49 protein-coding genes (1 of these 49 only partly in view) are annotated in these 57267 nt (G+C 62.8%); 24 read left to right on the forward strand and 25 right to left on the reverse strand.

From position 1 onward, the window contains the following. Positions 1–460: 460 nt before the first annotated feature. Positions 461–1213 (reverse strand): TetR/AcrR family transcriptional regulator, encoded by a 753-nt coding sequence (locus tag AC07OT_RS17750; RefSeq protein ID WP_495108630.1) that lies wholly within the window; start codon positions 1211–1213, stop codon positions 461–463. Positions 1214–1575: 362 nt separating this feature from the next. On the opposite strand from AC07OT_RS17750, the gene AC07OT_RS17755 reads away from it, so the two are divergent. Genes AC07OT_RS17755 through AC07OT_RS17770 form a run of 4 tightly spaced genes read left to right on the forward strand, consistent with a single transcriptional unit; the run spans position 1576 to position 6181 of the window. Further along, entirely contained in the window at positions 1576–2280 is a 705-nt protein-coding gene (locus AC07OT_RS17755; RefSeq protein ID WP_027606309.1) for an ABC transporter ATP-binding protein, read from the forward strand. Beyond that, positions 2277–3476: an ABC transporter permease gene (locus AC07OT_RS17760; RefSeq protein WP_115488477.1), complete on the forward strand. Its 1200-nt coding sequence runs from the start codon at positions 2277–2279 to the stop codon at positions 3474–3476. Before AC07OT_RS17755 ends, AC07OT_RS17760 begins: the two co-directional genes overlap by 4 nt. Beyond that, the gene (locus AC07OT_RS17765) at positions 3469–4947 is read left to right on the forward strand and encodes a TolC family protein (protein WP_495108631.1); all 1479 of its coding nucleotides are present in this window, start codon (positions 3469–3471) and stop codon (positions 4945–4947) included. Before AC07OT_RS17760 ends, AC07OT_RS17765 begins: the two co-directional genes overlap by 8 nt. Beyond that, complete coding sequence (locus AC07OT_RS17770) at positions 4937–6181, forward strand: efflux RND transporter periplasmic adaptor subunit (protein ID WP_495108632.1); 1245 nt, start codon at positions 4937–4939, stop codon at positions 6179–6181. Before AC07OT_RS17765 ends, AC07OT_RS17770 begins: the two co-directional genes overlap by 11 nt. An 80-nt stretch (positions 6182–6261) precedes the next feature. Here AC07OT_RS17770 and AC07OT_RS17775 read toward each other — a convergent pair whose 3' ends face one another. The 11 genes from AC07OT_RS17775 to AC07OT_RS17825 form a co-directional block, all read right to left on the reverse strand. Next, on the reverse strand, positions 6262–7656 hold the full coding sequence (locus AC07OT_RS17775; RefSeq protein WP_495108633.1) for an FAD/NAD(P)-binding protein: 1395 nt from the start codon (positions 7654–7656) through the stop codon (positions 6262–6264). Positions 7657–7668: 12 nt separating this feature from the next. Beyond that, a complete protein-coding gene (locus tag AC07OT_RS17780) occupies positions 7669–8436 on the reverse strand; it encodes an ABC transporter ATP-binding protein (RefSeq protein ID WP_027606304.1) in 768 nt (255 codons plus the stop codon). Between the two features lie 3 nt (positions 8437–8439). Continuing rightward, the gene (locus tag AC07OT_RS17785) at positions 8440–9780 is read right to left on the reverse strand and encodes an ABC transporter substrate-binding protein (protein ID WP_065940088.1); all 1341 of its coding nucleotides are present in this window, start codon (positions 9778–9780) and stop codon (positions 8440–8442) included. A 17-nt stretch (positions 9781–9797) separates the two neighbouring features. Next, positions 9798–10847: a branched-chain amino acid ABC transporter permease gene (locus tag AC07OT_RS17790; protein ID WP_092357634.1), complete on the reverse strand. Its 1050-nt coding sequence runs from the start codon at positions 10845–10847 to the stop codon at positions 9798–9800. Positions 10848–10851: 4 nt separating this feature from the next. Further along, positions 10852–11733 (reverse strand): branched-chain amino acid ABC transporter permease, encoded by an 882-nt coding sequence (locus AC07OT_RS17795; RefSeq protein WP_495108634.1) that lies wholly within the window; start codon positions 11731–11733, stop codon positions 10852–10854. Next, entirely contained in the window at positions 11733–12503 is a 771-nt protein-coding gene (locus AC07OT_RS17800; protein ID WP_065940090.1) for an ABC transporter ATP-binding protein, read from the reverse strand. Before AC07OT_RS17800 ends, AC07OT_RS17795 begins: the two co-directional genes overlap by 1 nt. Further along, positions 12500–13348 (reverse strand): AMP-binding protein, encoded by an 849-nt coding sequence (locus AC07OT_RS17805; RefSeq protein WP_495108635.1) that lies wholly within the window; start codon positions 13346–13348, stop codon positions 12500–12502. Before AC07OT_RS17805 ends, AC07OT_RS17800 begins: the two co-directional genes overlap by 4 nt. 126 nt (positions 13349–13474) lie before the next feature. Next, entirely contained in the window at positions 13475–14908 is a 1434-nt protein-coding gene (locus AC07OT_RS17810; protein WP_495108636.1) for an LLM class flavin-dependent oxidoreductase, read from the reverse strand. After that, positions 14908–15234 carry an acyl-CoA dehydrogenase gene (locus AC07OT_RS17815; protein ID WP_495101700.1) on the reverse strand — a complete coding sequence of 109 codons (327 nt, stop codon included), beginning with the start codon at positions 15232–15234 and terminating at the stop codon, positions 14908–14910. Before AC07OT_RS17815 ends, AC07OT_RS17810 begins: the two co-directional genes overlap by 1 nt. 11 nt (positions 15235–15245) lie before the next feature. Beyond that, positions 15246–16442 carry an SfnB family sulfur acquisition oxidoreductase gene (locus AC07OT_RS17820; protein ID WP_495108637.1) on the reverse strand — a complete coding sequence of 399 codons (1197 nt, stop codon included), beginning with the start codon at positions 16440–16442 and terminating at the stop codon, positions 15246–15248. Between the two features lie 154 nt (positions 16443–16596). Further along, complete coding sequence (locus tag AC07OT_RS17825; RefSeq protein ID WP_495108638.1) at positions 16597–17160, reverse strand: helix-turn-helix domain-containing protein; 564 nt, start codon at positions 17158–17160, stop codon at positions 16597–16599. Positions 17161–17252: 92 nt separating this feature from the next. Between AC07OT_RS17825 and AC07OT_RS17830 the strand changes: the two genes are divergently transcribed. The 7 genes from AC07OT_RS17830 to AC07OT_RS17860 all read left to right on the forward strand — a co-directional run bounded on the left by AC07OT_RS17830 (position 17253) and on the right by AC07OT_RS17860 (position 24346). Continuing rightward, positions 17253–18182 carry a DMT family transporter gene (locus tag AC07OT_RS17830; RefSeq protein WP_027606294.1) on the forward strand — a complete coding sequence of 310 codons (930 nt, stop codon included), beginning with the start codon at positions 17253–17255 and terminating at the stop codon, positions 18180–18182. 124 nt (positions 18183–18306) lie between these two features. Further along, positions 18307–21228, forward strand: a complete 2922-nt coding sequence (locus tag AC07OT_RS17835; RefSeq protein ID WP_495108639.1) for a monovalent cation/H+ antiporter subunit A — start codon at positions 18307–18309, stop codon at positions 21226–21228. Beyond that, the gene (locus tag AC07OT_RS17840) at positions 21228–21572 is read left to right on the forward strand and encodes a Na+/H+ antiporter subunit C (protein WP_003192163.1); all 345 of its coding nucleotides are present in this window, start codon (positions 21228–21230) and stop codon (positions 21570–21572) included. Before AC07OT_RS17835 ends, AC07OT_RS17840 begins: the two co-directional genes overlap by 1 nt. Next, positions 21569–23251 carry a monovalent cation/H+ antiporter subunit D gene (locus tag AC07OT_RS17845; protein WP_495108640.1) on the forward strand — a complete coding sequence of 561 codons (1683 nt, stop codon included), beginning with the start codon at positions 21569–21571 and terminating at the stop codon, positions 23249–23251. The genes AC07OT_RS17840 and AC07OT_RS17845 overlap by 4 nt, the downstream gene beginning before the upstream one ends. After that, positions 23248–23736: a Na+/H+ antiporter subunit E gene (locus AC07OT_RS17850; protein ID WP_108572659.1), complete on the forward strand. Its 489-nt coding sequence runs from the start codon at positions 23248–23250 to the stop codon at positions 23734–23736. Before AC07OT_RS17845 ends, AC07OT_RS17850 begins: the two co-directional genes overlap by 4 nt. After that, entirely contained in the window at positions 23733–24011 is a 279-nt protein-coding gene (locus tag AC07OT_RS17855) for a K+/H+ antiporter subunit F (protein ID WP_005789171.1), read from the forward strand. Before AC07OT_RS17850 ends, AC07OT_RS17855 begins: the two co-directional genes overlap by 4 nt. Beyond that, complete coding sequence (locus AC07OT_RS17860) at positions 24008–24346, forward strand: Na+/H+ antiporter subunit G (RefSeq protein ID WP_027606290.1); 339 nt, start codon at positions 24008–24010, stop codon at positions 24344–24346. The genes AC07OT_RS17855 and AC07OT_RS17860 overlap by 4 nt, the downstream gene beginning before the upstream one ends. A gap of 160 nt (positions 24347–24506) precedes the next feature. Here the strand turns inward: AC07OT_RS17860 and cysS are convergent, their stop codons facing one another. Beyond that, positions 24507–25895 carry a cysteine--tRNA ligase gene (cysS, locus tag AC07OT_RS17865; protein ID WP_495108641.1) on the reverse strand — a complete coding sequence of 463 codons (1389 nt, stop codon included), beginning with the start codon at positions 25893–25895 and terminating at the stop codon, positions 24507–24509. 19 nt (positions 25896–25914) lie between these two features. After that, positions 25915–27615: a glutamine--tRNA ligase/YqeY domain fusion protein gene (locus tag AC07OT_RS17870; RefSeq protein WP_495108642.1), complete on the reverse strand. Its 1701-nt coding sequence runs from the start codon at positions 27613–27615 to the stop codon at positions 25915–25917. Between the two features lie 249 nt (positions 27616–27864). Between AC07OT_RS17870 and AC07OT_RS17875 the strand changes: the two genes are divergently transcribed. Both AC07OT_RS17875 and lpxH read left to right on the forward strand, forming a co-directional pair. Beyond that, positions 27865–28368: a peptidylprolyl isomerase gene (locus AC07OT_RS17875; RefSeq protein ID WP_027606287.1), complete on the forward strand. Its 504-nt coding sequence runs from the start codon at positions 27865–27867 to the stop codon at positions 28366–28368. Continuing rightward, the gene (gene lpxH / locus AC07OT_RS17880) at positions 28365–29114 is read left to right on the forward strand and encodes a UDP-2,3-diacylglucosamine diphosphatase (protein WP_027606286.1); all 750 of its coding nucleotides are present in this window, start codon (positions 28365–28367) and stop codon (positions 29112–29114) included. The genes AC07OT_RS17875 and lpxH overlap by 4 nt, the downstream gene beginning before the upstream one ends. 93 nt (positions 29115–29207) lie before the next feature. Here lpxH and AC07OT_RS17885 read toward each other — a convergent pair whose 3' ends face one another. The 7 genes from AC07OT_RS17885 to AC07OT_RS17915 all read right to left on the reverse strand — a co-directional run bounded on the left by AC07OT_RS17885 (position 29208) and on the right by AC07OT_RS17915 (position 40186). After that, complete coding sequence (locus AC07OT_RS17885; RefSeq protein ID WP_092357648.1) at positions 29208–30737, reverse strand: DHA2 family efflux MFS transporter permease subunit; 1530 nt, start codon at positions 30735–30737, stop codon at positions 29208–29210. Further along, complete coding sequence (locus tag AC07OT_RS17890) at positions 30737–31936, reverse strand: HlyD family secretion protein (RefSeq protein ID WP_495108643.1); 1200 nt, start codon at positions 31934–31936, stop codon at positions 30737–30739. The genes AC07OT_RS17885 and AC07OT_RS17890 overlap by 1 nt, the downstream gene beginning before the upstream one ends. 15 nt (positions 31937–31951) lie before the next feature. Continuing rightward, positions 31952–33403, reverse strand: coding sequence for an efflux transporter outer membrane subunit (locus tag AC07OT_RS17895; protein ID WP_027606283.1), 1452 nt, complete (start codon positions 33401–33403; stop codon positions 31952–31954). Further along, on the reverse strand, positions 33400–33873 hold the full coding sequence (locus AC07OT_RS17900; RefSeq protein WP_141155402.1) for a MarR family winged helix-turn-helix transcriptional regulator: 474 nt from the start codon (positions 33871–33873) through the stop codon (positions 33400–33402). The genes AC07OT_RS17895 and AC07OT_RS17900 overlap by 4 nt, the downstream gene beginning before the upstream one ends. 205 nt (positions 33874–34078) lie before the next feature. After that, positions 34079–37750 carry a translocation/assembly module TamB domain-containing protein gene (locus AC07OT_RS17905; RefSeq protein WP_495108644.1) on the reverse strand — a complete coding sequence of 1224 codons (3672 nt, stop codon included), beginning with the start codon at positions 37748–37750 and terminating at the stop codon, positions 34079–34081. Continuing rightward, entirely contained in the window at positions 37750–39477 is a 1728-nt protein-coding gene (locus AC07OT_RS17910; RefSeq protein WP_495108645.1) for an autotransporter assembly complex protein TamA, read from the reverse strand. Before AC07OT_RS17910 ends, AC07OT_RS17905 begins: the two co-directional genes overlap by 1 nt. Positions 39478–39541: 64 nt before the next feature. Further along, positions 39542–40186, reverse strand: coding sequence for a GNAT family N-acetyltransferase (locus tag AC07OT_RS17915; RefSeq protein WP_027606279.1), 645 nt, complete (start codon positions 40184–40186; stop codon positions 39542–39544). Between the two features lie 168 nt (positions 40187–40354). Here AC07OT_RS17915 and xthA point away from each other — a divergent pair, with 168 nt between their 5' ends. Both xthA and AC07OT_RS17925 read left to right on the forward strand, forming a co-directional pair. Beyond that, positions 40355–41167, forward strand: a complete 813-nt coding sequence (gene xthA / locus AC07OT_RS17920; RefSeq protein WP_027606278.1) for an exodeoxyribonuclease III — start codon at positions 40355–40357, stop codon at positions 41165–41167. A 149-nt stretch (positions 41168–41316) separates the two neighbouring features. Next, positions 41317–42651, forward strand: coding sequence for a substrate-binding domain-containing protein (locus AC07OT_RS17925; RefSeq protein WP_495108646.1), 1335 nt, complete (start codon positions 41317–41319; stop codon positions 42649–42651). A gap of 121 nt (positions 42652–42772) precedes the next feature. On the opposite strand, the gene AC07OT_RS17930 is transcribed toward AC07OT_RS17925, so the two are convergent. Then, entirely contained in the window at positions 42773–44002 is a 1230-nt protein-coding gene (locus AC07OT_RS17930) for an acyl-CoA dehydrogenase (protein WP_032860248.1), read from the reverse strand. A 166-nt stretch (positions 44003–44168) separates the two neighbouring features. Here AC07OT_RS17930 and AC07OT_RS17935 point away from each other — a divergent pair, with 166 nt between their 5' ends. From AC07OT_RS17935 to AC07OT_RS17945, 3 genes are all read left to right on the forward strand, one after another. After that, positions 44169–45104: a LysR family transcriptional regulator gene (locus AC07OT_RS17935; RefSeq protein WP_027606275.1), complete on the forward strand. Its 936-nt coding sequence runs from the start codon at positions 44169–44171 to the stop codon at positions 45102–45104. Between the two features lie 115 nt (positions 45105–45219). Further along, positions 45220–45612, forward strand: a complete 393-nt coding sequence (locus tag AC07OT_RS17940) for a MerR family transcriptional regulator (protein ID WP_027606274.1) — start codon at positions 45220–45222, stop codon at positions 45610–45612. Between the two features lie 16 nt (positions 45613–45628). Beyond that, a complete protein-coding gene (locus AC07OT_RS17945; RefSeq protein WP_495108647.1) occupies positions 45629–46528 on the forward strand; it encodes a hydroxymethylglutaryl-CoA lyase in 900 nt (299 codons plus the stop codon). Positions 46529–47070: 542 nt separating this feature from the next. On the opposite strand, the gene AC07OT_RS17950 is transcribed toward AC07OT_RS17945, so the two are convergent. Further along, a complete protein-coding gene (locus tag AC07OT_RS17950; protein ID WP_495108648.1) occupies positions 47071–48708 on the reverse strand; it encodes an AMP-binding protein in 1638 nt (545 codons plus the stop codon). Positions 48709–48859: 151 nt separating this feature from the next. Between AC07OT_RS17950 and AC07OT_RS17955 the strand changes: the two genes are divergently transcribed. Genes AC07OT_RS17955 through AC07OT_RS17970 form a run of 4 tightly spaced genes read left to right on the forward strand, consistent with a single transcriptional unit; the run spans position 48860 to position 54386 of the window. Then, positions 48860–50023, forward strand: coding sequence for an isovaleryl-CoA dehydrogenase (locus AC07OT_RS17955; RefSeq protein ID WP_065940118.1), 1164 nt, complete (start codon positions 48860–48862; stop codon positions 50021–50023). Positions 50024–50034: 11 nt separating this feature from the next. Then, on the forward strand, positions 50035–51642 hold the full coding sequence (locus AC07OT_RS17960; protein ID WP_495108649.1) for a carboxyl transferase domain-containing protein: 1608 nt from the start codon (positions 50035–50037) through the stop codon (positions 51640–51642). 15 nt (positions 51643–51657) lie between these two features. Beyond that, positions 51658–52464 carry a gamma-carboxygeranoyl-CoA hydratase gene (locus AC07OT_RS17965; RefSeq protein WP_253491157.1) on the forward strand — a complete coding sequence of 269 codons (807 nt, stop codon included), beginning with the start codon at positions 51658–51660 and terminating at the stop codon, positions 52462–52464. Next, complete coding sequence (locus tag AC07OT_RS17970; RefSeq protein WP_495108650.1) at positions 52461–54386, forward strand: acetyl/propionyl/methylcrotonyl-CoA carboxylase subunit alpha; 1926 nt, start codon at positions 52461–52463, stop codon at positions 54384–54386. The genes AC07OT_RS17965 and AC07OT_RS17970 overlap by 4 nt, the downstream gene beginning before the upstream one ends. Here AC07OT_RS17970 and AC07OT_RS17975 read toward each other — a convergent pair. Next, positions 54383–55018: a LexA family protein gene (locus AC07OT_RS17975; protein ID WP_495108651.1), complete on the reverse strand. Its 636-nt coding sequence runs from the start codon at positions 55016–55018 to the stop codon at positions 54383–54385. The two genes, AC07OT_RS17970 and AC07OT_RS17975, sit on opposite strands and share 4 nt — an antisense overlap. A gap of 131 nt (positions 55019–55149) precedes the next feature. Between AC07OT_RS17975 and AC07OT_RS17980 the strand changes: the two genes are divergently transcribed. Next, positions 55150–55500 (forward strand): DUF6124 family protein, encoded by a 351-nt coding sequence (locus AC07OT_RS17980; RefSeq protein WP_115488508.1) that lies wholly within the window; start codon positions 55150–55152, stop codon positions 55498–55500. A gap of 464 nt (positions 55501–55964) precedes the next feature. Then, positions 55965–57116, forward strand: coding sequence for a M14 family metallopeptidase (locus tag AC07OT_RS17985; RefSeq protein ID WP_495108652.1), 1152 nt, complete (start codon positions 55965–55967; stop codon positions 57114–57116). 18 nt (positions 57117–57134) lie between these two features. Here AC07OT_RS17985 and AC07OT_RS17990 read toward each other — a convergent pair whose 3' ends face one another. Then, on the reverse strand, positions 57135–57267 hold the 3' portion of the coding sequence (locus AC07OT_RS17990) for a cytochrome b (protein WP_495108653.1). The gene runs 407 nt beyond the window's last position; the window shows 133 of its 540 coding nt (coding positions 408–540); the start codon falls outside the window, past its right edge; its stop codon occupies positions 57135–57137.

Raw genomic sequence — 57267 nt, forward strand, 5'->3', positions numbered from 1 at the left:
GGGTAGGCGGAATACGGCTCGTCGAGGTTTTCGACCCGCTGGGGGCCTGTCGTCGGCACCGCGGCAGGCGTAAAGGGAACAAGCTCTTGGGAGGGCGCCGGGGTTGGGGTGTCATCCATCGAATGACACTCGCAGGCTGGATCAACGGGTCGGTCGGACATGAAAGAGACTCCTTGCTGGAGGGCGTGCGCGAATAAAAAGCGCGTTCAGGCAAGGAAAATCAGACACCCGGTGGGGAGGGGCGTCTAGCTGTCAGAATTGACAGTGGCGACGAGTGGCGAATCACACAGGGAAAAATCGGAGACGGACGCCTGGACAAAACTTCACGCGTTCACATTTCTTCTTACATATTTTTCACGTTTTATTTACATCCCGAGACGTAGGGTGAAGCCTCATCCGTTACAAACGCTGTACATCAAGCCCGCCGCCCCAGCGGGCTTTTTTTTGCCTGGGATTTGGGTCAGCGCGAGGCCTTGGCGGCCGGCGCTGTCGCCTGTTCACGAATGGCGCGCTGGGTGTCCAGCACCTTGGCCAGCGCGTTTTCGGCTTCGGGGCTTTGCTGCGGCACACGAATCGCCGCCGAGACCAGGGTGATCAGCTTGGCCATCACCTCGGCATCCGTCGCCGGGCGGCCCAGGCTCATGGAGTTCATCAGCAGGCGCAGTTCGGTACCGGCCATGACCCCGGAAATCGCCTTGAGGGCAAATTGCAGGCGTACCCCCAGTTCATTGCGCGGCAAGTCCGGCAAGGCCAGGGCAAAGGCTTCGAAGAAGCGCTGGAACACCGGCTGGTAATGCACTTTGAGGTATTCCTGGATAAACGGCGAGGTGTCGCTGTACACCCGTCCGAGGAAACGGATGAACGAACGCCCTTCCCCACTCCCCGGGTCGCTGCGTTCCAGGCCCATGGCCGGGGCGAAGAGCACGCCGAGCAAGGTGTCGCAATCGAGGGGGCCGTCGGATTCGGCCTCACAGCGCGCCAGCAATTCCAGGCGCTGCTCGTTGAGCGGTTCCAGGCGTTGCATCAGCAGGGTCTTCATCAGGGAGTCCTTGTCCCCGAAGTGGTAGTTCACGGCAGCCAGGTTCACCTGGGCGCGCTCGGTAATCTGCCGCAGCAGCACGGCGTCATAGCCGTATTTGATGAAGAGAGCCTCTGTCGCATCCAGCAATCGAGTCTTGGTAACGTTTGGAGCGCTGAGTTTCTTCGCGACCATAAGGGTTCCACGGCGGAAATATTGTTTTAAAAAATAATTTGATTTTTTATACCGGTGCGGCCGGTCGAAAGCAAGTAGTGACACACCGCCATACTATCCAAAGCCTTTGCCCACGGGGATTTTCAGGCAGGGCGGGCGCCTTTCGGTAGACTCCCGTACCGGTGAGGGAAATCTTTTCAAAGCGTAAAACCGCTCTACATCCACGGCTGGCGAAGCACCGGGAACACGGTTAGTATTCAAACAATATTTTAAAAACAAGAAATAAAACCAGTCCGTGACGCGAACCAGATAGCTCCCGAACTTGTTACAAAGATTTACAAAGGGCGCATGACGGCAGCGTCGAGACTGCAGGCGTAGTCACGATGACAGATACCCCCGCGCACCCAGGCTTGATTTCCCTGCAAGGCATCGGCAAGCGTTATCAGCTCGCCGGGCAGGAACTGACCATTCTCAATGAGGTGTGCCTGTCCATCGAGCGCGGTGACAGCTGCGGCATCCTCGGCGCCTCGGGCTCCGGCAAAAGCACCCTGCTCAATATCCTCGGCCTGCTGGACCTGCCCAATTGCGGCCAGTACCACTTTGCCGGCCACGATATTTTCAGTGCATCCCCGGATGAACTGGCGGCGATCCGCAACCAGCAGATCGGCTTTGTGTTCCAGAGCTTCAACCTGCTGCCGCGCCTCAGCGCCCTGGACAACGTCGCCCTGCCCCTGAGCTATCGCGGTGTGTCGCGGCATGAATCGGTGGCGCAGGCCCTGCGCATGCTCGAACAGGTCGGGCTGGCCGAGCGCGCCCACCATCGCCCCGCCGACCTCTCCGGCGGCCAACGCCAACGTGTGGCGATTGCCCGGGCATTGGTGGGCAAGCCTTCGGTGATCCTGGCCGACGAGCCCACCGGCAACCTCGACAGCAGCACCGCCCAGGACATCATGGACCTGCTGCTGGCATTGAACCGCGAGCAACAGGTCACGCTGATCATCGTCACCCACGACCCGCATATCGCCGAACGCCTGGAGCGCAAGATCCTGGTGCGCAACGGCGTAGTGCACGAGGCCGGGCGCCTATGAGCCTGCGGGTCGAACAGAGCTTCAGCCAATTGCTGCATGAAGCCTTCGTCAGCCTGCGCACCTTGGGCAAGCGCTCGGTGCTGGCCCTGCTGGGCATCGTCATCGGCAGTTCGTCGGTGGTGGCGCTGATCAATATCGGCCATAACGCGGCGGTGGATGCCGCGATGATTTTCAAGGACATGGGCACCGACACCCTGGTCGCCCAGTTCCCGCCCAAGGGCAGCAGCACGGTCCCCGCGCCCGCGAGGCTCGACCTGGATGCCGTGCGCCAGGCCGTGCCGGGCATCGCCCATATCGGCGCGCTGACCTTGTTCAGCGGGCCCATCGTGTTCCATGGCCGCACCACCAACGCCAACCTCGTCGGCAGCACACCGGACATCCAGGCGGCGATGCGCCTGGTGGTACGGCAGGGGCGCTTTCTGTCGAGCTTCGACGCCAACGAAACCTATGGCGTGATCGGTGACCAGCTGGCCCAGGCACTCGGAGCGCCGGGCGATCCGCTGCAACTGGGCGACCGCGTGCGCATCAACGACTACCTGTTTCTGGTGGTAGGCATTCTGCAGAACCAGCCCAGGGCGATGCTGATGCCGGTACAGGCCAACGAGTCGTTGTTCATTCCCGCCGAAGGCATGCGCCGCATCTATGCCATGCCGCAGATCGGCAATGTGGTTATCCGCGCCGCGCCCGGCCAGGACATGGAACGCATTGCCAGGGAAGCCGCCGGCGCCTTGCAGCCCCAACTCACCGACCACACGGTCGACATCCAGGTGCCCCAGCAAATGATCGACGGCATGACCCGGCAAAGCCGCACGTTCGCCTACCTGCTGCTGGCCCTCGGCGCCATTTCCCTGGTCGGCGGCGGCGTAGGCGTGATGAATGTGATGCTGATGAACGTGTCGGAGCGCCGTCGCGAGATCGGCATTCGCATGGCCCTGGGCGCTCGCCAGCGCGACATCCGCAACCTGTTCCTGCTCGAAGCCGTCACCCTCACCGCCGTCGGCGCGCTGTGCGGGGCGGTACTCGGGATGACCGCCGCCTGGCTCTACGCCTGGCTGTCGGGCTGGCTATTCGACCTGGCCGTTGCCGCCCTGCCCCTGGGGGTGGGCAGTACGCTGCTGGTGGGCTTGTTCTTTGGCATCTACCCGGCGGTGTCGGCCTCGCGGTTGCAGCCGGTGGAGGCCTTGCGCGATGAGTAAATGGCTCGGGTTGCTCGTGTTGATCAGCCTGCACGGCATGGCCGCCGAGGTGGTCATCAAACCGTCGGCCCCCAGCAGCACCCGCAGCGGTTACGACCGGGGCGTGTCCTTGAATGCCCAGGTCACCACCATGACCCTGGGTGACGCCGTGTACCTGGGCCTGCGCAACAACCCGGCAATCCGCAGCGCCTACCTGCAACGGGTGGCGCAGAAATTCGACCTGCGCGTCGCCGAAGACGTGTTCAACCCCAAGCTCACCCTCAACAGCTATTACCGCAGCACCCGTGGCTCCCAGGACAGTGCGCGCAACGCCAACGTGGCACCGGCCACCAGCTTGCTCAGTGAATACGGCACCCGCCTGAGCATGGCCTGGACCCAGCAGTTGAACAACGCCGACCGCGCCGGCCGCTACCGCAGCGACGGCCTCGACCTGGCGATCATCCAGCCGTTGATGCGCGGCGCCGGCTGGGACGCCACCACCGCACCGTTGCGCCTGTCGCGCCTGTCGGAGCAGGCCAACCGCCTCAACCTCAAGGCGACCGTGGCACAGACCATCAGCCAGATCATCGCCACCTACCGCGAACTGCTGCGGGCCCAGGAGCAACTGAGCATCGTGCAGGACGCCCTCAAGCGCTCCGGCACCTTGCTGGACGTGAACAAAGCCTTGATCAGCGCCGGGCGCATGGCCGAATTCGAGATCGTGCAAACCGAAGCCGACATCGCCACCCAGCAACTGGGCGTCGAAGAAGCGCAGAACCAGCTCGACACCAGTCGCCTGGCCTTGCTGCGCCTGCTGGCCCTGGACCTCTCCACCCCGCTTCGCGCCACCGAAGCCCTGGAGGCCAAGCCCCTGCAGATCGACAAACGCCAGGCCTTCAACCTCGCGCAGACCCAGCAGCCGGAATACCTCGCCGCCCTGCTCGGCAGCCAGCGGGCCGATCTCAACCTGGTGATCGCCAAGGACTCCGGGCGCTGGCAGGTGGACCTGGTGGCCGGCGCAAACCAGATACGCGACGCCTACAATAACGATGCCGGCAGCACCAACAACCGCACCTGGGACAGCTACGCCGGGGTGCAGGTGCAGATCCCCATCGGCGACATCAGTACGCGCCAGGCCGAAGTGCGCGCGCGGGTCAACGTGGAGGACCAGGAGATCCGCATCACCGACGCCCGCCAGGAACTGGAACGCAACGTCAACGACGTGGTGCGCGACCTCGGCACCCGCTGGCGCCAGTATGAAATCTCCCAGCGCGCGGTGGAATTGTCGCGGCGCAAGATCGAGATCGAACGCGAGAAACTCAGCGCCGGGCGCTCCACCAACTTCCAGGTGCTGAGCTTCGAGACCGACCTGCGCAATGCCGAAAACGCGCAGCTCAACGCCCTGATTGCTTATTTGAACGCCCAGACCCAGCTCGACCTGACCCTGGGCATGACGCTGGAAAGTTGGGAAATCGCCCTCAATGACTACTAATCGAAAACGCCTGCTGGGCGTCGCATTGATCCTGCTGCTGGCCGGCGCGGGGCTGGCCCTGCGCAGCCCCGCAGAAGGCCCGGCCGGCGCCACCGAACAATGGCTGGCCGTCAAGCCCGACCCGCTGGTGCACCAGATCGGCCTGGTGGGCAAGATCGAACCCGACACCACCCTCACCCTCACGGCGCCGTTCGACGGCAACGTGCAGGCCAATCTTGTGGAGCAAGGCCAGCGGGTCGAGGCTGGCCAGGTCCTGCTGCGCATGGACCCGGCCACCCTTGAGGTGCAATTGCGCGACGCCCTCTCCGCCCAGCTCAAGGCCCGCCGCGCCGTGCAAGAGCTGCAGGACTGGGACAGCGGCCCCACCGTCAGCCGTGCGCGCCGTAGCCTGCGCACCGCCGAGATGACCGCCGGCAACACCCAACGCAAACTCACCGAAAGCGAAAACCTGTTCAAGCGCGGCATCATCCCGCGCAATGAGCTGGACGACCTCAAGCAGCAGACCCAGCAACAGCAACTGGACCTCGCCTCTGCCCGCAGTGAACTGCAACAGGCCCTCGACCAGGGCAAGGGCGAATACCGCCAGATCGCCGACATGGAACTGACCAACGCCACGGTGAAATACGAGGCCTTGCGCACCCTGCTCGCAGGCAAGGAGGTGAAGGCGCCGTTCTCCGGCATCGTGGTGCCCGCCCCCGGCAACAATACGCCCCAAGGCGGCGGCAACACCAACGCACCGATTCAGGCCGGCAGCAAGGTCAGCCAGGGCCAGGTGCTGTTCGGCCTGGCCAATATCGAGCGGCTGAAAATCGTCGCCAAGGTGTCTGAGCTGGACATCAACCAGCTGCACCAGGGCCAGGCGGTGGAAGTGCTGGGCGATGGGTTTGACGGGGAGCGGCTGAGCGGCTCGGTGAGCGTGGTCAGCGGCCTGGCGATTGCCAGCGACAGCCAGGGCAGCGCGCAGTTTCCGGTGACGTTGTCGATCCCCAGGTTGACCCCGCAACAGTTGCAGCGGGTGCGCCTGGGGATGAGTGCGCGGTTGACCATCGTCACGTACAACAATGCGCAGGCGATAGTGATTCCGAGCGAGGCGATCCAGGCGGACAGCACGGTGGAGTATCGAGAAGCGATGGATAAGCCGGTGGAGCGGGTGAAGGTGACTACCGGGCAATCGACGCCGCAGGGGGTTGAGGTGTTCGGCCTAAAACCCGGCTTCGTAAAGACCTCAAAATAAATGAGGCCCCCTCCCACAGGTGACGGGTTGCCCGTTCTGTCCCTTAACTGACCGGCACTGGGGCTTGCCCCCTCCCACATTTAGAAATGCACCAACTTCAATGCCAATGCCTTGGCCTGAAGCGCCACATCCGTCACCGCCGTGCTCTCCCACCACATCCCGCGCAACGGCGGGCCCATGGCGAACAATCGCGTGCTGACCCGGCCCTGGGCATCCAGCACGGCGCCGCACGTGTCCGCCGCAATCCCCAACGCCAACGGCCCGGGCCTGATCAGTCCGCGCTTGAGCAACTGCTGCGGCAACGGCCGGGCCACGCGGCGCCAGTCGTATTCGATGCCGCTGGAGTTGATCAGCGCCGCCCCCGACACTTGGCTGATCACCTGCTCGCCACGGTAACGCAAGCGAATGGTCACGCCCTCGCCCGAAGGCTCCAGCCCCTTGAACGACGCCGCGCGAATGCGCAACCGCCCTTGCTCATGCAGCCGGGCCACCAACTGGGCACTCAACGGCGGCGAGCGGTGGTGATGGCTTTCCCACCAGGGCCGCACGTGCCGCACGAACTGGCGTTTCTCGCCTTCGCTGGCCTGGCTCCACAGCCGGCCGATATGGGCGCGCACCGTGTCCAGTGGCGCCTGCCAATCGATGCCCTGCGCCAGTGCCAGGCGGCATTGACGCCGCACCTCGCGCAGCAGTTGTCGCGGGCTGCGCAAGGCGTAGTCGGCGGCGAGGAAATCGTCCCAGCCCGGCGGTTGCCGGCGCACATGGGGCAACAAGCCGTGGCGTGAAAACACCTCGATGGGCCCACGGTGCCCGGCCTGTTCCAGGGACACCACGGCGTCGACCATAGTCAACCCGGAGCCGATGATCAGCACCGGCGCCTGCGGGTCGATCCGGGTCATGGCCTGCACGTCCCAGGGGTCCACAGCGGCGGCGTTCAAGCCGCTGGACTGGGTCTGCGGTGTACGCGCCGCCGGGAACATGCCGGTGGCCAACACCGCCTGGGCACCGTGCAATTGCTGGCCGTTGTCGAGGGTGAGCAACACTGAATCGTCGCCGACCTGCAGGTCGACGACTTCGGCGCGGATATGCTCGACGGTGGACGCCGACAACGCCTTGGCCTCAGCCAGCCGTTGCTGCGCATACAGGCCAAAAATCCCGCGTGGCGGGAACAGTTCGCTGATGGGCACGTGTTGCTGGTCCGACTCGGGCCAACCGCCGGCACCGATGTAGGCGGTCAGCCATTGGGTCAGGTCATCGGCGTTGTCCGGGTCGACGCTCATGCGCGCCGCGTTGCCGTTCAAGGTGTGGCCCAGTTCGACGGCGCTGTAGGCCTCGCCACGGCCGAGTTCGGCGCGCGGTTCGATCACCAGGATCCGGCGCTGCCCAGGCCGGCGCAGCAGTTGCACCGCCAGCATCGTGCCACTCAGGCCGCCGCCGATGATCAGCACATCAGCGTTGCGGAGGGATTCAGTCATGCACATTCGCCTTTACTGTTTACCCAGATAAATATCGTGCAAATCGCCCCGCGCCAACAGCTCGGCGGCGCTGCCACTCAAGGCCACGCGCCCAGTATCCAGCACGTAGCCCTGGGACGCATAGTTGAGCGCGACGTTGATGTTCTGCTCGGCGATCAGGAAGCTCACCTGCTGCTCGCGGTTGAGCTGCGCGATGATCTCGAAGATCTCCTGCACGATCATAGGCGCCAAACCCATGGACGGCTCGTCGAGCAGTACCAAAGTAGGACGGGTCATCAACGCGCGGCCGATGGCGACCATCTGCTGCTCGCCGCCGGACGTCAGGCCGGCGCGGGTGTGGCGCTTGGTCTTGAGCCGCGGGAACCACGCATAGATGCGCTCCAGGTCCTGCTCCATGGCCTTGCGGCTCAGGCGCCGGACAAAGCCGCCGCTGCGCAGGTTGTCTTCGACGCTGAGCTGGCCGAAGACATGGCGGCCCTCCAGCACATGCACCATGCCCTGGCGCACACGCTGGCTGGGGTCGACGCCGGCCAGGTCGACGCCCGCGTATTCGATCACGCCCCGGCTGACTTCGGCGCGCTCGGCCCGCACCAGCCCGGAGATCGCCTTGAGGGTGGTGCTCTTGCCGGCGCCATTGGCCCCCAGCAGGGCGACGATGGCGCCCTTGGGCACGCTCAGCGACACCCCGGCCACGGCGAGGATCGCGCCGTCATAGATCACTTCAATATCGTTGACCGTCAACAACGACGGGCGCGTGGCTTCGCTGGCGAGCTGGCTCATGATTTATTCATCCCCGGTGCAGGTGCGTGGCGTCAGGCCTTTTTCCTTGGCGAACGCCGCGGATTTTTCATCGATCAGCGGGCGCAACAGGGCGCGGTCGGCGGCGATCCAGTCGCTGATCAGCGTCCAGTGGGCGCCGTCCCATTGCTGCACGCGCGCCGAGCCGCCGCCTTCGTGGTCGCGGCACGACAGCTTGAGGTTCTGCATCAGGCCCAGGTAGCCCATGTCCTTCAAGCGCGCGTCATCGATATTCAGGTGTTCCAAGCCCCAGCGGCCTTCTTCGCCATTGAGCGGGCGCTTGCCGAACCTGGCCTGGCCGGTGCGGATCGCTTCCACGGCTACGGCGGCGTTCACCAGGCCGGAGTTGTAGTAGACGCTGCCGAAATTCTTCAGGTCCTTGAGGTCGCTGTGGCCCTTGTCGAGGATGTATTGCTTGAGACGCTTGTGGATCTCGAAATCCGCACCTGCCGGGTAAGGCGTGAGCGCCAGGTAGCCCTTGGCGGCAGCGCCTGCGGGCAATACGTCTTCGCTGGAGCTGGCCCAGATGTCGCCGATGATATGGTCCACCGGGAAGCCGAAGCGGGCGGCGGTTTTCACCGCCACCGGGGTGGACACGCCCCAGGTGCGCAGGAACACCCAATCCGGATTGGCCTGGCGTACCTGGCGCCATTGCGCAGACTGCTCATTGCCCGGGTCGGCCACCGGAATCTGGATGTTTTCAAAACCGTATTTTTCCGCCAGCAATTTCAGCGGGCCAAGGGTTTCGCGACCGTAGGCCGAGTCGTGGTAGACCGTGGCGATCTTCTTGCCCTTAAGTTTGTCGAAGCCGCCTTCGCGCTGGGCGATGTAGTTCACCAGGGTCGACGCCTCGCTGTAGAACGTCAGCATCACCGGGAAGTTGTACGGGAACACCGTGCCGTCGGTGGCTTCGGTGCGACCGTAGCCGAGGGTGATCAGCGGGATCTTGTCCACCTCTGCCCTTTCGCTGAGCGCATAGGCCGCCGGTGCGCCGTTGGGCTGGTACACCGCGACCGGCGCGCCATCCAGGCCGTTCTTGAAGCGCTCGTAGCACTCGATGCCCTTCTCCGCCGTCCACTCGGTCTCGCATTCCTGCCACACCAGCTTGACGCCATTGATGCCGCCTTCGACCTCGTTGATATAACGCAGGTAGTCGATCATCCCGGCCCACACCTGCACGCCGCTGGAGGCGTAGGCACCCACCCGGTAGGTGGCCAGGGGAAAGAACTGCTGGTCGGCCGAGGCTACCGCCTGGGGCACGGCACCGGCCAGGGCAGCCAGCGCGAAGGCGGCGCCGGCCAGGGAACGTTTCAAGGATGCACGCATGGGAGTTCTCTTATCGGTCAGAAACGTAGGGGCCACTGACGCAGCCGGTCACGGAGGTTGTACAACAGGCGAATCAAGCCCTCGGGCTCCTTGATCAGGAACACGATGATCAACACGCCAAAAATGATTTTCTGCAGGTTCTGCAACTGCCCCGCGTCCACCGAGCCACCGAACAACGCCTGCCCGGCATGGCTGAGGAAGATCGGCAGCAAACTGATGAATGCCGCGCCGACGAAGTTGCCGGCAATGCTGCCCATGCCGCCGATAATGATGATGAACAGGATCTGGAATGAGCGATTGATGTCGAAGCTGCTGGCGCTGGCCGTGCCCAGGTAGGCAAACGCCCACAACGCGCCGGCGATGCCGAGGTAGAACGAACTGACCGCAAACGCCAGGCGCTTGTAGCGCACCACCGGGATGCCGACCACGGCGGCGGCGGTGTCCATGTCACGGATCGCCATCCAGTTGCGGCCCACCTGGCTGCGCACCAGGTTGACCGCGGCCCAGGTCAACAGCAGCACCGTGACCAGGGTCAGCCAATAGCGGCCCAGCGGCGTGTTGAGGTCATGGCCGAACAACGCCAGCTTCGGCGCCGAAATGGTCCCGGACGAGCCGTAGTTGTAGAACCAGGGGAATTTGACGAACAGCCACTCGAGGAAAAACTGCGCGGCCAAGGTGGTGACCATCAGGTAGAAGCCTTTGATCCGCGAGCTGGGCAAGCCAAACAGCAGCCCGACCAGCGCGCTGATGATGCCGCCGCCGAGCAATGCCACCGGCAGGCCCAGCTCCGGCAGGCGCAGTAAAAACCCATAGGTGGCGAACGCCCCAACCGCCATGAACCCGGCTGCGCCCACCGAGGTTTGCCCGGTATAGCCGGTGAGTAAATTCAGGCCCAGCCCGGCCAGGGACAGCACCAGGAACGGGATGAGGATCGCGTTGAGCCAATAGTCATTGCCCCACAGCGGCACCACGATAAACGCCAGCGCCAGCAGGCCGAGCAGGCTCCAGGGCACGCGCCGCTGGACCAGCAGCAAGGGGGCGGTGTGTTCAGCAACAGGGATCGACATGCTTTCAGACTCGCTCGATGGCGCGCTCGCCGAACAGGCCGGCGGGACGGATATACAGGAAGGACAACGCCAGGACATAGGCGAACCACGGCGTGATACCACCACCGATCAGCGGGCCGATATACACCTCGGCGAGGTTCTCCGCCGCGCCGACAAGCAGCCCGCCGACAATGGCCCCGCCAATCGAGGTGAAGCCGCCGATGATCAACACCGGCAAGGCCTTGAGCACCACCAGCGACAGAGAAAACTGCACGCCCTGGCGCGCGCCCCACAACAACCCCGCCACCAGCCCGACGATGCCGGCCACCGCCCAGACGATCTGCCAGATGCGGTTGAGGTTGATGCCGATGGACAGCGCCGCCGTGGTGTCATCCGCCACCGCGCGCAGCGACACGCCGATACGGGTCTTGTTGAACAGCAGCGCCAGCACCGTCACCAGCACCACGGCCACGGCCGCGGCGATCAGGTCGAACTGGCTGAGCATCAGCGGCCCGACGAACAGCGGTACATCGTCAATGCCCAGGTCCAGGGCGCGCACCTGCGAGCCCATCACGCCCTGGGCCAGGCCTTCGATAATGAACGACAGGCCCAGCGTCGCCATGAACAGCGTGATCTGCGAGCGGTTCACCAGCGGCCGCAGCACCAGGCGCTCGATGAGCAAGGCGCCGACAATCATCACGATCACCGTCAACAGCAACGCCAGGGCAAACGGCACGCCCTGGTCGTGCAGGCTGACGAAGGTCAGCGCGGCAAACAGCAGCATCGAGCCCTGGGCAAAATTGAACACGCCGCTGGCCTTGTAGATCAGCACGAAGCCGATCGCGACCAGGGAATACATGGTGCCGGCGAGCAGGCCGCCGAGCAGGGTTTCGAAGAAAAACGTCATCAGTGCGTCACTCCCAGGTAGGCCGCGATCACCTCGGGGTTGGCCTGCACCTCGGCGGGGGTGCCGTCGCCGACCTTGCGCCCGTAGTCGAGCACCACCACATGGTCGGACAGCCCCATGACCACACCCATGTCGTGTTCGATCAACACCACGGTGGTGCCGAGGTCGCGGTTCACGTCGGCGACAAAGCGCGCCATTTCCTGTTTTTCCTCGGCGTTCATGCCGGCCATGGGTTCGTCCAGCAGCAACAGGCTCGGCCCGGCGATCAATGCACGGCCCAGCTCCACGCGCTTTTGCAGGCCATAGGACAGGTTGCCCACCAGCACATCGCGGTAGGCTTGCAGCTCCAGGAACTCGAGGATGCCCTGGGCGCGCAGGCGGAAGGCTTCGGCTTCACGGCGTGCGCGGGGCAAGCCGAGGGCCTGTTCGATAAAGCTGGTGCGCATATGCCGCGACAGGCCGGTGAGGATGTTGTCGAGCACGCTCATTTTCTTGAACAGGGCGTTGTTCTGGAAGGTACGGCCAATGCCTCGGCGCGCGGCGCCCAGCGGGTCAATACGCTGGAAATGCTGCGCCTCGAACACGATCTCGCCGGCATCGAAGCGATACACGCCGTTGAGCACGTTGAGCAATGAACTCTTGCCGGCACCGTTGGGCCCGATCAACGCGCAGATTTCCCCGCGCGCCACCTCGAACGACAGCCCATTGATCGCCTTGACGCCCTTGAACGACAGCGAGATGTCCCGCACCTGGAGAATGGCTTGGCTCATGCACGTTCCCGTTTGAATTCGGCAAGCCACGTCGGCTCGGCATTGGATTTGAGGGGCTGCCAGATATAGGCCAGGCGCTGGAAGCCCAACAGTGTGCGCACGCGGTTTTTCAGCAGGCGGCGCAGGCCGCTGTGCGGGTGGGCAATGGCCCAGTCGCACAGGCGTCGACGCCAGGTGCCGTGGGGTGGCAGGCGGCTTTCGATCTCGTCGGCCAGGTGCAGCAAACGGGCGGGCGACAGCAGCAGGCCGGTGGGCGCGACTTCGCTGCGATCACGCCGCGCCGAGGCCAGGCTTTCCGGGAAGGCCAGGCCGTGGCCGCTGCTCAGCCACTGCTCCAGCACCACCGCCAGGCCACCTTGCCAGTGGGTGCCCTCCTCGCTCCATAGCGCGGTTTCGCCGGCGGGCTGCCACCAGCGCTGCAGGTGTTGCGCCGGGTCGACGGGGCCGAGCAGTTGGGCGAAATCCAACCGCTGGGTGAAGGTCCAATCGCGCTGGCGACCTTGAACGTAGGCATGGCTGGGATGAATACGCCACAGCTGTTGCTCCAAGGCCTGCGGCTCGAGGTTATCGGCCAGCGTCAGCACCTGTGCACCGACGGAATGGGCCGCCAACGCCAGCAACAGCAGGTTCGGCTCAAAGGCGCCGCTGAGCACCAAGCGTGACTGTTGATCGAAACCTTGCTGGCGCAAACCATCGGCCAGGCGTTCAACATCGCGCAAGGTGTCGATCCAACGCCAGGCGTACCACTGGCCCTGGCGCTTGTGGCGCAGGGCGATGTGCAACGGTGTGAGTTGCGCCCAGTGGCGCAGGTGTTCCAGGAGGGCCGTTGGTTCGTGCACGCTCATAGGGGGTTGCTCCTATTGGGGGGTGTGCGTGCGGTGGTCCGCTGGCTTGATTATTTGGATCGACACAGGACAACTGTGGGAGGGGCGGTGCGACGATTCGACTTGCTCCCGATGGTGGTGGATCAGTTAGAACACCTTTGACTGAGCCACCGCTATCGGGGGCAAGCCCCCTCCCACATTGGTTTTTTGTATCCCAGATAAATTGCGATAGCCCGCGCCCGGGTGGTTCGCGCCCAACCTTGCACCATCGCCGAACAACTTCTCGCGCAATGTGCCCTGGGCGTATTCGGTCTTGTACACGCCGCGCTTCTGCAACTCCGGCACCAGCCATTCGACGGCGTCGACAAAGGTTTCATGGGTCAGCGCATAGGCGAGGTTGAATCCGTCCACGTCGGTCTCTTCGACCCACTCCTGCAACAGGTCCGCCACGGTTTCCGGGCCGCCGACGAACAGCGGGCCAAAGCCGCCGATACCGACCCAATCGGCCAGTTCGCTGGGGGTCCAGACCTTGTTCGGGTCCGCCGTGGAGAAAGCTTCCACCGCCGATTGAATCGCATTGGTGTGCACGTGCTTGAGCGGTTCATCCGGCTTGAACTGGCTGAAATCGATCCCGGTCCAGCCGGAGATCAGCGCCATCGCGCCTTCATAACTGGCGTAGGATTTGTATTCGTCAAACTTGGCCTTGGCCTTGGCGTCGGTCTCGTCGACGATCACGGTCTGCAAGTTGAAAATCAGGATTTTCTTCGGGTCGCGCCCGGCTTCGGCCGCACGGCGGCGGATGTCGGCGACGGTCTTTTTCAGCAGCACCTTGGACGGCGCGGCAACGAACACGCATTCGGCCTGCTCGGCGGCGAACTGCTTGCCACGGCTGGACGCACCGGCCTGGTACAGCACCGGGGTGCGCTGCGGCGACGGTTCGCACAGGTGGATACCGGGCACCTGGAAGTGTTTGCCGACGTGGCGGATCTCGTGGATCTTGCTCGGGTCGCTGAAAATCCGACGTTCGCGGTCGCGTAGTACCGCGCCCTCTTCCCAACTGCCTTCCCAGAGTTTGTAGCAGACCTCCAGGTATTCCTCGGCATAGTCGTAGCGGGCGTCGTGTTCGGTCTGGGCTTTCTGGCCAAGGTTCTTGGCGCCGCTTTCCAGGTAAGAGGTGACGATGTTCCAGCCGATGCGGCCCTTGGTCAGGTGGTCCAGGGTCGACAGCCTGCGTGCAAACGGATAAGGGTGCTCGAACGACAGCGACGCGGTGAGGCCAAAACCCAGGTGCTCGGTGACCAGCGCCATGGGTGCGATCAGCGACAACGGATCGTTGACCGGCACCTGGGTCGCCTGGCGAATCGCCGCGTCGCCGTTGCCGTTGTACACGTCGTAGATGCCCAGCACGTCGGCGATAAACAGGCCGTCGAACTTGCCGCGCTCAAGGATCTTCGCCAGGTCGGTCCAGTATTCAAGGTCCTTGTACTGCCACGAGCGATCGCGCGGATGCGCCCACAGGCCCGGCGATTGGTGGCCGACGCAGTTCATGTCGAAGGCGTTCAAGCGAATTTCACGGGACATCACAGCACTCCGTTGAGGTGGTAGTTGCCGACGACCTGGTATTTCCAGCGCAACGGATCATTCAGGGTCGGTGGCAGCGCGGTGCGTTGGCCGGTCAGTTCGAATTCGGTGTTGCTGGCAAAGAGCAAGGCTTCGGCGGCGGCGATCTGCGCTTCAGTTACGGCGACCGGGCTTGGGTCGGTTTCGGCGCGTTCAAGCAAGGCGGCCGCTACATCCACGCGAATCTGCCAATCGCCGAAGCGGCTGATCACGTAGGGGTCGTCGCTTTTTGCGACGTGGCGACGGGTGCTGTCCAGCAGTTGGCGTGCGAGGGTCAGTGCGGTCATGGGTCAGGTCCTCAGTTCCAGGCGTGGCGCGCAGGCTTGACGCCGTTGAGCACGAAATTGCCGATCAGGTGGTATTTCCAGCGGGCCGGGTCGTGCAGGGTGTGGGTCCGCGCGTTGCGCCAGAAGCGGTCGAGGTTGTGCTTGGCGGTGACCGAGCGGGTGCCGGCCAGTTCGAAGAGTTTGCTGCTGGCGAGCAAGGCGGTTTCGGCCGACAGCACCTTGGCCTGGGCGACCACCAGCGAGGCCTGGGCGACGGTGTCTTCATTCGGTTCGGCGAGGGCCCGGTCGACGGCCAGGCCAGCCTTGGCGAGGATCGCTTCGGTGCCGTGCACACGCCATTGCAGATCACCAATGGCGGCGATGGTGAACGGATCCTGCCAGCCGTGATCCTGCTGGCTGTCGATCCAGGGACGGGCCTGGCGGGCGAAGATTTTTGCCTGCTCAAGGGCGCCGACGGCAATGCCGGTATCGACCGCGGCCTGGATGATTTGCGAAATCGGCCCGTCGGCCGTGGGCTGGTCAAACGCCAGGTGGGCGGGAATCACCGCGCTCAAGGGCACGCTCACGCCGTCGAGGGTCACGCCGCCGCTGGCGGTGGTGCGCTGGCCGAAGCCGTCCCAGTTGTCGATGACGGTCAGGCCTGGCGCATCGCGCTCGACGAGGCCGATGAACGCCTGGCCCTTTTCGTTATTACCCACGGTGGGCACGATATGGGCGAACAACGCGCCGGTGCAGTAGAACTTCTCGCCATTGATTTGCGCGGTGTCGCCGTGGAAGCGAATCTGCGTGTCGAAGGTGCCGGCGTTTTTGCTCTTGGCCTCGGAGAAGGCGTTACCAAAGCGATAACCCGCCAGGACTTTGCCAAAGTAGTGGCGCTTTTGTTCCTCGGTGGCGGTTTGCAGGAGGATGTCCACCACACCCAGGTGGTTCTGCGGGATTTGCCCCAATGACGGGTCGGCGGCGGAGATCAACTTGATCACCTCGGCCACCGTCACATAGGACACCTCGGCGCCGCCATAGGCCTTGGGAACGGTGATGCCCCACAGGCCGCTGGCGGAAAACTCGTCCAGTTCGGCCACCGGCAGGCGCCGCTCACGGTCGCGCGCGCTGGCGTCGACGGCAAAGCGTTCGGCCAGACGCTTGGCGACCTCGATGGCCTCCGCGTCCGAGCGGATGATATGGGCAGGTTGTTGAGGGTGGGCAGACATGGGCCGACTCCAGGCTCCGAGGGGATACTGGAGTGTTTGCAGGAGTCGTGCCTGATTCTAATCGTCAGTAAAATCAGCCGGTTGCCGCGTAAACAGGCGTACAACCGCAGTTTCAAACCAGCAAAGTGTGCATCCACTGTTGGCTGGCAAACAGTTAGATCACCACATTGCGCACAAAGCGCACGGCGACCTGGCCGTCATTGCGATAGGCATGGGGCTGGTGGCTGGCGAACATGAAGAATTCGCCGGCGCCGATGGTGTTTTCCTGCTCGCCGATCACCAACGTCAGGCTGCCCTCGAAGACGAACAGTTGCTCGCTCCACCCCTCCAGGTCGGGGTCCGGGCAATAGCGATCACCGGGTTCAAGACGCCACTCCCATAACTCGACCTCGCGCCGCGCCGTGGCCTTGGCCAGCAACACCGCCTTGCTGCCGTCGATTTCCCCCGCCCAGGCCAGTTCGTTGATGCGGCTGTGATCGCGCACATCCGGCGCCTGGATCAGGTCGCTGAAAGCCACATCCAACGCTTCGGCCACACGGTCGAGGGTGGACAGGCTGACGTTCTTTTCCCCGGCCTCGATGGCAACGAGCATGCGCCGGCTGACCCCGGACTTTTCCGAGAGCGCAGTCTGGCTCAGGTCGGCGGCGTGGCGCAGGCGACGAACGTTCTGGCTGACGTGCTGCAGGACCGAGGCCCGTTGTGGATTTTCTTTGTGCACTATATTGCTCAATGGGTGGGTGTGCGCAGTATACTGCCCAGCGTGCGGCGCATTGTGCGGTCCGTGCCTTTCCCTTGCAAGACCGAGCCGCCATGACCACCCCGAACTCCCCCTCGCGTTTCCACCGTTTCAGCAAAGCCGAGTGCATCCTGGTGTTTATCACCATGATTTGGGGCGGCACGTTTTTGCTGGTTCAGCATGCCATGACCGTCAGCGGGCCGATGTTTTTCGTGGGCCTGCGCTTTGCGGCGGCGGCGATTGTGGTCGGGTTCTTTTCCTTGCGTACCCTGCGCGACCTGACGTTGTTCGAATTGAAGGCGGGCGTGTTTATCGGCGTGGCGATCATGTTCGGCTACGGTCTGCAGACCATTGGCCTGCAGACGATCCTGAGCAGCCAGTCGGCGTTCATCACCGCGCTGTATGTGCCGTTCGTGCCACTGCTGCAATGGCTGGTGCTGGGCCGGCGCCCGGGGTTGATGCCAAGCATCGGCATCATGCTGGCGTTTGCCGGGTTGATGTTGTTGACCGGTCCCGCCGGGGCTTCGCTGAATTTCAGCCCCGGGGAAATCGCCACCCTGATCGGTGCCGTGGCGATAGCGGCGGAAATCATTTTGATCAGTGCGTTCGCCGGGCAAGTGGACGTACGCCGGGTGACGGTGGTGCAACTGGCGACGGCGTCGCTGCTGTCGTTTTTGATGGTGGTGCCAATGGGCGAGGCACTGCCGGGGTTCTCCTGGCTGCTGCTGTTCAGCGCCGTGGGCCTGGGCCTGACCAGTGCGGTGATCCAGGTCGCCATGAATTGGGCGCAGCAAAGCGTTTCGCCGACACGGGCCACGTTGATCTACGCCGGTGAGCCGGTGTGGGCCGGGGTAGTCGGGCGGATCGCCGGCGAGCGGTTCCCGCCGATTGCCATGCTGGGGGCGGCGTTGATTGTGGTGGCGGTGATTGTGAGTGAGATCAAGACAAAAGGGCAAAAGGCCATCGAGTTGCAGGATGAGCGGGAACAGGAGCAACAGGGCTAGGGTCCGAAACAATGCCAAACGGGAGTTTTCGACCTACTTTGTAGGATCCTGCCACATGTTGCCGTTTGGTGATCGACAAAGCGGCACGTATGATGCATCCCAAACTCCCGCAGATTAGAAGCCTATGTCCCTGATAGTTCTACTGCTTCTGCCTTTTATCGGCAGCTGTCTGGCGGCCTTGCTGCCGCACAATGCACGTAACACCGAATCCCTGCTGGCTGGCCTTGTGGCCCTGGTCGGAACCGTTCAAGTCGCCCTGCTCTACCCCCAGATCGCCCACGGTGGCGTGATCCGCGAAGAATTCATGTGGTTGCCCAGCCTTGGGCTGAACTTCGTGCTGCGCATGGATGGGTTCGCCTGGTTGTTCTCGATGCTGGTGCTCGGCATCGGCGCGCTGGTGTCGCTGTATGCGCGCTACTACATGTCGCCGGACGATCCGGTGCCGCGTTTCTTCGCGTTTTTCCTGGCCTTCATGGGCGCCATGCTCGGGCTGGTGATTTCCGGCGACCTGATCCAGATCGTGTTCTTCTGGGAACTGACCAGCCTGTTCTCGTTCCTGTTGATCGGCTACTGGCACCACCGCGCCGATGCGCGTCGTGGTGCGTACATGGCCTTGATGGTCACCGGCGCGGGCGGCTTGTGCCTGCTGGCGGGCGTGATGCTGCTGGGGCATATCGTCGGCAGCTATGACCTGGACCAGGTGCTGGCCGCCGGCGAGCAGATCCGCGCGCATTCGCTGTACCCGGTGATGCTCGCCCTGGTGCTGATCGGCGCCCTGAGCAAAAGCGCGCAGTTCCCGTTCCACTTCTGGCTGCCCCACGCCATGGCTGCACCGACCCCGGTGTCTGCCTATCTGCACTCGGCGACGATGGTGAAGGCCGGCGTGTTCCTGCTGGCCCGCCTGTGGCCGTCGCTGTCCGGCAGCGAAGAATGGTTCTGGATCGTCGGCGGTGCCGGTGCCCTGACCCTCCTCCTCGGCGCTTACTGCGCCATGTTCCAGAATGATCTCAAAGGCCTTTTAGCCTATTCCACCATCAGCCACCTCGGGCTGATCACCCTGCTGCTGGGCCTCAACAGCCCGCTGGCCGCCGTCGCCGCGGTGTTCCATATCCTCAACCACGCCACGTTCAAGGCCTCGCTGTTCATGGCGGCGGGCATCATCGACCACGAAAGCGGCACGCGGGACATCCGCAAGCTCAGTGGCCTGGTGCGCCTGATCCCGTTTACCGCGACCCTGGCGATGGTGGCCAGCGCATCCATGGCCGGCGTACCGTTGCTCAACGGTTTCCTGTCCAAAGAGATGTTCTTCGCTGAAACCGTGTTTATCTCATCGACCCAATGGGTGGAAATCGCCCTGCCCCTGATCGCGACCATTGCCGGTACGTTCAGCGTGGCCTACGCCCTGCGCTTTACCGTGGATGTGTTCTTCGGCCCGCCCGCCACCGATCTGCCCCACACGCCTCACGAACCCCCGCGCTGGATGCGCGCCCCGGTTGAGCTGCTGGTGTTCACCTGCCTGCTGGTGGGTATCTTCCCGGCCCAGGTGGTCGGCTCGATCCTCGCTGCCGCGGCGCTGCCGGTGGTCGGCGGCGTGCTGCCGGAATACAGCCTGGCGATCTGGCATGGCTGGAATGCACCGATGATCATGAGCCTGGTGGCCATGTCCGGTGGCGTGGTGCTCTACCTGCTGCTACGCAAACAACTGAAGCGCGGCCGTTTCAAATACCCGCCGATCATCAGCTACTTCAACGGCAAGCGCGGCTTCGAGCGCAGCCTGGTGCTGATGATGCGCGGCGTGCGCAGGATCGAGAAACGCATCAGCACCAAGCGCCTGCAGACCCAATTGTTCCTGTTGGTGATCGTCGCGGTGATCGGCGCCATGATCCCGATGCTCAACAGCGGCCTCAGCTGGGGCGACCGCCCGAAGATCCCGGGCTCCATCGTGTTCGTCACCCTGTGGCTGCTGGCGATTGCCTGTGCCCTGGGCGCCGCCTGGCAAGCCAAGTACCACCGGCTCGCGGCCCTGACCATGGTCAGCGTGTGCGGCCTGATGACCTGCGTTACCTTCGTGTGGTTCTCGGCGCCGGACCTGGCGCTGACCCAGTTGGTGGTGGAAGTGGTCACCACCGTACTGATCCTGCTCGGCCTGCGCTGGCTGCCACGGCGGATCGAAGAGGTTTCGCCGCTGCCCAGTTCGCTGCGCAAGGCGCGCATCCGTCGTCTGCGCGACTTCCTGCTCTCCACCGTGGTAGGCGGCGGTATGGCGTTGCTGTCCTATGCAATGCTGACGCGCCAGACACCCAACGATATTTCCTCGTTCTACTTGAGCCGCGCCCTGCCCGAGGGCGGTGGCAGCAACGTGGTGAACGTGATGCTGGTGGACTTCCGGGGCTTCGATACCCTCGGCGAAATCACCGTGCTCGGCGCCGTGGCGCTGACCGTGTACGCCCTGCTGCGTCGTTTCCGCCCGTCCAAGGAAAGCATGGAGCTGCCACCACAGCAGCGTCAACTGGCGCCGGACGTGGCCACCGACCTGGTCAACCCGCGCCAGGCCAGCGACACCGCCCTGGGCTTCATGATGGTGCCGGCAGTGCTGGTGCGCCTGCTGCTGCCGATTGCACTGGTGGTGTCGTTCTACCTGTTCATGCGCGGCCACAACCAACCGGGCGGCGGGTTTGTCGCGGGGCTGGTGATGTCGGTGGCGTTTATCCTGCAATACATGGTCGCCGGCACCCAGTGGGTCGAGGCGCAGATGAGCCTGCGGCCGATGCGCTGGATGGGCTTCGGCCTGCTCTCGGCGACGCTGACCGGGATCGGCGCGTTGTTTGTCGGCTACCCGTTCCTCACCACCCATACCTGGCATCTCAGCCTGCCGCTGCTGGGCGATATTCATATCGCCAGCGCCTTGTTCTTCGATGTGGGCGTATACGCCATGGTCGTCGGCTCGACGCTGCTGATGCTCACCGCCCTCGGCCACCAGTCGGTGCGTGCGCATAAACCGAGCAACCAGGCCAAAGTAGTCGCCGCCACCGAAGGAGCCGCCTGATGGAAGAAGTCATCGCAATTGCCATTGGGGTCCTGGCGGCCTCCGGCGTCTGGTTGATCCTGCGGCCACGGACGTTCCAGGTGGTGATGGGCCTGTGCCTGTTGTCGTACGGGGTCAACCTGTTCATTTTCAGCATGGGCAGCCTGTTTATCGGCAAGGAGCCGATCATCAAGGACGGCGTGCCCCAGGACTTGCTCAATTACACCGATCCCCTGCCCCAGGCCCTGGTGCTTACGGCGATCGTGATCAGCTTCGCCATGACCGCGTTGTTCCTGGTGGTGCTGCTGGCATCACGGGGCCTGACCGGCACTGACCATGTGGACGGCCGGGAGCCCAAGGAATGAATTGGGTCAATCAACTGATCGTCGCCCCCATCCTGCTGCCGCTGCTCACTGCCGCGCTGATGCTGATGCTGGGTGAAAAACGCCGTCCGCTGAAGGCCAGGATCAATCTGTTCTCCAGCGTCATTGGCCTGGGCATCGCAATCCTGCTGTTGTACTGGACGCAAAAAGGCGGCCCAGGCTCGATTGGCGTTTACCTGCCGGGCAACTGGCAGGTGCCGTTCGGCATCGTGCTGGTGGTCGACCAGCTCTCGGCGCTGATGCTGGTGCTCACCGGGATCATCGGCGTGAGCGCGCTGCTGTTCGCCATGGCCCGTTGGGACCGTGCCGGTACCAGTTTCCATGCGCTGTTCCAGATCCAGATGATGGGCCTGTACGGCGCGTTCCTCACGGCGGACCTGTTCAACCTGTTCGTGTTCTTCGAGGTGCTGCTGGCGGCGTCCTACGGCTTGATGCTGCACGGCTCGGGCCGGGCGCGGGTGTCGTCGGGGCTGCATTACATCGCGATCAACCTGCTGGCGTCGTCGCTGTTCCTGATCGGCGCGGCGATGATCTACGGGGTGACCGGTACGCTGAATTTCGCCGACCTGGCGCTGAAAATCCCGCTGGTACCCGAGGCGGATCGCGGCCTTTTGCATGCCGGTGCGGCGATCCTCGCCACCGCGTTCCTGGCCAAGGCCGGCATGTGGCCGCTGAACTTCTGGCTGGCCCCCGCCTACTCCTCGGCCAGCGCGCCGGTGGCGGCGATGTTCGCGATCATGACCAAGGTCGGCGTGTACACCGTGCTGCGCCTGTGGACCCTGCTGTTCTCCGGCCAGGCCGGCGCATCGGCGTTGTTTGGCGGCGACTGGCTGGTGTACGGCGGCATGGCCACGATCATCTGCGCGGCGCTGGCGATGGTGGCGGCCCAGCGGCTTGAGCGCATGGCCAGTTTGAGCATCCTGGTCTCGGCCGGGATCCTGCTGTCGGCCGTTGGTTTCGCCCAGCCAAGCCTGACTGCCGGGGCGCTGTTCTATCTGGTCAGCTCCACCCTGGCGTTGAGTGCGCTGTTCCTGCTGGCCGAATTGATCGAGCGTTCGCGCTCGGCCAACGACCTGCCGCTGGATGAAGAGATCGACGCACTGCCCAAGGCCATGGAGTCCCTGCATCCGCGTCCTGGCGTGAACCTGGATGACGAGCAGAAAGCCGTGATCGGCCAGGTGATTCCCTGGACCATGGCGTTCCTGGGCTTGAGCTTTGTCGCCTGCGCCCTGCTGATCATCGGCATGCCGCCGCTGTCCGGGTTTATCGGCAAGCTCGGCTTGTTGAGTGCACTGGTTAACCCGTTGGGCCTGGGTGTCAGTGTGGATGAGCCCATTCGTCCCGCGGCCTGGGGTTTGGTGGCGCTGTTGATCCTCTCGGGCCTGGCCTCGCTGATCGCCTTCGCCCGCCTGGGTATCCAGCGCTTCTGGACCCCGGAAGAGCGTCCATCGCCCTTGCTGCGCCGCTATGAGTGCGTGCCGATCTTCTTCCTGCTGGGCCTGAGCATCCTGCTGACCTTCAAGGCCGAGCCGCTGATGCGCTACACCCAGGCCACTGCCCAGAGCCTGAACAACCCGGAACACTACGTGATGGCGGTGATGGCCACGCGTCCGGTCCCCAGCCCCGAAGCCAAGACTGCCGCGCTGGAGGTGCAACCATGAAACGCCTGTTGCCTGCCCCGTGGTTGTCCCTGGCCTTGTGGTTGCTGTGGCTGGTGCTGAACCTGTCAGTGAGCCCCGGCAACCTGCTGCTGGGCGCGCTGCTGGGCTTTCTCGCGCCGCTGCTGATGGCACCGCTGCGCCCGCTGCCGATCCGCATCCGCCGCCCTGGCGTGATCATCCGCCTGTTTTTCCTGGTCGGCCGCGATGTGATCGTCTCCAACCTGCAAGTGGCCTGGGGCGTGCTGATGTGCGGCTCACGCCCACCGCGTTCGCGCTTCGTCAAAATCCCCCTCGACCTGCGCGACGCCAACGGCCTCGCCGCCCTGTCGATGATCACCACCGTGGTCCCCGGCACCATCTGGTCGGAACTGGCGCTGGACCGCAGCATCCTGCTGCTGCACGTATTCGACCTGGAGGATGAAGCGCCGTTTATCGAGCACTTCAAGACCACTTACGAGCGGCCCCTGATGGAGATCTTCGAATGAGCGCCCTGCTCTCCAATGCGATCCTGTTCAGCCTGTTCCTGTTCTCCCTGGCCATGGTGCTGACCCTGATCCGCCTGTTCAAAGGCCCGTCGGCCCAGGACCGGGTCCTGGCGCTGGACTACCTGTACATCCTGGCGATGCTGATGATGCTGGTGCTCGGTATTCGCTATGCCAGCGACACCTACTTTGAAGCGGCGCTGCTGATTGCGCTGTTCGGCTTCGTGGGCTCGTTTGCCCTGGCCAAATTCCTGCTGCGTGGGGAGGTGATTGAATGATGCCGTTATGGATGGAAATCGTCGTCGCGGTGCTGCTGGTATTGAGCAGCGTATTTGCGTTGATCGGCGCGATTGGCTTGCTGCGCATGAAAGACTTCTTCCAGCGCATGCACCCGCCGGCGCTGGCCTCGACATTAGGCGCCTGGTGTGTGGCGCTGGCATCGATTATCTACTTTTCGGTGCTCAAGTCCGGGCCGGTGCTGCACGGGTGGCTGATTCCGATTTTGTTGGCGATCACCGTACCGGTGACCACGTTGCTGCTGGCGCGTACGGCGCTGTTTCGCAAGCGCATGGCCGGTGATGATGTGCCGGCCGAGGTCAGCAGCCGCCGCTGAGCGCTGAGGCGAACACGGTTAAAAATGTGGGAGATGTCGAGCTTTAGCGAGGCTTCGAAGGCGGTGGCACTGTTGGCAGGTATGTTGGCTGACACACCGCAATCGAGGTAAAAAAAACGCCCCGAACCAGTCGGGGCGTTTTTCATCCAGCGTTTGCCAATCAGGCCTGATCAGCCAACCGCCACGTCGTCCCGCCTTTCCCGTCTTCCAACACCACACCCATCGCGGTCAGTTGGTCACGGATACGGTCGGATTCCGCCCAGTCCTTGTTGGCACGCGCCGCCAGACGCGCCTGGATCAGCACATCGACCTCAGCCGCATCCACACGCCCTTCAGCGCCGGCCTGCAGGAAGTCATCGGCCTCCATCTGCAGCACGCCCAGCACACTGGCCAGTTCTTTAAGGCGCGCCGCCAGACCAGCCGCTGCGTCCAGATCACTCTCACGCAAACGGTTGATCTCGCGCACCATTTCGAACAGCACAGCGCAGGCTTCCGGTGTGCCGAAGTCGTCGTTCATCACTTCGGTGAAGCGTGCCACGAACGCTTCGCCGCCGGCCGGCGCCACGGATGGCAGGCCTTTCAACGCGTGGTAGAACCGCTCCAGGGCGCCCTTGGCGTCCTTGAGGTTGTCTTCCGAGTAGTTGATGGCGCTGCGGTAGTGGCTGGACACCAGCAGGTAACGCACCACTTCCGGGTGGTACTTTTCCAGCACGTCGCGGATGGTGAAGAAGTTGTTCAAGGACTTGGACATCTTCTCGCCATTGATGCGGATCATGCCGCAGTGCATCCAGGCGTTGGCGTAGGTCTTGCCGGTGGCGGCTTCACTTTGGGCGATTTCGTTTTCGTGGTGCGGGAACTCGAGGTCGCTGCCGCCGCCATGAATGTCGAAGGTCTCGCCCAGGCAGCAGGTGGACATCACCGAGCATTCGATGTGCCAGCCCGGACGCCCCGCGCCCCATGGCGATTCCCAGCTCGGCTCGCCGGGCTTGGTGCCTTTCCACAGCACGAAGTCGAGCGGATCCTGCTTGGCTTCGTCGACTTCGATGCGCGCGCCGATGCGCAGGTCTTCGATTTTCTTGCGCGACAGCTTGCCGTAGCCCATGAACTTGGCGACGCGGTAGTACACGTCGCCATTGCCTGGGGCGTAGGCATAACCCTTGTCGATCAGGGTCTGGATCATCGCGTGCATGCCGGGGATGTGGTCCGTGGCACGCGGTTCCATGTCCGGCTTGAGGATGTTGAGGCGGGCCTCGTCCTCGTGCATGGCGGCGATCATGCGCTCGGTCAGCGCGTCGAACGACTCGCCGTTTTCATTGGCGCGGTTGATGATCTTGTCGTCGATGTCGGTGATGTTGCGCACATAGGTCAAGTCATAGCCGCTGAAACGCAACCAGCGGGTCACCAGGTCGAAGGCAACCATGCTGCGGCCGTGGCCGATGTGGCAGTAGTCGTACACGGTCATGCCGCACACGTACATGCGCACCTTGTTGCCATCCAGCGGCTTGAAGACTTCTTTGGTCTTGCTGAGTGTGTTGTAGATCGTTAGCACGACAGTTCCTTAAACAGAATCACTGGCCCCACGAATCACGCAAGGTCACGGTACGGTTGAATACCGGCTGACCAGGTTTCGAGTCCTTGATATCCGCGCAGAAGTAGCCTTCGCGCTCGAACTGGAAACGGTCTTCCGGCTGTGCGTCGCCCAAAGAGGGTTCGGCACGACAACCGGTGAGCACTTGCAGGGAGTCAGGGTTGATGTTGTCGAGGAAACTGGCGCTGTCTTCGGCCTTTTCAGGATTCGGCGAACGGAACAGGCGATCGTACAGGCGCACTTCGCACTCGATGCTGGCAGCGGCCGGCACCCAGTGGATCACGCCCTTGACCTTGCGGCCTTCCGGGTTCTTGCCCAGGGTTTCCGGGTCGTAGGAGCAATGCAGTTCGACGATGTTGCCATCGGCGTCCTTGATCGCTTCGTCGGCGCGGATCACGTAGCTGCCGCGCAGGCGCACTTCACCGTTCGGCTCCAGGCGCTTGTAGCCTTTTGGCGGCTCTTCCATGAAGTCATCGCGGTCGATGTAGATTTCACGGGCGAACGGCAGCTTGCGCACGCCGAGTGCTTCGTTCTGCGGATGACGCGGCAGTTCGAGGTGGTCGACCTTGTCTTGCGGGTAGTTGGTGATCACGACTTTCAACGGACGCAGCACGCACATAGCCCGTGGCGCGTTCGCGTCGAGGTCCTGGCGGATGCTGAACTCGAGCATGCCATAGTCGACCACACCGTCGGAGCGGTTGGTGCCGACCATCTCGCAGAAGTTGCGGATCGACGCCGGGGTGTAGCCGCGACGACGGAAGCCCGACAGGGTCGACATGCGTGGGTCGTCCCAGCCATTGACGTGCTTTTCATCCACCAGTTGCTTGAGCTTGCGCTTGCTGGTGATGGTGTAGTTGAGGTTCAGGCGGCTGAATTCGTACTGACGCGGGTGCGCCGGGACCGGCAGGCTGTCGAGGAACCATTCGTACAGCGGGCGATGACTCTCGAACTCCAGGGTGCAGATGGAGTGGGTGATGCCTTCGATGGCGTCCGACTGACCGTGGGTGAAGTCGTAGTTCGGGTAGATGCACCACTTGTCGCCGGTCTGGTGGTGATGAGCGTGGCGGATGCGGTACATGATCGGGTCGCGCAGGTTCATGTTCGGCGAGGCCATGTCGATCTTGGCGCGCAGCACGCGGGCGCCGTCCGGGAACTCACCGGCGCGCATGCGGGCGAACCAGTCAAGGTTCTCTTCTACCGAACGGTCGCGGAACGGGCTGTTCTTGCCCGGTTCGGTCAGGGTGCCACGGTATTCCTTGGCCTGCTCCGGGGTCAGGTCGTCGACGTAGGCCTTGCCGGCCTTGATCAGCTCGACGGCCCAGTCGAACAACTGGTCGAAGTATTTGGAGGCATAGCGCACTTCACCGGACCATTCGAAGCCCAGCCACTTGATGTCGCTTTCGATGGCGTCGATGTATTCCTGGTCTTCCTTGGCCGGGTTGGTGTCGTCGAAACGCAGGTGCGTGACGCCACCGAACTCCTGGGCCAGGCCGAAGTTCACACAGATCGACTTGGCGTGACCGATGTGCAGGTAGCCGTTGGGCTCTGGCGGGAAGCGGGTGACGATCTGCGTGTGCTTGCCCGAATCCAGGTCCGCCTGGATGATCGGGCGCAGGAAATTGACCGGGACGGCAGGTCCGGCCTTGGAATTCGAGGTAGGGTCGACAGTGGGCTTGCTCATAGGATCCTTGAACAGACAGGTTCGTGGCCGGTTGGGGCCAGATAAAACAAAGGCGATATCATAGCTGATGCTGTCAAGACACTGACAGGTCACGACCAAAAACTGCTGCTTTAATTAACCGGGCGGTAAAAAACCACCTCGAAATTCTTGCCGGGCACGCTAAACTGCGCGCCTTGGCCGCCGTTTAGCCAGACAGGTAAGGCGCCCCAGGCGTCCAAACCCACGAATTCCCTGAAAAGAGTAGTGAACATGACTCAAGTCAAACTGACCACCAACCACGGTGACATCGTCATCGAGCTGAACGCCGAGAAAGCGCCGATCACCGTCGCCAACTTCATCGAGTACGTTAAGGCCGGCCACTACGAAAACACGGTTTTCCACCGTGTCATCGGTAACTTCATGGTCCAGGGCGGCGGTTTCGAGCCTGGCATGAAAGAAAAGAAAGACAAGCGCCCAAGCATCCAGAACGAAGCGGACAACGGCCTTTCCAACGACAAGTACACCGTCGCCATGGCCCGTACCATGGAGCCGCATTCGGCCTCCGCGCAGTTCTTCATCAACGTGGCCGACAATACCTTCCTGAACCACAGCGGCAAGAACGTACAGGGCTGGGGCTACGCCGTGTTCGGTAAAGTCACCGAAGGCCAGGACGTTGTCGACAAGATCAAAGGCGTGTCGACCACCTCCAAGGCCGGTCACCAGGACGTACCGGTCGAAGACGTGATCGTCGAGAAAGCCGAGATCGTTGAGTGATATTACTGATTTCAGATTTGCATCTGGAAGAGGAGCGCCCGGACATTACCCGGGCGTTTCTGGATCTGCTTCACAACCGCGCCCGTGGCGCCCAGGCGTTGTACATTCTGGGGGACTTCTTTGAAGCCTGGATTGGCGACGATGGGATGACGCCCTTCCAGCGTTCGATCTGCGAGGCTCTGCGCGAGCTGAGCGACAGCGGTACCCCGATTTTTATCATGCATGGCAACCGCGACTTCCTGCTCGGCAAGGCGTTCTGCAAAGCGGCAGGCGCCACCTTGCTCAAGGACCCGAGTGTCGTGCAACTCGCAGGCGAACCCGTGCTGTTGATGCACGGCGACAGCCTCTGCACCCGCGACCTTGGCTACATGAAGCTGCGGCGCATCCTGCGTAATCCCATCGTGCTGTTTATCCTGCGTCACCTGCCGTTGCGCACCCGCCACCGGCTGGCGCGCAAGCTGCGCAGTGAAAGCCGCGCGCAAACGCGTATGAAGGCCAATGACATTGTCGATGTCACGCCCGAGGAAGTACCGCGGGTGATGCAGCAGTTCGGCGTGCGCACCCTGGTCCACGGCCATACGCACCGCCCGGCGATCCATAAGCTGCAGATTGGCGACCAGGCGGCCAAGCGCATTGTGCTGGGGGATTGGGACAAGCAGGGCTGGGCGTTGCAGGCGGATGAGCAAGGCTTTCAGTTGGCGGCGTTCGACTTCGTCAATCCGCAGCTGGCGTTGCCTGGCGCCTGATCCTCAAACACCACTGATCCAATGTAAACAGAGATCAAATGTGGGAGGAGGCTTGTCCCCTCCCACACTTGATTGCATTTCAGTCTTTGCCAATCAGTGCCCCGAAGCAGCCGGCCCCGCTTTTGCGGTAAACGGCGGCTTCGCCAGCCACACCAGCAGCATCAACCCCATGAACATCCACCCCAGCAACGTGAAGTAATCCACGGTGGACATCATGTACGCCTGGCTGGTGAGGATCTGGTCCAGTTGCGCGTAGGCCTTGTGCCCTGCCCCACCGAGCGCCTGCAGCGCGTCGCGGGTGGCCGAGTCATAGGTGGTCATGTTCTCGCTCATGTACGCATGGTGCTGGTCCGCCCGGCGGATCCAGATCCAGGTGGTCAGCGAGGCCGCGAAGCTGCCGCCCAGGGTCCGCAGAAAGGTCGCAAGACCGGCGCCGTCGGCGATCTGGTGCGGTGGCAGGTCGGACATCAGGATGCTCAAGGTCGGCATGAAGAACAGCGCCACGCCAATGCCCATGAACAACTGCACCAGGGCGATGTGGGTGAAGTCCACCTCATTGGTGAAGCCCGCGCGCATAAAGCAGCTCAGGCCGATCGCCAGGAACGCCAGGCCCGCCAGCAGGCGCAGGTCGAACTTGTGCGCGTACTTGCCCACGAACGGTGACATCAGCACCGGCAGGATGCCGATCGGCGCCACCGCCAGGCCGGCCCAGGTGGCGGTGTAGCCCATCTGGGTTTGCAGCCACTGCGGCAGGATCAGGTTGATGCCGAAGAAGCCCGCGTAGCCGAGGATCAACACAATCGTGCCGATGCGAAAGTTACGGTAGGCAAACAGCCGCAGGTTGACCACCGGGTGCTTGTCGGTCATTTCCCAGATGATGAACACCGCCAGGGCAATCACCGAAATCGCCGCGCCCACAATGATGAAGTTGGATTCGAACCAGTCCAGGTCGTTGCCCTTGTCGAGGATGATCTGCAGCGCGCCGACGCCCACGATCAGGCTCAACAGCCCGACGTAATCCATCGGCTGGTAGCTGGTGGTCACCGGGCGCTTCTTCAATTGCGCACGCACCACCATCACCGCAAAGATGCCGATGGGGACGTTGATAAAGAAGATCCACGGCCAGCTGTAGCTGTCAGTGATCCAGCCACCGAGGATCGGCCCCGCAATCGGCGCCACCACCGTGACCATCGCCAGCAACGCCAGGGCCATGCCACGCCTCGCCGGCGGGTAGACCGCGATCAGCAGGGTCTGGGTCATCGGGTACAACGGCCCGGCCACCAGGCCTTGCAGCACCCGGAAGCCGATCAATTCGGGCATCGAAGTGGAAATACCACAGAGGAACGAGGCCAGCACAAACAGCATGGTGGCCCACAGGAACAGCTTCACTTCGCCAAACCGCCGGCTCAACCAACCGGTCAGCGGCAGGGCGATGGCGTTGCTCACCGCAAACGAGGTGATCACCCAGGTGCCCTGCTCCGAACTCACGCCGAGGTTGCCGGAAATGGTCGGCAAGGCCACGTTGGCGATGGTGGTGTCGAGCACCTGCATAAAGGTCGCCAGCGACAGGCCAATGGTGGCCATCAACAGGCTGGGCGGCGTGAAGGAGGCGTTATTGCTCATCAGCGTTGCACAGCCTTGGGCGCGGCGATGCTGTTGGCATGGATCAACTCGGTGATCATGGCGTCAGCCTCGGCCAATTGGCGGTCGTACACGTTGGTGGTGAAGGTCGCCTTCTGCGGCGCCTGTTGCGCCAGCACCGGGCCGCTCTGGTCATGCAGGTCGACATTGACGACGGTGCTCAGGCCGACCCGCAGCGGGTGCTTGGCCAATTCTTCGGCATTGATGTGGATGCGTACCGGCACCCGTTGCACGATCTTGATCCAGTTACCGGTGGCGTTCTGCGCCGGCAGCAGGGCAAACGCACTGCCGGTGCCGGCGCCAAGGCTGTCCACGGTGCCGCTGAATTTCACGTCGCTGCCGTAGATATCCGACTCGATGTCCACCGGCTGGCCAATGCGCATGTCGCGCAATTGGGTTTCCTTGAAGTTGGCGTCGATCCACAACTGGTTCAGCGGGATCACCGCCATCAACGCCGTACCCGGTTGCACGCGCTGGCCCAGTTGCACGGTGCGCTTGGCCACGTAGCCGGTGACCGGCGCGATCAAGGTGCTGCGCGCATTGGCCAGGTAGGCCTGGCGCAGTTGCGCGGCGGCGGCCTGCACGTCCGGGTGGGACGAGATCACGGTGTCATCCACCAGCGCATTGCTGGTCTTGAGTTGCTGCTCAAGGTTGGTCAGGGCGTTCTTGGCGGCGGTCAGGCTGTCACGGGCGTGGGACAGTTCTTCCTGGGAAATCGCGCCGCCCTGGGCCAGGGTCTTGCGACGGTTGAAGTTGTCCTGGGCGGTTTGCACATCGGCTTTCTGTGCGTTGACCTGGGCTTTCATGCCATCGACGTTGCTGTACAAGCCCCGCACCTGGCGCACGGTGCGGGCCAGGTTGGCCTGGGCACTTTGCAGGCCGACAGCGGCGTCGTTGGGGTCGAAGTTGATCAGCACCTGGCCTTCGTGGACCAGGTCGCCATCGTCGGCGCCGATGCTGACCACGGTGCCGGTGACCAGCGGGGTGATTTCCACCACGTTGCCGTTCACATAGGCGTCATCGGTGCTCTCGTTGAAGCGCCCGTAGAATTCATACCAGCCCCATACGCCCACGACGCCGAGGATGACGATCAGCGCGAGGCCGATCAGCATGACCTTGCGTTTGCCTGGGTTGTTGTCTTTGGGTTGTTCTGTAGCGTTGGTGTTTTCGGCAGTGGCCATGACAAATACCTCAAATTATTCCGTGCGGGTGGCTGGGGTGGTCGACGCCACGTTGTCGGCGCTGTATCCGCCACCCAGGGCCTGCATCAATTGAATCGACAGATCGATTTGCCCGGCATTCAGGGTCGCCAGCTGACGCTGGGCCTGCAGCAATTGCTGCTCGATGCTGAGCACGTCCAGGTAGTTACCGACCCCTGAGCCGTAGCGCTGGACCACGGTGTCGTAGGACTGCTGGGCAATGTCCGTGGCGTGTTGCTGGGCCTGGATCTGTCGACCGGTTTCGCGCAGTTGCGAAAGGGTGTTGCCGATATCGCCCAAGGCTTGCACCAGGGTCTTGTTGTACTGGGCCACGGCCAGATCGTAGTCGGCATCGCGCGCATCGAGGTCGGCGCGCAGCCGGCCGCCATCGAAGATCGGCAACGAGATCGTCGGCGCAATGTTGAAGAAGCGGCTGGCCGAGCCGAACATCGCATCCCCCAGCAACGACTCGGCCCCGGCGCTCGCGCTGAGGTTGAGGTTGGGGTAGAAGCGCGTCTTGCTGGCGGCGATGTCCTTGCTCGCGGCCTCGACTCGCCAGCGCGCGGCGATCAGGTCCGGGCGGCGGCCCAGCAGCTCGGCGGGCAACACCGAAGGCACGGCGACAGCGGCGGGCTTGAGCACATTCGGACGGGCCAGTTCGCCGCCTCGGTCGGGGCCTTTGCCGAGCAATACGGCGAGTGCGATTTTGGCGCTCTGCAGTTGTTTGTCGGCATCGATCAATTGCGACTGGGAGCTGGCTTCCAGGCTTTCGGTCTGCTGGTACTGGTACTGGCTGTCGATGCCCGCAGCCAGGCGGCGCTTGCTCAGGTCGAGCATTTGCCGGGTGCGCTTGAGGTCATCGCCGGCCAGGTCGCGCACGATGTGCGCCTGGCCCAGGTCGCTGTAGGCCTTGGCCACATCGGCAGCGAGGGTCAGGCGCGCGGCCTGTTGGTCGACTTCGGCGGCACGGGCCTGGCCCAGCGCGGCTTCCCAGGCGGCGCGCTGGCCACCCCAGAGGTCGAAGTTGTAATTGAAGCTGGCGCCGATATTACGCACGGTCGAGTAGGCATCGCCCTCGCCGCGCGGGTCCTGGTCCTTGGCCAGGCGTGAACGGCTCACGCCCGCGCTGGCATCCAGGGTCGGCATGCGTGCGGCATTCGCGGCATAGGCGGCGGCTTCGGCCTGATGGGCACGGGCGCTGGCGACTTGCATGTCGGGGCTGTTTTGCAGGGCTTCCTGGATCAGGCCGTCGAGCTGCGGGTCGCCGAGGTTTTTCCACCAGTCGGCGCTGGGCCAGGCGGCACTCGACAGGGTCACCCCGCTCAGGGATTTACCAGTCTGCAAGGTGTTGGCGTCGAGGCGCCGGCCCTGGGTGTCGAGGCCGCTGTAGTTGGCGCAACCGGCCATGCTCATGGCCACGAGCACCAGACAAAGGGCACGTGTGTTCATGCTTTACCTACCCGCTGCAGGGTGATGGGATCACCGGCAGCTATCAGAATTTTCTTGAGGATCCGTTCCAGGGTTTCCAGCTCGCCGGGTTCAAGCACGCCCGCCAACTGGTTCAACGCCTGGGCGCCTATATGCGGCAGCATGTCTGCCAGGCGCTGGCCGTCGGTAGTCAGCACCAACTGCACCTGGCGGCGGTCCTGCTCGGAGCGTTTGCGGTCCAGCAGGCCTTTCTGCTCGAGGCGGTCGAGCATGCGGGTCATCGAACCGCTGTCCAGGGACAGGTTGCGGCACAGTTCGGCCGGGGTGTCGACGCCGAACTGGGCCATGATGATCAGCACCTTGAACTGCGCGGCCGTGATGCCGTGGGGTTCCATGTGGGTGTCGATGATGCGGTCCTTGAGGAGCGCCGCACGGCCCAGCAACAGCCCGAGGTGGCAGTTGTGGAAGTTTTCAGGGGTGAAGTGGGGCATCGGAAGTCACCTTATTACTGCCTAGGCAGTGAATGTATGACGAGATGTTACTGCCTAGGCAGAGAAAGTCAAATGGAATAATTAGCTTGCTTGCTAATGTGGGAGGGGGCTTGCCCCCGATAGCGTTGGGTCAGTCACTGATGTGTTGACTGAACGACTGCTATCGGGGGCAAGCCCCCTCCCACATTTTGTACCGCGAAAGGATCTAGAAATCGCGCTTATAGAAGATGTCGAGGGAACTGGCCACGCCACTCGCCACTTCCAGGTACACCTTCTTGCTCAGCAGGTAGCGCAAGGCAATGGTGCTGGCCGGTTCGAACACCCCTACCCCGTAACGCAGGCTGAGTTTCTCGGTGATCTTGCCGCTGGCCACCACGGCCGTATTATTGCCGCTGCCCTGGGTGTCGAGGTCGAAGTCGCGAATCCCCAGTTTGTTGGCAAGATCCGAGGTGACCCCGGCGCTGCCCATCAGGCCAAGGCCGAGGGCGGCCTGGGCGAGCATGTTGTTGTCTTCGCCGGTGGAGCTCAGCGGACGGCCCAGCACCAGGTAGGACAGCGCCTGTTCCTGGCTCATGGCCGGTTCCGAGAAGATCTGCGTGGTGGGCTGCTCGGCGCTGCCGCTGAGGCGGATACCGGCGACTACATCGTCGGTCTTGCGGATCGCTTCGATATCCAGGTACGGCTGGTCAAGCGGCCCGGCGAACAGCAGGCGTGCGCGGCGCACATCCAGGCGCTGGCCATAGGCGCGGTAGCGACCGTCGTTGAGCCACAACTCGCCACGGGTGTCCATGTTGTCGCCGATGTGCACATGGCCCTGCACCTTGGCGGTGAGGCCGAAGCCCGAGAAGTTGAGCTGGTCTTCGCCCACCGCCACGTCGATATCCATGGCCATGGCCATCGGTGGCGTGCCCTCTTCGGTCTGGCTGCCGACGATCACGGTGTCATCCGAGACCTTGACCGTCGAAGGCGGCAGCTCACGCACGGTGATGTCCCCACGGGGGATTCGCACCTTGCCGGCAATCGCCAGTTTGTCGTTCTTCAGGCTGATCTTCAGGTCCGGGGCCACTTCCAGCACCGCATAGGGCTCCACCGTGACCGGCAGTTGCGAGCCTTGCAGGCTGAGGTCCACCACCAGGGCCTGGCCCCAGTCGACCTGGCCCTTGAGGCTGCCCTGCCCGGCCTTGCCACTGCGCCATGCGCCATTCAATTGCACGCTTTCACCGGCAATCAGCGCCTGCACGTTCAAGCCTTCAAGGCTGATGGGCAATTCCGGCCCGGAGACTTCACCGCCCACCAGGTTGACGTTGCCGTTGACCTGCGGCGCCAGCAGGCCACCGGCGATCCGACCGCTGCCGTTGAGCTTGCCGCTGAGTTTCTCGACCATCGGCACAAACGGCCGCGCCACGGCGAGATCCAGCCCGGTGAGGCTGAAATTGCCGCTGATCGGCTTGTTTTTCGGCAATGGGTTGATCTGCGCCTGCAACAGCAACTCGCCGAGCTTGCCGCCTCGGAAGTTCAACTGGGTGTCGATACGCTTGGGGTTGAGGGTGGTTTCCAGCGTGAGGGTGTCGTAGGGGAAATCCAGCCACTGGTCCTTGTCCTTGACCCGCAGGGTGCCGCCACTGGCATCCACCGCGACCACGCCTTTGGGGCCGCTGTCGGGAAGGTCCAGTTGGACGTCGGCGTTGAGCTTGCCCTGCCAGGCGAAGTCCTTGGGCAGAAACGCCGCCAGGCTGTCGATGGGGAATTGCTTGAGGTGGTAGCGCAATTTGGGTTCGGGCATCAGGCGCTGGTCTTCACCGCACAGGCTGGCCGCACCGGAGACCCAGCAGTGAGCCGCAAAAGTCAGCTTGCCGTCGGCCATGCGCTCGATTTTTGCCGGCGCCTGCAGCTTCCAGTCCTGGCCACCCGCCTGCACATCGCCACTGGCCAGGCGACCGCGCCAATTGCCTTTGTCGAGGCTGCCGTCCAAGGCCAGAGCCAGCTTGACCAAGGGGCCGGCCAGGTCGAGTTGGACCTTCTGGTTCCTGATATCGCCCTGGGCGCTGGCGGTGAGCGTGCCCACCTGGGTGTCACCGCTTTGAATCCCGCTGCCCTTGAGGTCGATTTTCCCGCGCTGGGCACTGTCCAGGGTCGCACCCAGGCTCAGGCTTTGCAGGCGATTATCGGCGAACGCCAGTTGCTGGCCCTTGAGGTCGAGTTGGCCTTGGGGCGCCTTGAGGCTGCCGGCCACGTCGAGTCGGCCATTGACCTGCCCACGCAATTGCGGCCACAGCTGGGCCAGGCGCGCCAGCTTGATATCGATCTGCCCGGCCAGGCGTTGCTGCAGGCTGCCGCTGCCGTTGATGCGGTTGTCGCCCAGGCGGACATCCAGATTGGCCAGGGTCCATTGCTCGCCCGCGCCCTCGGCCTTGGCCGCCAGCACCGCGGTTTGCCCACGCAGGCGGCCCTTGAGGTCGAGGTCGGCGTTGAGCTTGAGCTGCTCGTTTTTGAATTCACCTTGGCTGCGCAAGGGGCCAGCCAGCGTGCCCGGCAATTCCGCCACCCAGTACGCCGGGTTCAGCGCCGACAGGTCCAACGCGGTATCCCACGCAATACCATCGGCAAATTGCAGGTTCAAATGCCCTTCGGCCTTGCCTTGGCCGGCGGTCAGCTTCAGCTCAGGCAGGAAGATTTGCGTGAGGTCGCCACTGAACGGCGTGACCAGATTGAATTTGCCCGCCGGGCCGTCCAGGTCGGCCTTGAGGTTGCCGAGGTAGTTGCCGTCTTTGTAGGAAACCTCACCGTTGAAGGTGCGCAACACCACCTGTGGCTCGTCGATCAGCGGGTAGAGGCGATGCCAGGGAAAGTCCAGCCAGTCGATCTTGGCCTCGGCGCTGAAGCCTTGTTGCCAGTCCAACTGCGCCGTGAGCTTGAGGCTTTGTTTGTCGCCGGCATTCAGGTCCAGGCCGGCGATCTGCGCGCCCTTGGCGTCGACCTTGCCTTGCAGCAGCAGGTCCACCGGGCCTTTTTCCGCCGGCAGCACAGCCTTGCCCAGCAGTTGGTAGCCGCTGCCCAGGTCGCCCTTGGCGGTGAGGTCCAGTTGATTGAGTTGCAGGGTGTCGGGCAGATCGGCGCTGGGTTTGAAGCCATCGGCGGTGATATGCACCTGGGCCGGGAGGTTGTCCGCCAGGGGTTGCAGTTCGCCCTTGAGCGTGGCCGGCAGGTAGCCGCTGCTGTCGGCGTCGAGCCTGAGGGTCTTGAGCAGGTCGCCCTCGACCTTGAGCGCCACCGTCCACGGCGCGCCGCCGGGGGCGTAGGGCAGGCTCAGGTTGCCGCTGGCGGTCAGCGGCCAGTCGCCGCTGGGTTGCAACAGGCCGTTCAGGTCCAGCACCAGGCCGTCCCGTTGCAGGTGCACCGCGTCAATCTGCATGCCGGCGGCGGTCCAGTGCGCGGCCAGTTGCAGGCCCTTGAGTTGTTCGCTGCCGTTAAGCAGCAGGCTGCCGACACGAACGTCGCCCAACTGAATGGAAACGGGCAGCTTCAGGTCGGGCAATTGAATCGGCTCGCTGCTTTCTTCGGTGCTCGGCGCAACGTCCAGGCGGACTTGCTCCACATCCAGGCGATTGATGCACAGGGTCATGCGCAACAAGCACGCCGGCGACCAGTCAAACGTCGGCGCATCGAGTTCGACGCGACTGCCGTCCTGCGCCCACAACAGATGATCGGCGCGCCACTGGCCGCCCAGACGGCCGTGGAAATTCTCTACGCTCAAACCCGGTACACGCCCCAGCGCCCAGCGACTGCCCGCCTGGGTGCCGAGGACCGCCCACAGGGCCAGCAACAACACGGCAAGGATGGCCAGCACGGCCAGCCCCGCTATTTTCACACCACGCATCACAGCTCAGGCCCCATGGAAAAGTGCAATCGAACGCCGCCCGGGTCTTCCAGGGCATGGGCCAGGTCCAGGCGGATCGGGCCGACCGGCGAGACCCAGCGGATGCCGACACCCACACCGGTCTTCAAGCTGGGCAACTCCAGGGAGTTGAACGAGTTGCCCTGGTCGATAAAGGTCGCAATCCGCCATTTTTCGGCGATGGAATATTGATACTCGGCGCTCAGGGCCACCATGTAGCGGCCGCCGATACGGTCACCCCGGTCATTCTCCGGCGACAGGGTCTGGTACTCGTAGCCGCGCACGCTCTGGTCGCCACCGGCGAAGAACCGCAGCGATGGTGGCACCGACTTGTAGCCGTTGGTGGCACTGCCGCCGACCTGGGCCCGCGCCAGGAAGCGGTGGTTGTCCCACAGGGTGGTCAGGCCCTTGGCCATGGCCGTGCCGTACAGCAGGTTGGTGTCGGAGCCCAACCCTTCCTTGGCCACCTTGCTGTCGAATTGCAGGCGGTAGCCGTTGTGGGGGTCGATGCGGTTATCACTGCGCAGGTAGGAATAACTCACACCCGGCATCACCAGGTTACTGAGGCCCGAGTCATTGCCCAGGCGATATTCTTCGCGCTGGTATTTGAGCGAGATCACCCGGGTCCAGCCACTGGGCAACTTGCTGTGCCATTCTGGCCCGAGGGTGAGCAATTTACTCAAGGTGTCGGTGTTGGCGATTTCTTCATTCTGGTAACCGCCGGCGAAACGCAGTTTGTCGGTGAGCGGCGGGTCCAGCGGGATGTCGTACCACAACCCGACGTTCTGCCGAGGCGCCGACAGTTCAGCTTCCCAGCCATAGCTGTGGCCCTGGGGATTGACCCAGTGGCGCGTCCAGTTAGCCTTGCCGCGCGGGCCGACGTCGGTGGAGAAACCCAGGCCCAGGCCCATGGTGCGTGGCTTGCGGGTCTCCAGGTTGACAGCCACCGGGATCACGTCGTTGGCCGAAGCCGCGGGTGCGGCGTCGACGCGCACGCCTTCGAAAAAGCCGCTGGCTTGCAGGTTCTGGTTGAGTTCGGCGATCAGTTCGGAATCGTAGGGGGCGCCACTTTTAAACGGCACCATGCGTTGCAGCAGCTCTTCGTCAAACGGCGTATCGCCGGCAAAGCTGACCTTGCCCAAGGTGTAGCGCGGGCCGCTGTCATAGATGAGTTCGATATCGGCGACACCGGCCTGGGGGTCTACCGAGAGTTTCTGGTGAGTGAAGCGCCCGCTGAAAAAGCCGTAGCGCGAGGCCTGGTTCTGGATCAGACGCTTGGCGTCTTCGTAGTGGCCGTGGTTGAGCACGGCGCCGGATTTGAGGTCGTCGCTGGCGGGCACGCGAAAGGCCTTGAGGTCCGCGGCCGGGCCGTCGACCCGAATGGTCACGTTGCGCAGATGCACCGGTTCGCCGGGATCGATGGTGAGGATCAGGCGCGGGTTCTTGCCGCCCTTCACATCACTTTCGATCCGGGGCTGATAGAAACCTAAAGCCTGGGCGGCTTTGCGCGCCTGCTCTTCGGCCCCACGGCTGAACCGCAGCAAGGCGTCTTCGTCACGCTCGCCCACCCCGCCGATATAGCCTTCGATGTTGGCTTTCAACGCGTCGTTTTTTGGCTTGATCCGCACGTCCAATTCGCTTTGCGCGAATGCGCCGCAGCTTGTGAACAGCAGAACCAAGCCGCTGGTAAATCTTCCTGGAAACTTCATAGGCGCGGATGCTACACGAGCTGGGGAGAAACTTAGAACTCAGAGGATTCTGAAAAATTCTGCGCTAAGCCGTTGCAGCATGTAACACCTGCGGATTGGGGTGGAAAAATACGTGCTCCAGAATCGGTCCTACCGCCACTTCGCCGATCTCCTCATAGCCCTGGCGTTTGTAGAACTCCAGATAGCGCGAATTCCCCGTGTCCAACACCACACCGGACGAGTGCGGGTCTTCCGCGCACCAATTGTGTACCGCCTCCAGCAGCTGTTCACCGTAGTGCTTGCCCTGGAATTGCGGATGAATGCCCAGCAGCGGCAACACATGCACCGATTCGTTGGGCAGGCAGGCCATCACCGCATAGTGGTAGTCCAGGTAGCGCCGGGTGCCGCGCACGCCGGTGCTCAGCCACATGCGCAATTGCCAGGCCCAGCTTTCGGTAATCCCCAGGCGCCGCTGCGGTGGCGCGATCAGCGCGATACCGATCAGGCGGTCGTTGACGAACAGGCCGATGGCGGGAAGTTTCTGGAAGAAATGCTGCTTGACCAGTTCGCGCACCGTGGCACGTACCCGTTGTTCATAGCCTGCGCGTTCAGCTTCAAAGATGTAGGCAAACGTCGGCTCATGCCGATAGGCCTGGTACAGCAGCGAGCGTGCTTCGCGGGAGTAGCCGCTGTTGAGCAGGCGAACTTCGCCAATGGCAGTGTCAGTCATACAGTCAATCTCCCTGGGCGCCACTCAATAGATGGCGTTCTTATGGGTACGAACCTACGCAGCACCAGTCGTTCCCAGACATTAGCAGTGCATCTGTCCTACCGCCACGCTGGCCCCCGTCCGACTTGTCCGCTAGCATCGCCCTTTTGCCAGACTGGACCGCCGACCATGAAAATCGTCTCCTTCAATATCAACGGGCTGCGCGCCCGCCCTCATCAGCTGGCGGCACTGATTGAAAAACACCAACCCGACGTCATCGGCCTGCAGGAAACCAAGGTCCACGACGACCAGTTCCCCCTGGCCGAAGTGCAGGCCCTGGGCTATCACGTGTACTACCACGGCCAAAAAGGCCACTACGGTGTGGCGCTGCTCTCGCGCAAAGAAGCATTGAGCGTGCACAAGGGCTTTGCCAGCGATGAAGAAGACGCCCAGCGCCGCTTTATCTGGGGCACCTTCGCCGATGAAAACGGCCAGCCGGTGACCATCATGAACGGCTATTTCCCACAAGGTGAAAGCCGCGACCATCCGACGAAGTTCCCGGCCAAGCAGCGTTTCTACGCAGACTTGCAGCACCTGCTGGAAAGCCAGTTCAGCAACGACCAGGCCCTGGTGGTGATGGGCGATGTGAACATTTCCCCGGAGGACTGCGACATCGGCATCGGCGCCGACAACGCCAAGCGCTGGCTGAAAACCGGCAAGTGCAGCTTCCTGCCCGAAGAGCGCGAGTGGATGGCGCGCCTGAAAAACTGGGGCCTGGTGGACAGTTTCCGCCACCTCAACCCCGAGGTGGCCGACCGTTTCAGTTGGTTCGACTACCGCAGCCGTGGGTTCGAGGATGAGCCCAAGCGTGGGCTGCGCATTGACGTGATCATGGCCTCCAATGGCTTGTTGCCACGGGTCAAGGATGCCGGGGTGGATTACGACCTGCGGGGCTTGGAGAAACCGTCTGACCATGCGCCGATCTGGCTTGAACTGAGCTGATACCCCTGACTGTACTCGGGCCAAATGTGGGAGGGGGCTTGCCCCCGATCGCGGTGTATCAGCAACAGATAAGCTGACTGTCAGTCACATTATTGAAATCCAACTGACTTAATCTCGCCGCACTCCCTTTGGCTTGAGAAGGTGCCGGCATGATGCTGCGCGTTCTGTTCCTGTTGTGTAGCGCGTTGTCCCTCTGCGTCGTGGCTGCGCCCCTGCCCGTTCCCGATCAAGGCCCGGCTTTGCGCATCCAGGGTTCCAACACCATTGGCGCGGCGCTGGGGCCGGCGTTGGTCAAGGGGTTGATGGAGCATCAGGGCCTGCAGGTGGTGCACAGCGAACCGGCCGAGGGCGCCAATGAACAGCGCGTGATCGGCAAGACGCGCCAGGGCAAGACGGTGACCGTCGAGGTGGCGGCCCATGGTTCCAGCACGGGGTTTGCCGCGCTGAAAAACGCCAGCGCCGACCTGGCCGCCTCGTCCCGGCCGATAAAAGACAGCGAACTGGTGGACCTCGAACCGCTCGGCGACCTGAAAAGCCCCGAGGCCGAACAGGTGATCGCCATCGACGGCCTGGCCATTATCCTCAACCCGCGCAACCCGCTGAATACGTTGAACACCGAGCAACTGGCGCAGATTTTCAACGGCGAAATCAACACCTGGGAAGCATTGGGCGGTATCGGCGGCACCATTCACCTGTATGCGCGGGATGATCAATCCGGCACCTATGACACCTTCAAGGACCTGGTGCTGCGCCTGCGCGGCAAGCCCCTGGCCGCGTCCGCCAAGCGCTTCGAGTCCAGCGAAGCGTTGTCCGATGCGGTGAGCCGGGATCCCCAGGGCATCGGTTTTATCGGCTTGCCTTACGTGCGCCAGGCCAAGGCGGTGGCGATTGTCGATGGCGACTCGCAACCGATGTTGCCGTTGAACAGCCTGATTGCCACCGAGGATTACCCGCTGTCACGCCGGCTGTTCTTCTACCTGCCGCCCTCCTCCGGCAACCCGTGGGCCAAGGCGCTGGTGGATTTTGCCCAGAGCAGCAAAGGCCAGGCGATTGTGGCGGCCAATGGGTTTATTGCGCAGCAGGTGCAGGCGATGACGGTGGAGCCGCGCCCTTCGATGCCCGACGACTACCAGGCGATTGCCCGCGACGCCCAGCGTTTGAGCGTGAATTTTCGCTTCGAGGAAGGCAGCGCCAGCCTGGACAACAAGGCGCGCCAGGACGTGCAGCGCGTCGTGGCTTATATAAAGCGCCACAACCAACTCGACAAGCAGGTAACGCTGGTGGGATTCGGCGATGCCAAGAATGACCCGCAACGGGCCGCGCTACTGTCCAAACTGCGGGCGATGGCGGTGCGCCGGGAGTTGGTCAAGAATGGCGTGGTATTGCGCGATATTCGCGGCTTTGGCGCACAGATGCCGGTGGCGGCGAATACGGCGGATGAGGGGCGGATCAAGAATCGGCGGGTGGAGGTTTGGGTGTACTGAGGCCTTAGCCTGGCGGTGTTCGGAATGGCCTCATCGGGGGCAAGCCCCCTCCCACACTTTGAATGTATTCCCAAATCAATAATGTGGGAGGGGGCTTGCCCCCGATGCAGGCGACGCGGTGTTACTGCCCGCTGCGCATCAACTCTTTAGGCACATACTTGCCGATCTCGAACTTGCCGATGGCCGCGCGGTGCACTTCGTCCGGGCCGTCGGCCAGGCGCAGGGTGCGTTGCATGGCGTACATGTAGGCCAGCGGGAAGTCGTTGGAGACGCCGGCGCCGCCGTGGATCTGGATCGCACGGTCGATCACCTTCAACGCCACGTTCGGCGCCACCACCTTGATCTGGGCGATTTCACTTTTCGCCACTTTATTGCCCACGGTGTCCATCATGTACGCCGCTTTCAAGGTCAGCAGGCGCGCCATGTCGATTTCCATCCGTGAGTCGGCGATCTTGTCGATATTGCCGCCCAGGCGTGCCAAAGGCTTGCCGAACGCGGTGCGGCTGACGGAGCGTTTGCACATCAGTTCCAGCGCGCGCTCGGCCATGCCGATGGAGCGCATGCAGTGGTGGATACGGCCCGGGCCGAGGCGGCCTTGGGCAATCTCGAAGCCTCGGCCTTCACCCAGCAGTACGTTTTCGTACGGCACGCGGACATTGTCGAACAGCACTTCGGCGTGGCCGTGGGGCGCGTCGTCGTAGCCGAACACCGGCAGCGGGCGTACGATTTTTACCCCAGGGGCGTCCACCGGCACCAGGATCATCGAGTGCTGCTGGTGGCGCGGTGCATCCGGGTTGCTCAGGCCCATGAAGATCAGGATCTTGCAGCGCGGGTCGCAGGCGCCGGAGGTCCACCATTTCTTGCCGTTGATCACCCACTCGTCGCCCTGGCGCTCGGCTCGGGCGGCCATGTTGGTGGCGTCCGAGGAGGCGACATCGGGCTCGGTCATGGCGAAGGCCGAACGGATCTCACCGCGCAGCAGCGGTTCGAGCCAGCGTTGTTTCTGCTCTTCGTTGGCGTAGCGCACCAGCACTTCCATGTTGCCGGTGTCGGGGGCGGAGCAGTTGAACGGTTCCGGACCCAGCAGCGAGCGGCCCATGATTTCGGCCAGGGGGGCGTATTCAAGGTTGGTCAGGCCGGCGCCCAGTTCGGACTCGGGCAGGAACAGGTTCCACAGGCCTTCGGCTTTCGCCCGGGCTTTCAGCTCTTCCATGATGGCGGTGGGCTGCCAGCGGTCGCCTTCGCTGACCTGGCGTTCGAACACCGGTTCGGCCGGGTAAACGTAAGCGTCCATGAACGCTGTAACACGTTCACGCAGTTCCTGAACCTTGGGCGAATAGGCGAAATCCATGAGCAGCTCCCTTCTTTGAGAGGTTGTTTAGGTCATGCAATCGATGCTAGAACAGCGTTGATAATTTACCTAGCCTATTCTCGGCGTGTATTAACATTCATCACCGATATATGATCGACATATGAGCACGTAACAAATCGCCACCTAATAATAAGAGCGCAACCCAATGAATCTGAGCAAGGTCGACCTCAACCTCTTTATCGTCTTCGACGCGATCTACACCGAAGCCAACCTGACCCGCGCCGGGCAGATTGTCGGCATCACCCAGCCGGCGGTGTCCAACGCCCTGGCGCGCCTGCGCGAGACGTTCAACGACCCGCTGTTCGTGCGCACCGCCCAAGGTATGGTGCCCACGCCGATGGCGCAGAACATCATCGGCCCGGTGCGCAATGCGCTGTCGTTGCTGCGGGTGTCGGTGCAGGAAAGCCGCATCTTCAACCCGCAGCAGGCGGCCAAGACCTACCGCATCAGCATGACCGACCTCACCGAAGCGGTGATTCTGCCGCTGCTGTTCCAACGCCTGCGCCGCCTGGCGCCCACCGTGGTGATCGAGAGTTTCCTGTCCAAACGCCGCGAGACCACCAAGGAACTGGCGGCCGGGCGCCTGGATTTTGCCGTGGATGCGCCGCTCAATACCGACCCGCAGGTACGCCACGTCAAGCTGATGGAAGACCGCTACGTGTGCGCCATGCGCAAGGGCCATCCCATGGCGGGCAAGGACAAGTTCACCCTGGATGACTACCTGTCGCTGACCCATATCCATATCTCCAGCCGCCGCAACGGTTTGGGCCATGTCGACCTGGCCCTGGGCAAGATGGGCATCCAGCGCAAGATCGCCCTGCGCTCCCAGCATTACCTGATGGCCTCGCAAGTGTTGCAGCAGACCGACATGGTCATGACCGTGCCCGAACGTTTCGCCCGCCGCCATGAACTGCATTGGTTCAACCTGCCGGTCAATGACGTGCCACCGGTGGAAACCCACCTGTACTGGCACGAAAGCACCGACCAGGACCCGGCCAACCGCTGGATGCGCGAGCAGATGATCGAGTTGTGCCAGCAAGTCACCGCCCATGAGAAGAAGCTGGATAAGCAACAGGCCTGAGGCTGAAGAACGCCCCCTGTGGCTGGGGGCTTGCCCCCAATGGGCTGCGCAGCGGCCCTTGACGTTTACGTCAACCTGCCTTTAGCTTAGCGCCAAGACCTTCTTGAGCGCCCCCATGAGCACGACCTACAGCATCTCCGACCTCGCCCGCGAGCTCGACATCACCACCCGCGCCATTCGTTTCTATGAAGAACAAGGCCTGCTGGCCCCGGAACGCCGGGGCCAGGAGCGCATTTATTCGGCGCGGGACAAGGTCAGCCTCAAGCTGATCCTGCGGGGCAAACGCATCGGTTTTTCCCTGGCCGAGTGCCGTGAGCTGATCGAACTCTACGACCCCACCGGCGGCAACCAGATCCAACTCAACAGCATGCTGGCCAAGATCGCCGAGCGCCGTGAGCAGTTGGAACAGCAACTGCTGGATATCGAACAAATGAAGCTGGAGCTGGACACCGCCGAAGAGCGTTGCACCCAGGCCCTGGCGCAAACCATGGGCCAGGTTGGCCATTGATCAGAAGGTAGCTGCCATGTCCCTCCCCTCCCATGTGCGCCTGGTGGAAGTTGGCCCGCGCGACGGCTTGCAGAACGAAGCCCAGCCCATCAGCGTGGCCGACAAGGTCCAATTGGTGGATGCCCTCAGCGCGGCGGGCCTGAGCTATATCGAAGTCGGCAGTTTTGTCTCGCCCAAGTGGGTGCCGCAAATGGCCGGTTCCGCCGACGTGTTCGCGCAGATCCAGCGCAAGCCCGGCGTAACCTACGGTGCGCTGGCGCCAAACCTGCGTGGTTTCGAGGACGCGCTGGCGGCGGGCGTGAAGGAAGTGGCGGTGTTTGCCGCAGCCTCCGAGGCGTTTTCCCAGCGCAATATCAACTGTTCCATCAGCGAAAGCCTGGAGCGTTTTGCGCCGATCATGGCGGCGGCGAGGCAGCACGGCATCAGCGTGCGCGGCTATGTGTCCTGTGTGCTGGGTTGCCCTTACGAAGGTGAGATTGCACCGGAACAGGTGGCGGCGGTCGCGCGGGAGTTGTATGCCATGGGCTGCTACGAGGTGTCCCTGGGCGACACCATCGGCACCGGCACGGCGGGCACCACGCGGCGGCTGTTCGAGGTGGTCGGCGCGCAGGTGCCACGGGACAAACTGGCGGGCCACTTCCATGACACCTATGGCCAGGCCATCGCCAATATCTATGCCGGCCTGCTGGAAGGCATTACGGTATTCGACAGCTCTATTGCAGGCCTCGGCGGCTGCCCCTATGCCAAGGGCGCAAGCGGTAACGTCGCCACCGAAGATGTGCTGTACCTGCTCAATGGCCTCGGGATCGACACCGGCATCGACTTGGACGCATTGATTCGCGCGGGCCTGCACATCAGCCAAGTCCTCGGCCGCCCCACGGGCTCGCGCGTAGCCAAGGCACGAACTGCCGGTTGAGTAGCGTAGCCGTGACAATGTGTTACCGCACGGCTACACATCGAGTAACACGGGAACATATTTTGTCGTATTTTCTGTAGGCCAAGCCCTACTAAAAAACTAACCAATTGATTTTAAAGAGATTTTAAAAGTTGGCACGCCTTCTGCTATCTCTATGGCATAACAAGAATAAAAAGCGCCAAACCTAATAAAAATAAGACGAAACGACTCTGACATAACAAAAACAACACGGCAGAGACGCAGCTAACAGATTTTTTTGGAGAAGATGTGCTTCGCAGGGTACGGCATGCCGAAACCCGCAACCGGTTAGAGAAAAATAAAACTACCTCAGGTAGCTACCCACTGGTTGGATCGTTAACGAAGAAGCAGATCAGCGCTCAAAAAAATACGTTTGCTCTTGACCCCGGATGGGGGTCGCCAAAAACAGCGGTAAAGGGTAACGGTTGCCAAAAACAACAATAGACCGCCCCTCAATAATAAAAAAAGAGCACGCAACGACAAATTAAAGGGGACCTTCGGGTCCCCTTTGTGCTTTCTGGCCTTTAACCCTGCCCTGCCCCCAGCTCTTCGATCGAGATCTCGCGCATGCGGAATTTCTGGATCTTGCCCGTCACCGTCATCGGAAACTCCTCCACGAACTTGAAGTACCGGGGCGTCTTGAAGTGCGCGATGCGGCCCTTGCACCAGGCCTGCAGTTCCAGTTCGCTGGCCACATGACCGGGATGCAGCTTGACCCAGGCCACGATCTCCTCGCCGTAGCGCTCGTCCGGAATGCCGATGACCTGCACATCGGCCACCGCCGGGTGGGTGAAGAAAAACTCTTCCACCTCGCGCGGGTACACGTTTTCGCCACCGCGAATGATCATGTCCTTGTTGCGCCCGGCGATGCACACATAGCCGTGGGCATCCATGGTGGCCAGGTCGCCGGTGTGCATCCAGCCCGCAGCGTCGATGGCGTCGCGGGTGCCGTCGGGGTTGTTCCAGTAGCCGAGCATCACGCTGTAGCCACGGGTGCACAGTTCGCCGACCTGGCCACGGGGCAGCGTGTTACCGGCTTCATCGATGATCTTGCTTTCCAGTTGCGGCTGGGTGCGGCCGACGGTGGTCACGCGGCGCTCCAGATCGTCATCCGCGCCGGTTTGCAGGGATACGGGGCTGGTCTCGGTCATGCCGTAGGCAATCTGCACCTCGCCCATGTGTAATTCGCCGATGACCCGGCGCATCACCTCAATGGGGCACGTGGCGCCGGCCATGATGCCGGTGCGCAGGGTGGACAACTCGAACTCGCCCCGGCGCGGGTGATCGAGCAGGGCAATAAACATGGTGGGCACGCCGTACAGGCCGGTGGCACGTTCTTCGGCGACGGCGGTGAGGGTCAGCAGCGGATCGAAGCCGTCATTCGGGTAGATCATGGTGGTGCCATGGGTAATGCAGCCCAGGTTGCCCATCACCATGCCGAAGCAGTGGTACAGCGGCACCGGGATCACCAGGCGGTCCTGCGCGGTGAGGCCCAGGCTTTCGCCGACCATATAGCCGTTATTGAGGATGTTGTGATGACTGAGGGTGGCGCCCTTGGGGAACCCGGTGGTGCCGGAGGTGTACTGGATATTGACGGCTTGATCGAAGTGCAAGCTGGCCTGGCGGCTGTGCAACTGCTCGGGCGGCAGGCCCGCACCGAGGGTCGCCAGTTCCGACCAGGGCAGGAAGCCCGGGGGCGGGCTGGGGTCGAGGCTGATCATGCCGCGCAGCTCAGGCTGCAATGCCTGCAACATCGCGTGGTAGTCGGAGGTCTTGAACGCGCCGGCGCACACCAGCCATTCGCAGCCGGACTGCTTGAGCACGTAGTCCAGTTCACTGCTGCGGTACGCCGGGTTGATATTGACCAGGATCACGCCAATCTTGGCGCTGGCGATCTGGCTGATGCACCATTCGGCGCAATTGGGCGCCCAGATACCCAGGCGGTCGCCGGTCTGCATACCCAAGGCCAGGAACGCGCGGGCGTGCACCTCGACGGTCTCGGCCAGTTGCCGCCAGGTGTAGCGACGCTGCTGATGGCGCACCACAAGGGCTTCGCCATCGGGGTATTGCGCCACGGTGTGATCGAAGGCCTGGCCAATGGTCATGGCCAGCAGGCTCTTGTCCTGGGAGCCACGGCTGTAGCTCGGATGCGGTTGATCCATAACGACCCCTGTTGTCTTTTTTGTAGGTTGACGTAAACGTAAACTACGATTGACAGCGCCGTAACGCAAGCTTACGTTAACGTAAAGGTGAGCGCCCTTTCCCTGACGCGCCCTCCACACAACAACAACGCTTACATTAAGGTGCCTGTCCATGAGTTACCCGTCCCTGAACTTCGCCCTCGGTGAAACCATCGACATGCTGCGCGACCAGGTGCAGTCCTTCGTGGCCAAGGAAATCGCGCCCCGTGCGGCACAGATCGACATCGACAACCTGTTCCCCGCCGACCTGTGGCGTAAGTTCGGGGACATGGGCCTGCTGGGCATCACCGTACCGGAAGAATACGGCGGCGCCGGCCTGGGCTACCTGGCCCACGTGGTGAGCATGGAAGAAATCAGCCGTGGCTCGGCCTCGGTGGCGTTGTCCTACGGCGCCCACTCCAACCTGTGCGTGAACCAGATCAACCGCAACGGTACTCACGAACAGAAACTCAAGTACCTGCCCAAACTGATCAGCGGCGAGCACGTCGGCGCCCTGGCCATGAGCGAACCCAACGCCGGTTCCGACGTGGTCTCGATGAAACTGCGCGCCGACAAACACGGCGACCACTATGTGCTCAACGGCAGCAAGACCTGGATCACCAACGGCCCCGACGCCAGCACCTATGTGATCTACGCCAAGACCGACCTGGAAAAGGGCCCCCACGGCATCACCGCGTTTATCGTCGAGCGCGACTGGAAAGGCTTCAGCCGCAGCAACAAGTTCGACAAGCTCGGCATGCGTGGCTCCAACACCTGCGAGCTGTTTTTCGATGACCTCGAAGTGCCGGAAGAAAACATCCTCGGCGTGCTCAACGGCGGCGTGAAAGTGCTGATGAGCGGCCTCGATTACGAGCGCGTGGTGCTGTCCGGCGGCCCCACCGGGATCATGCAGGCGTGCATGGACCTGATCGTGCCCTACATCCACGATCGCAAGCAGTTCGGCCAAAGCATCGGCGAGTTCCAGCTGATCCAGGGCAAGGTCGCCGACATGTACACCCAGCTCAACGCCAGCCGCGCCTACCTCTACGCGGTGGCCCAGGCCTGCGAACGCGGCGAAACCACGCGCAAGGATGCGGCCGGGGTGATCCTGTACAGCGCCGAACGCGCCACGCAAATGGCCCTCGACGCGATCCAGATCCTCGGCGGCAATGGCTACATCAATGAATTCCCCGCCGGGCGCCTGCTGCGGGACGCCAAGCTGTATGAAATCGGCGCCGGCACCAGTGAGATTCGGCGGATGCTGATCGGTCGCGAACTCTTCAACGAAACCCGCTGAAGGAGCGTCCCATGGCCACCTTGCACACCCAGCTCAACCCACGCTCGGCGGAGTTCGCCAGCAACAGCGCGGCGATGCGCCAACAGGTCGACGCCCTGCATACCCTGCTCGCCCACGTGCAGCAAGGCGGCGGCGCCAAGGCCCAGGAGCGTCACACCTCACGCGGCAAACTGCTGCCGCGCGAGCGCATCAATCGCCTGCTGGACCCGGGCTCGCCGTTCCTTGAACTCAGCCAACTGGCCGCCCATCAGGTGTACGGCGAAGACGTGCCGGCGGCCGGGGTGATTGCCGGGATCGGCCGCGTGGAAGGCGTCGAATGCATGATCGTCGCCAACGACGCCACGGTCAAAGGCGGCTCCTACTACCCGCTCACGGTGAAAAAACACCTGCGCGCCCAGACCATCGCCGAGCAGAACCGCCTGCCGTGCATTTACCTGGTGGATTCCGGCGGCGCCAATCTGCCGCGCCAGGATGAAGTGTTTCCCGACCGCGAGCACTTCGGGCGGATCTTCTTCAACCAGGCCAACATGAGTGCCCAGGGCATCCCGCAGATCGCCGTGGTGATGGGCTCGTGCACCGCCGGTGGCGCCTACGTGCCGGCCATGGCCGACGAAGCGATCATGGTGCGCAACCAAGCGACGATCTTCCTGGCCGGCCCGCCGCTGGTGAAAGCCGCTACCGGTGAAGTGGTCAGCGCCGAAGACCTCGGCGGTGCCGATGTGCACTGCAGGATATCCGGCGTGGCCGACCACTATGCCGACAGTGATGAACACGCCCTGGCCCTGGCCCGCCGCAGCGTGGCCAACCTCAATTGGCGCAAGCAAGGCCAATTGCTGCAACGCACGCCCGTGGCGCCGTTGTACAGCAGCGAAGAGCTCTACGGCGTGATCCCGGCCGATGCCAAGCAGCCGTTCGATGTGCGCGAAGTGATCGCACGGCTGGTGGATGGCTCGGTGTTCGATGAGTTCAAGGCGCTGTTCGGCACCACCCTGGTGTGCGGCTTCGCGCATTTGCACGGTTACCCGATTGCGATCCTGGCGAACAACGGGATTCTGTTCGCCGAAGCCGCGCAAAAAGGCGCGCACTTTATCGAGTTGGCCTGCCAACGCGGGATTCCACTGCTGTTCCTGCAGAACATCACCGGGTTTATGGTCGGCCAGAAATACGAAGCCGGTGGCATCGCCAAGCACGGCGCCAAGCTGGTGACTGCAGTGGCGTGCGCCAAGGTGCCGAAATTCACGGTGATCATCGGCGGCAGCTTTGGCGCCGGCAACTACGGCATGTGTGGCCGCGCCTATGACCCGCGTTTTTTGTGGATGTGGCCCAACGCGCGGATTGGTGTGATGGGCGCCGAACAGGCCGCAGGCGTGCTGGTGCAGGTCAAGCGTGAGCAGGCAGAACGGGCAGGCGTCGGCTTCAGCGTTGAAGAGGAAGCGGCGATCAAGCAGCCGATCCTCGACCAGTACGAAACCCAGGGTCACCCCTATTACTCCAGCGCACGCCTGTGGGACGACGGCGTCATCGACCCGATGCAAACCCGCGATGTGCTGGCCCTGGCCTTGTCCGCCGCGCTGAATGCCCCCATCGAGCCGAGCCGCTTCGGCGTGTTCCGCATGTAAATGGAGCTGTCCCCCATGAGCGATTTCAACACCCTCGAACTGATCACCGACAGCCGTGGCTTTGCCACCCTGTGGCTCAGCCGAGAAGCCAAGAACAACGCGTTCAACGCCGAGATGATCCGCGAACTGATCATCGCCCTCGACCATGTGCAAGGTGATGCGTCCCTGCGTTTCCTGGTCCTGCGTGGGCGCGGCAGGCACTTCAGCGCCGGTGCCGATCTGGCCTGGATGCAGCAGTCGGCCGAACTGGATTACCACACCAACCTGGACGACGCCCGCGAACTGGCGGAGCTGATGTACAACCTGGCCAAGCTGAAAATCCCCACCCTGGCAGTGGTGCAAGGCGCGGCCTACGGCGGCGCGCTGGGTCTGATCAGTTGCTGCGACATGGCCATCGGCGCCGATGACGCGCAGTTCTGCCTGTCGGAAGTGCGCATCGGCCTGGCCCCGGCCGTGATCAGCCCGTTCGTGGTGCAGGCCATCGGCGAGCGGGCGGCGCGGCGCTACGCCCTGACCGCCGAGCGGTTTGGCGGCCAGCGTGCACGGGAAATCGGCCTGCTGGCGGAAAGCTACCCGATTGGTGAATTGGACCAACAGGTGGAACAGTGGGTCACTAACCTGCTGCAAAACAGCCCGGCGGCGATGCGCGCCAGCAAGGACCTGCTGCGCGAAGTCGGTAACGGCGCGCTCACCCCTGCCCTGCGCCGCTATTGCGAAAATGCCATTGCGCGCATCCGTGTCAGCGCCGAAGGCCAGGAGGGTTTACGCGCTTTCCTGCAAAAACGCCCACCCAGCTGGCAGCCCCAGGAGCCGCGTTCATGAGCACGCTGACCACCGTACTGGTGGCCAACCGCGGCGAGATTGCCTGCCGGGTGATGCGCACCGCCAAGGCCATGGGCCTGACCACCGTGGCGGTGCACAGCGCCGTCGACCGTGATGCGCGACACAGCCGCGAGGCGGATATTCGCGTCGACCTGGGGGGCAGCAAAGCGACCGAGAGCTACCTGCAAATCGACAAATTGCTCGCCGCCGCCCAGGCCAGCGGTGCCCAGGCCATTCACCCAGGCTACGGCTTCCTGTCGGAAAACGCCGGGTTTGCCCGTGCGATCGAGGCAGCGGGCCTGATCTTCCTCGGGCCGCCCGCCTCGGCCATCGACGCCATGGGCAGTAAGTCCGCCGCCAAGGCCCTGATGGAAACCGCCGGCGTGCCCCTGGTGCCGGGATATCACGGCACGGAACAGGACCTGGAAACCTTCCGCGACGCCTGTGAGCGCATCGGCTATCCGGTGCTGCTCAAGGCCACGGCCGGGGGCGGCGGCAAGGGCATGAAAGTGGTGGAGGATGTCAGCCAGCTCGCCGAAGCCCTGGCCTCGGCCCAACGTGAGGCGCTGTCGTCCTTCGGCAATGGGCAGATGCTGGTGGAGAAATACCTGCTCAAGCCACGCCACGTAGAGATCCAGGTATTTGCCGATCAGCATGGGCATTGCCTGTACCTCAACGAGCGGGATTGCTCGATCCAACGCCGCCACCAAAAGGTCGTCGAGGAAGCCCCGGCACCGGGGCTGAGCGTTGCACAGCGCAAGGCCATGGGCGAAGCGGCGGTGCGTGCGGCCCAGGCCATCGGTTATGTCGGTGCGGGCACGGTGGAGTTCCTGCTGGATGCGCGCGGCGAGTTTTTCTTCATGGAGATGAACACCCGGCTGCAGGTGGAACACCCGGTCACCGAAGCGATTACCGGCCTGGACCTGGTGGCCTGGCAGATTCGCGTCGCCCAGGGCGAGGCGCTGCCGATCACCCAGGAGCAGGTGCCATTGATCGGCCATGCGATTGAAGTGCGCTTGTACGCCGAAGACCCGGCCAACGACTTCCTGCCCGCCACCGGGCACCTGGCGCTGTATCGCGAGTCCGCGCCAGGCCCAGGGCGTCGCGTGGACAGTGGTGTCGAGCAAGGAGACGACGTGTCGCCGTTCTATGACCCGATGCTCGGCAAGCTGATTGCCTGGGGTGAAGACCGTGAACAGGCGCGCCTGCGCTTGCTGAGCATGCTCGACGAGTTTGCCGTGGGTGGGCTGAAGACCAACCTGGGCTTCCTGCGGCGCATTATTGGTCATCCGGCATTTGCGGCAGCTGAGCTGGATACCGGATTTATTCCGCGCTACCAGGACGAACTTCTGCCGGTGGCCGGGACGTTGAGCGATGAATTCTGGCAGGCCGCAGGTTCTGCCTTCATGCAGAGCTTGCCCCCAGGTGACGGGCCATGGGCGGACACCGGTGGATTCCGTGCAGGATTGCCCGCCGAGGTCTCGCTGCACTTGAGCTGCAATGGCCAGGACCGCCTGGTGACACTGGCCGCCGGCGTCGCGACATTGCAGGGCGAACAGTTAGTGATCGAACACCAGGGCGTCCGTCGTTCACATCTGGCAGTGCGCAACGAGCACACGGTTTTCCTGCGTTGGGACGGCGAGATGCAGGGCGTGAGCCTGTTCGATCCGATTGCCGCTGTCGAGGCCAACCAGTCGCACCAGGGCGGCCTCACGGCACCGATGAACGGCAGCATCGTGCGGGTGCTGGTGGACGTCGGCCAAACGGTCGAGGCCGGCACCCAGTTGGTGGTGCTCGAAGCGATGAAGATGGAGCACAGCATCCGCGCGCCCCAGGCCGGGGTAGTCAAGGCGCTGTTCTGCCAGGAGGGCGAAATGGTTGCCGAAGGGTGTGCGTTGGTGGAGCTCGAAACGGCGGACTAGAACTTCACCGTGGCTTGCACGACGACGCCGAGGATGCGGCAATCGACGGTGAACAGCAGTTTCGGGTAGGTGGGGTTGAGCGGCACCAGGTAGAGCTGGCCGCTCTCTTCCAGCAACTGCCGGAAGGTCGCCTGGGTACTGCCGGCCCGTTGGGCGACTACCAGTTTGCCGGGTTCGGCGGCGATGGCCGGATCTACCAGGATCATCATCCCCGCTGCTATGCTCGGGCCGCTGAGCGCGGTCATGGCGTCGCTCGTCACCGGCAGCCAGTAGGCGTCGCCCCGGGCGTGGTAATCCGTCGGTTCGAAGCGTGCGGCGCCATAGGCCGGGCGCTCTTCGCGAGTTTCGCCCAGGCCTTTCCACTCGCTGACCGGGTAGCGAAAATACGCCGTGTACTGTCTTGCCGGGTCTACGACCTCGTCGGCCTTCTCACGCAGCTCCTGCACCACTTCCAGGTCGCCCAGCCCCAACTCTGACAGCACCCGGTTCATATCCGCCAGGCTCGGCACGCGGCGCTTGTTGAGCCAGTGGCCAACGCCCCCCTGGGACATGCCCAAGCGTTCAGCCAACTCACCCTGGGTGACCTTGCGGTCTTTCATGTTGGCCTTGACCAACGCTATCCATTTATCCATGGCCGCCGACAATACGTCAGCCAGTTTCCAGGGCAATAAACAGTTTGTAGTAATCCATAAAACGACATAAATACGATACGTACTATCATCGAGCATAAGGTTTTCGACACCCACCCAGAGTACCGACCCTTATGACGACGAGCCCGTATCTCCTGCCTGAAACACCCGAAAACGATGACGTGCAAAACCTGCGCAGCAGCGGTGCTGCACAGCGTGCCTTGGACTTCTACTTGAAAGAAAATATGTCAGCACCCGTCCCGGATGACAGCTTTTTCGCCATCAAGCCCGGCATCAGCCAGGAGGAAGCCCTGGTGCACGCCTCGGACCTGTTGCGCAGTGCCGCCGCCACGGCCTACGAATCAGCGAGCAGCCATCACGGCAACCAGCGCGACCTGGCGTTTTCAGTGGTGTATTTGATTGATATGGCGAAGGCGATGGTCGAGCGGTCGTTGCAGGCACCGGAGGTTCGGGCGAACGGATAACAGCCGCGAAAGAAAAATATTTCTATCCCATGGATAAAAACATTTGACTTGCAAATGATAATGATTATTATTGGGCTCAGCTGATCGCGAGATCAGTCGATAGACCAAGGGACCTTAGGTCGGACTCTTGGAATATCTCCTCATCAGGCTAATCACGGTTTTTGACCCGGCTCTTTGGCCGGGTCTTTTTTTTGCCAGTTTCCCTGGCATGGCTTCAGGCTAATGAAGACTGTGTGTTGCTTGATGGCGCGCATGGTAGCAAAAGACCATCGCCAAAAGAAAGCCAGTCCAGTGCTGCAGCGCACATCTCTGCGAAATAGCGCTTGAGAATCAATCTCATAGATTCTAAGCTGCGGCGGCGTCACGGACGACGCCCCCCTCCCCCGCAACAATTTTGCATCCAGGCTTTACCAGACTCCTGTGTAATATAGCCGCCACAACACTCATATTCAGGCAACCAGACTATGACCGTGGCCTTGACCTCCATCAAGATCAGCACCGACTTCGACAGTGGCAATATCCAGGTGCTCGACGCCAGCGACGCCTACCAGTTGCTGCTGGCCATCCAACCCGATACCCGCAGCCACCATTACCAATGGTTCCACTTCAAAGCCGAAGGCATGCACGTGGGCCACACCCATAACTTTCGTCTGAGCAACGCCGGTGGCTCTTCGTATAAGCACGCCTGGAGCGGCTACAACGCTGTCGCGTCTTATGATCACGTCAACTGGTTCCGAGTCCCTACGCGCTTCGACGGCGAGATCCTGCACATCAGCCTCGAAACCCGTGAGAAACATGCCTGGTTGGCCTACTTCGAGCCCTACAGCCGCGAACGCCACGACTGGCTGATCGACCAGGCCCTGAAGTACGCCGGCACCCAAGTGCTGGCCACCGGCAAAAGTGTCGAGGGCCGCGATATTCAACTGTTGCGACGTGGCAAAGGCGGCGAAGGCCGACGCAATGTCTGGATCATTGCCCAGCAGCACCCCGGCGAACACATGGCCGAATGGTTCATGGAGGGCATCATCGAACGCCTGCAACAGGATGGCGATGCCGAGATGAAAAAGCTCCTGGCCGTTGCCGACCTGTACCTGGTTCCGAACATGAACCCCGACGGCGCCTTCCACGGTCACCTGCGCACTAACGCCATGGGCCAGGACCTCAATCGCGCCTGGCAAAGCGCCAGCCTGGAGATCAGCCCGGAAGTGCTGTTCGTGCAACAGCAAATGGAACAGTACGGTGTCGACCTGTTCCTCGATATCCACGGCGACGAAGAAATCCCCTACGTGTTCACCGCCGCGTGCGAAGGCAACCCCGGCTACACCCCGCGTATTGAAGCGCTGGAAAAACGCTTCCGCAGCCATTTGAGTTCGCTGACCCGTGACTTCCAAACCACCCACGGCTACACCCGTGACTTGCCGGGTGAAGCCAATATGACCCTGGCCTGCAATGCCGTCGGCGAGCAATACGACTGCCTGTCCCTGACCCTGGAAATGCCGTTCAAGGACAACGACGACGCCCCCAATCCGAAAACCGGTTGGTCAGGCGAACGTTCCAAACAGCTGGCCAAGGACGTCTTGAGCACCGTGGCCGATATCGTCACGGTCCTGCGCTAACGCCCCTGGCCCCCGGCATCAGTCCTTGGTGCCGGTCATGCTCTGCAGCACACCATCGCGCCGAATCAACCCATGGAACAGCGCCGCCGCCAGGTGCAGCAGTACCGTCAGGAACAGCAGGTACGCCAGATACCCATGGGCCTTGCGCAAT

The sequence above is a fragment of the Pseudomonas sp. GW821-FHT09C10 genome, assembly GCF_059418085.1.

Coding starts and splice junctions, on each gene's coding strand:
- AC07OT_RS17750 (WP_495108630.1), bottom strand. CDS start 1,213: ATGGTCGCGAAGAAACTCAGCGCTCCAAACGTTACCAAGACTCGATTG.
- AC07OT_RS17755 (WP_027606309.1), top strand. CDS start 1,576: ATGACAGATACCCCCGCGCACCCAGGCTTGATTTCCCTGCAAGGCATC.
- AC07OT_RS17760 (WP_115488477.1), top strand. CDS start 2,277: ATGAGCCTGCGGGTCGAACAGAGCTTCAGCCAATTGCTGCATGAAGCC.
- AC07OT_RS17765 (WP_495108631.1), top strand. CDS start 3,469: ATGAGTAAATGGCTCGGGTTGCTCGTGTTGATCAGCCTGCACGGCATG.
- AC07OT_RS17770 (WP_495108632.1), top strand. CDS start 4,937: ATGACTACTAATCGAAAACGCCTGCTGGGCGTCGCATTGATCCTGCTG.
- AC07OT_RS17775 (WP_495108633.1), bottom strand. CDS start 7,656: ATGACTGAATCCCTCCGCAACGCTGATGTGCTGATCATCGGCGGCGGC.
- AC07OT_RS17780 (WP_027606304.1), bottom strand. CDS start 8,436: ATGAGCCAGCTCGCCAGCGAAGCCACGCGCCCGTCGTTGTTGACGGTC.
- AC07OT_RS17785 (WP_065940088.1), bottom strand. CDS start 9,780: ATGCGTGCATCCTTGAAACGTTCCCTGGCCGGCGCCGCCTTCGCGCTG.
- AC07OT_RS17790 (WP_092357634.1), bottom strand. CDS start 10,847: ATGTCGATCCCTGTTGCTGAACACACCGCCCCCTTGCTGCTGGTCCAG.
- AC07OT_RS17795 (WP_495108634.1), bottom strand. CDS start 11,733: ATGACGTTTTTCTTCGAAACCCTGCTCGGCGGCCTGCTCGCCGGCACC.
- AC07OT_RS17800 (WP_065940090.1), bottom strand. CDS start 12,503: ATGAGCCAAGCCATTCTCCAGGTGCGGGACATCTCGCTGTCGTTCAAG.
- AC07OT_RS17805 (WP_495108635.1), bottom strand. CDS start 13,348: ATGAGCGTGCACGAACCAACGGCCCTCCTGGAACACCTGCGCCACTGG.
- AC07OT_RS17810 (WP_495108636.1), bottom strand. CDS start 14,908: ATGTCCCGTGAAATTCGCTTGAACGCCTTCGACATGAACTGCGTCGGC.
- AC07OT_RS17815 (WP_495101700.1), bottom strand. CDS start 15,234: ATGACCGCACTGACCCTCGCACGCCAACTGCTGGACAGCACCCGTCGC.
- AC07OT_RS17820 (WP_495108637.1), bottom strand. CDS start 16,442: ATGTCTGCCCACCCTCAACAACCTGCCCATATCATCCGCTCGGACGCG.
- AC07OT_RS17830 (WP_027606294.1), top strand. CDS start 17,253: ATGACCACCCCGAACTCCCCCTCGCGTTTCCACCGTTTCAGCAAAGCC.
- AC07OT_RS17835 (WP_495108639.1), top strand. CDS start 18,307: ATGTCCCTGATAGTTCTACTGCTTCTGCCTTTTATCGGCAGCTGTCTG.
- AC07OT_RS17840 (WP_003192163.1), top strand. CDS start 21,228: ATGGAAGAAGTCATCGCAATTGCCATTGGGGTCCTGGCGGCCTCCGGC.
- AC07OT_RS17845 (WP_495108640.1), top strand. CDS start 21,569: ATGAATTGGGTCAATCAACTGATCGTCGCCCCCATCCTGCTGCCGCTG.
- AC07OT_RS17850 (WP_108572659.1), top strand. CDS start 23,248: ATGAAACGCCTGTTGCCTGCCCCGTGGTTGTCCCTGGCCTTGTGGTTG.
- AC07OT_RS17855 (WP_005789171.1), top strand. CDS start 23,733: ATGAGCGCCCTGCTCTCCAATGCGATCCTGTTCAGCCTGTTCCTGTTC.
- AC07OT_RS17860 (WP_027606290.1), top strand. CDS start 24,008: ATGATGCCGTTATGGATGGAAATCGTCGTCGCGGTGCTGCTGGTATTG.
- AC07OT_RS17870 (WP_495108642.1), bottom strand. CDS start 27,615: ATGAGCAAGCCCACTGTCGACCCTACCTCGAATTCCAAGGCCGGACCT.
- AC07OT_RS17875 (WP_027606287.1), top strand. CDS start 27,865: ATGACTCAAGTCAAACTGACCACCAACCACGGTGACATCGTCATCGAG.
- AC07OT_RS17885 (WP_092357648.1), bottom strand. CDS start 30,737: ATGAGCAATAACGCCTCCTTCACGCCGCCCAGCCTGTTGATGGCCACC.
- AC07OT_RS17890 (WP_495108643.1), bottom strand. CDS start 31,936: ATGGCCACTGCCGAAAACACCAACGCTACAGAACAACCCAAAGACAAC.
- AC07OT_RS17895 (WP_027606283.1), bottom strand. CDS start 33,403: ATGAACACACGTGCCCTTTGTCTGGTGCTCGTGGCCATGAGCATGGCC.
- AC07OT_RS17900 (WP_141155402.1), bottom strand. CDS start 33,873: ATGCCCCACTTCACCCCTGAAAACTTCCACAACTGCCACCTCGGGCTG.
- AC07OT_RS17905 (WP_495108644.1), bottom strand. CDS start 37,750: ATGCGTGGTGTGAAAATAGCGGGGCTGGCCGTGCTGGCCATCCTTGCC.
- AC07OT_RS17910 (WP_495108645.1), bottom strand. CDS start 39,477: ATGAAGTTTCCAGGAAGATTTACCAGCGGCTTGGTTCTGCTGTTCACA.
- AC07OT_RS17915 (WP_027606279.1), bottom strand. CDS start 40,186: ATGACTGACACTGCCATTGGCGAAGTTCGCCTGCTCAACAGCGGCTAC.
- xthA (WP_027606278.1), top strand. CDS start 40,355: ATGAAAATCGTCTCCTTCAATATCAACGGGCTGCGCGCCCGCCCTCAT.
- AC07OT_RS17925 (WP_495108646.1), top strand. CDS start 41,317: ATGATGCTGCGCGTTCTGTTCCTGTTGTGTAGCGCGTTGTCCCTCTGC.
- AC07OT_RS17930 (WP_032860248.1), bottom strand. CDS start 44,002: ATGGATTTCGCCTATTCGCCCAAGGTTCAGGAACTGCGTGAACGTGTT.
- AC07OT_RS17935 (WP_027606275.1), top strand. CDS start 44,169: ATGAATCTGAGCAAGGTCGACCTCAACCTCTTTATCGTCTTCGACGCG.
- AC07OT_RS17940 (WP_027606274.1), top strand. CDS start 45,220: ATGAGCACGACCTACAGCATCTCCGACCTCGCCCGCGAGCTCGACATC.
- AC07OT_RS17945 (WP_495108647.1), top strand. CDS start 45,629: ATGTCCCTCCCCTCCCATGTGCGCCTGGTGGAAGTTGGCCCGCGCGAC.
- AC07OT_RS17950 (WP_495108648.1), bottom strand. CDS start 48,708: ATGGATCAACCGCATCCGAGCTACAGCCGTGGCTCCCAGGACAAGAGC.
- AC07OT_RS17955 (WP_065940118.1), top strand. CDS start 48,860: ATGAGTTACCCGTCCCTGAACTTCGCCCTCGGTGAAACCATCGACATG.
- AC07OT_RS17960 (WP_495108649.1), top strand. CDS start 50,035: ATGGCCACCTTGCACACCCAGCTCAACCCACGCTCGGCGGAGTTCGCC.
- AC07OT_RS17965 (WP_253491157.1), top strand. CDS start 51,658: ATGAGCGATTTCAACACCCTCGAACTGATCACCGACAGCCGTGGCTTT.
- AC07OT_RS17970 (WP_495108650.1), top strand. CDS start 52,461: ATGAGCACGCTGACCACCGTACTGGTGGCCAACCGCGGCGAGATTGCC.
- AC07OT_RS17975 (WP_495108651.1), bottom strand. CDS start 55,018: ATGGATAAATGGATAGCGTTGGTCAAGGCCAACATGAAAGACCGCAAG.
- AC07OT_RS17980 (WP_115488508.1), top strand. CDS start 55,150: ATGACGACGAGCCCGTATCTCCTGCCTGAAACACCCGAAAACGATGAC.
- AC07OT_RS17985 (WP_495108652.1), top strand. CDS start 55,965: ATGACCGTGGCCTTGACCTCCATCAAGATCAGCACCGACTTCGACAGT.